At 56.3% G+C, this 57027-nt stretch carries 54 protein-coding genes, 1 tRNA gene and 1 pseudogene; 23 read left to right on the top strand and 33 right to left on the bottom strand.

Annotated features, from left to right (window positions below; genetic code table 11):
• The first annotated feature begins 2 nt into the window (after positions 1 to 2).
• The 6 genes from BQ5353_RS10835 (at position 3) to BQ5353_RS10810 (ending at position 4298) form a co-directional block, all read left to right on the top strand.
• Positions 3 to 533 carry a GrpB family protein gene (locus BQ5353_RS10835; protein WP_054332324.1) on the top strand — a complete coding sequence of 177 codons (531 nt, stop codon included), beginning with the start codon at positions 3 to 5 and terminating at the stop codon, positions 531 to 533.
• Between the two features lie 122 nt (positions 534 to 655).
• Positions 656 to 752: transfer RNA gene (locus BQ5353_RS10830), tRNA-Sec, on the top strand.
• A gap of 167 nt (positions 753 to 919) precedes the next feature.
• Positions 920 to 1963 carry an anti-sigma-I factor RsgI family protein gene (locus tag BQ5353_RS10825; RefSeq protein ID WP_071428228.1) on the top strand — a complete coding sequence of 348 codons (1044 nt, stop codon included), beginning with the start codon at positions 920 to 922 and terminating at the stop codon, positions 1961 to 1963.
• A 110-nt stretch (positions 1964 to 2073) separates the two neighbouring features.
• On the top strand, positions 2074 to 2655 hold the full coding sequence (locus BQ5353_RS10820) for an RNA polymerase sigma factor (RefSeq protein ID WP_082398610.1): 582 nt from the start codon (positions 2074 to 2076) through the stop codon (positions 2653 to 2655).
• Complete coding sequence (locus tag BQ5353_RS10815; protein WP_054331699.1) at positions 2652 to 3629, top strand: anti-sigma-I factor RsgI family protein; 978 nt, start codon at positions 2652 to 2654, stop codon at positions 3627 to 3629. Before BQ5353_RS10820 ends, BQ5353_RS10815 begins: the two co-directional genes overlap by 4 nt.
• A gap of 138 nt (positions 3630 to 3767) precedes the next feature.
• Positions 3768 to 4298 (top strand): DUF4362 domain-containing protein, encoded by a 531-nt coding sequence (locus BQ5353_RS10810; RefSeq protein ID WP_054331698.1) that lies wholly within the window; start codon positions 3768 to 3770, stop codon positions 4296 to 4298.
• Positions 4299 to 4567: 269 nt separating this feature from the next.
• Here the strand turns inward: BQ5353_RS10810 and BQ5353_RS10805 are convergent, their stop codons facing one another.
• Together BQ5353_RS10805 and BQ5353_RS10800 are read right to left on the bottom strand one after the other, a co-directional pair.
• Positions 4568 to 5023, bottom strand: coding sequence for a DIP1984 family protein (locus BQ5353_RS10805; RefSeq protein WP_054331697.1), 456 nt, complete (start codon positions 5021 to 5023; stop codon positions 4568 to 4570).
• Positions 5024 to 5027: 4 nt separating this feature from the next.
• Entirely contained in the window at positions 5028 to 6215 is a 1188-nt protein-coding gene (locus BQ5353_RS10800; RefSeq protein ID WP_143117221.1) for a YibE/F family protein, read from the bottom strand.
• A gap of 394 nt (positions 6216 to 6609) precedes the next feature.
• Between BQ5353_RS10800 and BQ5353_RS10795 the strand changes: the two genes are divergently transcribed.
• Positions 6610 to 8136 (top strand): alpha/beta hydrolase, encoded by a 1527-nt coding sequence (locus BQ5353_RS10795; protein WP_054331693.1) that lies wholly within the window; start codon positions 6610 to 6612, stop codon positions 8134 to 8136.
• Between the two features lie 111 nt (positions 8137 to 8247).
• Positions 8248 to 9393, top strand: coding sequence for a DUF3810 domain-containing protein (locus BQ5353_RS10790; RefSeq protein ID WP_054331692.1), 1146 nt, complete (start codon positions 8248 to 8250; stop codon positions 9391 to 9393).
• Between the two features lie 351 nt (positions 9394 to 9744).
• On the opposite strand, the gene BQ5353_RS10785 is transcribed toward BQ5353_RS10790, so the two are convergent.
• On the bottom strand, positions 9745 to 9900 hold the full coding sequence (locus BQ5353_RS10785) for a ribbon-helix-helix protein, CopG family (RefSeq protein WP_054331691.1): 156 nt from the start codon (positions 9898 to 9900) through the stop codon (positions 9745 to 9747).
• A 523-nt stretch (positions 9901 to 10423) separates the two neighbouring features.
• On the opposite strand from BQ5353_RS10785, the gene BQ5353_RS10780 reads away from it, so the two are divergent.
• From BQ5353_RS10780 to BQ5353_RS10735, 10 genes are all read left to right on the top strand, one after another.
• Complete coding sequence (locus BQ5353_RS10780) at positions 10424 to 10669, top strand: sporulation initiation factor Spo0A C-terminal domain-containing protein (protein WP_054331690.1); 246 nt, start codon at positions 10424 to 10426, stop codon at positions 10667 to 10669.
• A 225-nt stretch (positions 10670 to 10894) separates the two neighbouring features.
• Positions 10895 to 11401, top strand: a complete 507-nt coding sequence (locus BQ5353_RS10775) for a DNA-directed RNA polymerase subunit alpha C-terminal domain-containing protein (protein WP_071428226.1) — start codon at positions 10895 to 10897, stop codon at positions 11399 to 11401.
• A 173-nt stretch (positions 11402 to 11574) separates the two neighbouring features.
• Positions 11575 to 12339: an ABC transporter ATP-binding protein gene (locus BQ5353_RS10770; protein ID WP_054331687.1), complete on the top strand. Its 765-nt coding sequence runs from the start codon at positions 11575 to 11577 to the stop codon at positions 12337 to 12339.
• Positions 12332 to 13144 carry an ABC transporter permease gene (locus tag BQ5353_RS10765; RefSeq protein WP_195254275.1) on the top strand — a complete coding sequence of 271 codons (813 nt, stop codon included), beginning with the start codon at positions 12332 to 12334 and terminating at the stop codon, positions 13142 to 13144. The genes BQ5353_RS10770 and BQ5353_RS10765 overlap by 8 nt, the downstream gene beginning before the upstream one ends.
• 84 nt (positions 13145 to 13228) lie before the next feature.
• Positions 13229 to 14194, top strand: coding sequence for an ABC transporter substrate-binding protein (locus tag BQ5353_RS10760; RefSeq protein WP_233424530.1), 966 nt, complete (start codon positions 13229 to 13231; stop codon positions 14192 to 14194).
• A gap of 541 nt (positions 14195 to 14735) precedes the next feature.
• Positions 14736 to 15458, top strand: a complete 723-nt coding sequence (locus BQ5353_RS10755; RefSeq protein ID WP_071428224.1) for a DUF5058 family protein — start codon at positions 14736 to 14738, stop codon at positions 15456 to 15458.
• 15 nt (positions 15459 to 15473) lie between these two features.
• A complete protein-coding gene (locus tag BQ5353_RS10750) occupies positions 15474 to 16196 on the top strand; it encodes a hypothetical protein (RefSeq protein WP_071428223.1) in 723 nt (240 codons plus the stop codon).
• Positions 16197 to 16414: 218 nt separating this feature from the next.
• Positions 16415 to 17185: an SDR family NAD(P)-dependent oxidoreductase gene (locus tag BQ5353_RS10745; RefSeq protein WP_054331686.1), complete on the top strand. Its 771-nt coding sequence runs from the start codon at positions 16415 to 16417 to the stop codon at positions 17183 to 17185.
• A 163-nt stretch (positions 17186 to 17348) separates the two neighbouring features.
• Positions 17349 to 17972: a thymidine kinase gene (locus tag BQ5353_RS10740; protein ID WP_204211310.1), complete on the top strand. Its 624-nt coding sequence runs from the start codon at positions 17349 to 17351 to the stop codon at positions 17970 to 17972.
• Between the two features lie 15 nt (positions 17973 to 17987).
• On the top strand, positions 17988 to 18458 hold the full coding sequence (locus BQ5353_RS10735; protein ID WP_071428222.1) for a GNAT family N-acetyltransferase: 471 nt from the start codon (positions 17988 to 17990) through the stop codon (positions 18456 to 18458).
• A gap of 79 nt (positions 18459 to 18537) precedes the next feature.
• Here the strand turns inward: BQ5353_RS10735 and BQ5353_RS10730 are convergent, their stop codons facing one another.
• The 8 genes from BQ5353_RS10730 to BQ5353_RS10695 all read right to left on the bottom strand — a co-directional run bounded on the left by BQ5353_RS10730 (position 18538) and on the right by BQ5353_RS10695 (position 25832).
• Positions 18538 to 18945, bottom strand: a complete 408-nt coding sequence (locus BQ5353_RS10730; protein WP_054331684.1) for a helix-turn-helix domain-containing protein — start codon at positions 18943 to 18945, stop codon at positions 18538 to 18540.
• Positions 18946 to 19071: 126 nt separating this feature from the next.
• Positions 19072 to 20790, bottom strand: coding sequence for a sensor histidine kinase (locus tag BQ5353_RS10725; protein WP_054331683.1), 1719 nt, complete (start codon positions 20788 to 20790; stop codon positions 19072 to 19074).
• A 3-nt stretch (positions 20791 to 20793) separates the two neighbouring features.
• Entirely contained in the window at positions 20794 to 21480 is a 687-nt protein-coding gene (locus tag BQ5353_RS10720) for a winged helix-turn-helix domain-containing protein (RefSeq protein WP_071428221.1), read from the bottom strand.
• 18 nt (positions 21481 to 21498) lie between these two features.
• Positions 21499 to 22155 carry a phosphate signaling complex protein PhoU gene (gene phoU, locus BQ5353_RS10715; protein ID WP_071428220.1) on the bottom strand — a complete coding sequence of 219 codons (657 nt, stop codon included), beginning with the start codon at positions 22153 to 22155 and terminating at the stop codon, positions 21499 to 21501.
• 19 nt (positions 22156 to 22174) lie between these two features.
• A complete protein-coding gene (gene pstB, locus BQ5353_RS10710; RefSeq protein ID WP_071428219.1) occupies positions 22175 to 22933 on the bottom strand; it encodes a phosphate ABC transporter ATP-binding protein PstB in 759 nt (252 codons plus the stop codon).
• The gene (pstA, locus tag BQ5353_RS10705; protein WP_054331682.1) at positions 22933 to 23802 is read right to left on the bottom strand and encodes a phosphate ABC transporter permease PstA; all 870 of its coding nucleotides are present in this window, start codon (positions 23800 to 23802) and stop codon (positions 22933 to 22935) included. The genes pstB and pstA overlap by 1 nt, the downstream gene beginning before the upstream one ends.
• 3 nt (positions 23803 to 23805) lie before the next feature.
• Complete coding sequence (gene pstC, locus BQ5353_RS10700) at positions 23806 to 24675, bottom strand: phosphate ABC transporter permease subunit PstC (protein ID WP_054331681.1); 870 nt, start codon at positions 24673 to 24675, stop codon at positions 23806 to 23808.
• Between the two features lie 248 nt (positions 24676 to 24923).
• Positions 24924 to 25832: a substrate-binding domain-containing protein gene (locus BQ5353_RS10695; RefSeq protein WP_054331680.1), complete on the bottom strand. Its 909-nt coding sequence runs from the start codon at positions 25830 to 25832 to the stop codon at positions 24924 to 24926.
• 346 nt (positions 25833 to 26178) lie between these two features.
• On the opposite strand from BQ5353_RS10695, the gene BQ5353_RS10690 reads away from it, so the two are divergent.
• Positions 26179 to 27357: a PDDEXK family nuclease gene (locus tag BQ5353_RS10690; protein WP_071428218.1), complete on the top strand. Its 1179-nt coding sequence runs from the start codon at positions 26179 to 26181 to the stop codon at positions 27355 to 27357.
• Positions 27358 to 28200: 843 nt separating this feature from the next.
• On the top strand, positions 28201 to 29667 hold the full coding sequence (locus BQ5353_RS10685; protein ID WP_071428217.1) for a sodium/glutamate symporter family protein: 1467 nt from the start codon (positions 28201 to 28203) through the stop codon (positions 29665 to 29667).
• Between the two features lie 125 nt (positions 29668 to 29792).
• Here the strand turns inward: BQ5353_RS10685 and BQ5353_RS10680 are convergent, their stop codons facing one another.
• The 5 genes from BQ5353_RS10680 to BQ5353_RS10660 form a co-directional block, all read right to left on the bottom strand.
• Entirely contained in the window at positions 29793 to 31103 is a 1311-nt protein-coding gene (locus BQ5353_RS10680; protein ID WP_071428216.1) for a hypothetical protein, read from the bottom strand.
• 36 nt (positions 31104 to 31139) lie between these two features.
• Positions 31140 to 32060: a D-2-hydroxyacid dehydrogenase gene (locus BQ5353_RS10675; RefSeq protein ID WP_054331674.1), complete on the bottom strand. Its 921-nt coding sequence runs from the start codon at positions 32058 to 32060 to the stop codon at positions 31140 to 31142.
• 106 nt (positions 32061 to 32166) lie between these two features.
• Complete coding sequence (locus BQ5353_RS10670; RefSeq protein ID WP_071428214.1) at positions 32167 to 33036, bottom strand: radical SAM/SPASM domain-containing protein; 870 nt, start codon at positions 33034 to 33036, stop codon at positions 32167 to 32169.
• A gap of 123 nt (positions 33037 to 33159) precedes the next feature.
• Positions 33160 to 34362 (bottom strand): ABC transporter permease, encoded by a 1203-nt coding sequence (locus BQ5353_RS10665; protein WP_083386479.1) that lies wholly within the window; start codon positions 34360 to 34362, stop codon positions 33160 to 33162.
• A gap of 25 nt (positions 34363 to 34387) precedes the next feature.
• A complete protein-coding gene (locus BQ5353_RS10660) occupies positions 34388 to 35608 on the bottom strand; it encodes an efflux RND transporter periplasmic adaptor subunit (protein WP_054331671.1) in 1221 nt (406 codons plus the stop codon).
• A 455-nt stretch (positions 35609 to 36063) separates the two neighbouring features.
• Here BQ5353_RS10660 and BQ5353_RS10655 point away from each other — a divergent pair, with 455 nt between their 5' ends.
• From BQ5353_RS10655 to BQ5353_RS10645, 3 genes are read left to right on the top strand one after another with little or no spacing between them, the layout of a single operon-like run.
• Entirely contained in the window at positions 36064 to 36942 is an 879-nt protein-coding gene (locus tag BQ5353_RS10655) for an ABC transporter ATP-binding protein (RefSeq protein ID WP_071428212.1), read from the top strand.
• A complete protein-coding gene (locus BQ5353_RS10650; RefSeq protein ID WP_071428210.1) occupies positions 36939 to 38732 on the top strand; it encodes a COG1361 family protein in 1794 nt (597 codons plus the stop codon). Before BQ5353_RS10655 ends, BQ5353_RS10650 begins: the two co-directional genes overlap by 4 nt.
• Positions 38719 to 40056 (top strand): ABC transporter permease, encoded by a 1338-nt coding sequence (locus BQ5353_RS10645; RefSeq protein ID WP_071428208.1) that lies wholly within the window; start codon positions 38719 to 38721, stop codon positions 40054 to 40056. The genes BQ5353_RS10650 and BQ5353_RS10645 overlap by 14 nt, the downstream gene beginning before the upstream one ends.
• A 164-nt stretch (positions 40057 to 40220) precedes the next feature.
• Here BQ5353_RS10645 and BQ5353_RS10640 read toward each other — a convergent pair whose 3' ends face one another.
• From BQ5353_RS10640 to ruvC, 17 genes and pseudogenes are all read right to left on the bottom strand, one after another.
• Positions 40221 to 42521: an ATP-dependent Clp protease ATP-binding subunit gene (locus tag BQ5353_RS10640; RefSeq protein WP_071428206.1), complete on the bottom strand. Its 2301-nt coding sequence runs from the start codon at positions 42519 to 42521 to the stop codon at positions 40221 to 40223.
• A 204-nt stretch (positions 42522 to 42725) separates the two neighbouring features.
• Positions 42726 to 43256: a CDP-alcohol phosphatidyltransferase family protein gene (locus BQ5353_RS10635; RefSeq protein WP_074026331.1), complete on the bottom strand. Its 531-nt coding sequence runs from the start codon at positions 43254 to 43256 to the stop codon at positions 42726 to 42728.
• 114 nt (positions 43257 to 43370) lie between these two features.
• Positions 43371 to 44096: a CvpA family protein gene (locus BQ5353_RS10630; protein WP_054331664.1), complete on the bottom strand. Its 726-nt coding sequence runs from the start codon at positions 44094 to 44096 to the stop codon at positions 43371 to 43373.
• A 10-nt stretch (positions 44097 to 44106) separates the two neighbouring features.
• Entirely contained in the window at positions 44107 to 45309 is a 1203-nt protein-coding gene (locus BQ5353_RS13090) for a DUF5711 family protein (protein WP_054331663.1), read from the bottom strand.
• Between the two features lie 18 nt (positions 45310 to 45327).
• Positions 45328 to 46101 carry a tRNA pseudouridine(38-40) synthase TruA gene (gene truA / locus BQ5353_RS10620; protein WP_071428203.1) on the bottom strand — a complete coding sequence of 258 codons (774 nt, stop codon included), beginning with the start codon at positions 46099 to 46101 and terminating at the stop codon, positions 45328 to 45330.
• Between the two features lie 4 nt (positions 46102 to 46105).
• Positions 46106 to 46918 (bottom strand): energy-coupling factor transporter transmembrane component T family protein, encoded by an 813-nt coding sequence (locus BQ5353_RS10615; RefSeq protein WP_071428201.1) that lies wholly within the window; start codon positions 46916 to 46918, stop codon positions 46106 to 46108.
• Positions 46911 to 47780, bottom strand: a complete 870-nt coding sequence (locus BQ5353_RS10610) for an energy-coupling factor transporter ATPase (RefSeq protein ID WP_071428199.1) — start codon at positions 47778 to 47780, stop codon at positions 46911 to 46913. Before BQ5353_RS10610 ends, BQ5353_RS10615 begins: the two co-directional genes overlap by 8 nt.
• Positions 47781 to 47795: 15 nt before the next feature.
• On the bottom strand, positions 47796 to 48674 hold the full coding sequence (locus tag BQ5353_RS10605) for an energy-coupling factor transporter ATPase (protein WP_071428195.1): 879 nt from the start codon (positions 48672 to 48674) through the stop codon (positions 47796 to 47798).
• 11 nt (positions 48675 to 48685) lie between these two features.
• Entirely contained in the window at positions 48686 to 49549 is an 864-nt protein-coding gene (locus BQ5353_RS10600) for a class I SAM-dependent methyltransferase (RefSeq protein ID WP_054331662.1), read from the bottom strand.
• Entirely contained in the window at positions 49550 to 50377 is an 828-nt protein-coding gene (locus BQ5353_RS10595; protein WP_233424516.1) for a phosphohexomutase domain-containing protein, read from the bottom strand.
• A 100-nt stretch (positions 50378 to 50477) separates the two neighbouring features.
• Positions 50478 to 51257 (bottom strand): annotated as a pseudogene (locus BQ5353_RS10590) (energy-coupling factor transporter ATPase); the annotation flags it as partial.
• 15 nt (positions 51258 to 51272) lie between these two features.
• Entirely contained in the window at positions 51273 to 52151 is an 879-nt protein-coding gene (locus tag BQ5353_RS10585; protein ID WP_071428195.1) for an energy-coupling factor transporter ATPase, read from the bottom strand.
• Between the two features lie 11 nt (positions 52152 to 52162).
• Positions 52163 to 53026 (bottom strand): class I SAM-dependent methyltransferase, encoded by an 864-nt coding sequence (locus tag BQ5353_RS10580; protein WP_054331662.1) that lies wholly within the window; start codon positions 53024 to 53026, stop codon positions 52163 to 52165.
• The gene (gene glmM, locus BQ5353_RS10575; RefSeq protein ID WP_071428193.1) at positions 53027 to 54376 is read right to left on the bottom strand and encodes a phosphoglucosamine mutase; all 1350 of its coding nucleotides are present in this window, start codon (positions 54374 to 54376) and stop codon (positions 53027 to 53029) included.
• Positions 54377 to 54387: 11 nt separating this feature from the next.
• On the bottom strand, positions 54388 to 55446 hold the full coding sequence (ruvB, locus tag BQ5353_RS10570) for a Holliday junction branch migration DNA helicase RuvB (RefSeq protein ID WP_071428460.1): 1059 nt from the start codon (positions 55444 to 55446) through the stop codon (positions 54388 to 54390).
• 42 nt (positions 55447 to 55488) lie between these two features.
• On the bottom strand, positions 55489 to 56091 hold the full coding sequence (gene ruvA / locus BQ5353_RS10565; protein ID WP_054331660.1) for a Holliday junction branch migration protein RuvA: 603 nt from the start codon (positions 56089 to 56091) through the stop codon (positions 55489 to 55491).
• A 31-nt stretch (positions 56092 to 56122) separates the two neighbouring features.
• On the bottom strand, positions 56123 to 56638 hold the full coding sequence (gene ruvC / locus BQ5353_RS10560) for a crossover junction endodeoxyribonuclease RuvC (RefSeq protein ID WP_054331659.1): 516 nt from the start codon (positions 56636 to 56638) through the stop codon (positions 56123 to 56125).
• Between the last annotated feature and the right edge of the window lie 389 nt (positions 56639 to 57027).

Here is a 57027-nt window from a genome sequence, read left to right as displayed (position 1 = left end):
TCATGTTGGTCACCGTCGCTCCCTACAACCCTCAGTGGCCCCAGCTCTTCGAGGAGGAGGCCAAATCCCTTCGCGCCCTGCTGGGGGAAAATCTGGTCGCCCTCTTTCATATTGGGAGCACATCCGTCCCTGGCCTTGCCGCAAAACCCATCATCGACATCCTGCCGGTGGTACAGGATATCGATGCTCTGGATGCCCTGACCCCCCAGTTTGCAGAACTGGGCTATGAGGCCATGGGGGAGTTCGGTCTGCCCGGCCGGCGGTATTTCCGCAAAGGCGGGGAAAACCGCACCCATCAAATCCACGCCTTCCAGTATGACAACCTGGGGGAGATTGGCCGCCACCTCGCCTTCCGGGATTATCTGCGGGCCCACCCCGGTGCCCGGGATTCCTATGCCGCCTTAAAAATTCAGCTGGCATCCCAGTTCCCCGCCGACATTGACGGCTACTGCGACGGCAAGGATGCCTTTGTAAAGGAGATGGAACGCTCCGCGCTCCTTTGGCAATGGAAGAGGTTAGCGTCCCATCCATGATGAATTTTTTGGCGCACCTCCCCTATTTTCTGCTTATTTTCCCGTTTCTGTGAAAAAACAGTTGCTTCTTGCGTATATTTGTGGTAGAATATCAAAACGTAAGCAAAGCACCCGCTGTATATGGGAGTAGATGGGTGCTGGTGTGCCCCCTGGTCTTCAAAACCAGTGATAGTGGTGAACAGCTGCTTAGGTGGGTTCGATTCCCACATACTCCCGCCAATGACCCGTAGGAACAAAAAGTTTCTGCGGGTCTTTTTTGATATATCCTCCCCCTTTCCACAAAAATGTGAAAAAAATTTTATTCTTTGCGATAAAACACCCCCCTTCTTTGTTAATGGGTTGAAAGAGGTCGAAGAGACCCAATCTACTGCAAAGGAGTTTTTGCTATGACAACCACAAAACACAACTGGCTTATGGCCGGCCTGACTCTATCCGCAGCCGCCCTTGTAGCAGCTGGAGCTGCCTTCTACTTCCTCTCCCCCGCCCAGCGCATCGCCCTGGACGTCAACCCCAGCATCGAGCTGGAAACCACCCGGCTGGAGAAAGTAAGCAAGATTATCCCCCTCAACGATGACGCCAAAAAACTGCTGGAAGGGTACACCCCCAAGGACAATGACCTGGACGACGTTCTTGAAGATCTGGTCGACCGGATGATGGAACAGGGATACCTTGCCAATGAGAAGAAAAATGATGTCCTCATCACAGTGGACGATCGGGGCGCTTCCCAAAAGACGTTGGACAAGGTAAACAAAAAAGTCGCCCAATACATTGCTGAAAAACAGTTGGATGCAGATGTCCACGCACAAAAAATCGACATGGACCGGTATGACAAAGAGGCCCAAAAATGGAAAGTCTCCTCTGGCAAGATGTCGGTGATCGACCGCCTGCTCCAGAAAGACCCGACCCTCACCCCAGAACACCTGGCCGATACCCGGATCAGCGACCTGGTGGATTACGCCAAAGAGCACAACATCCCTCTGGATCTGCTGGAGGACCGTCTGGACGATTTGGAGGACCAATATCATGACGGCCATTTGGATCAGCTGGAAGACCAGCTGGATGATCGGGATGACATCCACGACCTCGACGATGATGACAAGGATGACCGGGATGACATCCACGACTCCGACGATGATGACGACAAGGATAACCGGGATGACATCCACGACCCTGACGATGATGACGACAAGGATGATCGGGATGACATCCACGACCCTGACGACGATGACGACAAGGATGATCGGGATGACATCCACGACCCCGACGATGACGACAAGGATGATCGGGATGACATCCACGACTCCGACGATGATGACAAGGATGACCGGGATGACATCCACGACCCCGACGATGATGACGACAAGGATAACCGGGATGACATCCACGACCCTGACGATGATGACGACAAGGATGACCGGGACGACGACTAAGAAAAGGCTGAATCGGGGTGGGGGGATCCTCCACTCCGATTCTTCCATTGCCTTTTTTGCTCCCATAGGGTAGAATAAGGGCAGAATGCCACATCGAGGAGGGATTACATATGCTGCTGTTCTGCGCGGTACAAGGAACCTACTCCCCTCGCCGTACAACCCTGCCGGAGATTGACGACTCCCTGCTGATCCGCGTCGGAGAGGATGACCGGGATGCCTTTGAAGAGCTGTACCGCAAATCCGGGCGGGCAGTTTACGCCTTTGCCCTCTCCCTCCTCAAAAATCCCGACGACACCCAGGATATCGTCCAGGAGACCTTTCTCAAAATCCGAGGGGCGGCCCACTTGTACCGCCCCATGGGCAAACCTATGGCGTGGATACTCACCATCGCCCGCAATCTATGCAACAGCAGACTGCGCCAATCCGCCCTCTCTGTGGAAGATTGCAAAATGGAGGATTCCCTCCAATTTTCCTATGTCACCGACCCCACCGACCGGCTGGTGCTGGAATCCGCCCTTCGAATCCTGGGGGAGGAAGAGCGGCAGATCCTCCTCCTCCACTGTGTGGCGGGGATGAAACATCGGGAGATTGCCCAAGACCTTGGAATGCCCCTTTCCACTGTTCTATCCCGCTACAACCGCTCGCTGAAAAAGCTGCGAAACCATCTCACTGCCCAGGGGGTGCTGTCATGAACAAACGTGAAATTCCGGCTGCACTGCGCCGGGCGGCAGAGCAACTACCTATGCCCCATTCCCAAGAACTGTGGGAAATGCCGGTGAGCAAACAGACAGAACTGGATTATATCACCGCTCAAGAGCTTCCCCAAGTTCCAACCCGGAGGCGCGCCTTCCTCCCTGCCTTGACCTGCTGTATTGTCCTCCTGTTTTTCGGCTGGTTTTGGCAGTACCGGATGGTGGAGACCACCGTCTTTTTGGATGTCAATCCCAGCATCCAGATCACCGCCAACCGGCGGGATCGAGTTCTGGAGGTGACGGGCCTCAATGCGGATGGCCGCAGCTTGATCGAGGGCCAGGTGTTCTCTGGCCTACCCCTTCCCACTGTGCTGGGGCAGCTGGCGGATACCCTCGCCCAAAGGAACTACCTCACCCCAGAAAAGAGCACCGTTCTCCTCACGGTGCAGAGCAGACGGCAGAGCCATGTCCAAGAGTTGGAATCCCTCCTTTCCAGCTCCATTCAGTCGGCGCTGGAACCTCGGAAAATCGCCCCTGCCATCATCCTTCAAACCTATGAAGAGGATGCCAGCCTACAGCAGGCAGCATCCCAGCAGCAGGTTTCTCCGGGCAAAATGCAGTACATCCGCCAAATACTGGAGGAAGAGGACGATTATTCCCTGGAGGAGTTGGCTTCTATGAGTTTAGAGGACCTCCGGCGGCTGGCACAGAAGGAGGCGGGCGACGACTGGGAAGAGGATGACGATCTAGAAGAGGAAGATCGGGAAGACTGGGATTCTGAAGACCAGGAAGACGATTGGCATGCCTCCCAATCCGAAAAGGACACAGATGACGGCGGCCAGGAGGACGAGGACAGCGACCGCTCTGATGACCTGGAAGAGGAAGACGACCCCGATGAAGAGATCCCCAGTGGAGAGGATGACGGGGAGGAAGATGAAGATCCCGACGATTCCGAAGAAGGAGACGATAATTGACAGAAACATGGCGGACCTGTACTGGGTCTGCCATGTCGGCTTTTCCCGGGCCTTTTGAGACTTTCTCCCTCTGCGAGGCAGGAATTTGCCCTCTTTTTTCCACTAAGTAAGTAGAACATGTGAAAAGGAGGTCTTGTCATGCAGAAGATCCTTATAGCTGCCCTATGCCTGTCCCTATTCCTGGCCGGCTGTTCTGGAAACGGGCTGGGTTCCAGTTCCAATCCCGATTCTTCCAGTGCGAGTTCCCAGTCCGCCCCAGAGGAGGTGCTAGACTGCGGGGAATACATTGACGGAAATACCGGAGAAGTCCTGGATACCGCGCCCCTCATCCAATTTGCCGCCGCCGCCCAGGAGGGAAAAGCCGCCAAGGTTTACATCCAAAAAACCACGGCGGAAGGCGACCCCATCGGGTACACCCTAACCTACCAGGATGGGGTATACACTCTGTTGGTGGATTCCCGGGCCGACCAGTTTGCCGCGGAGGAAGACCGTAAAATCTCCGAGTACACCTACTCCAACTTGGTGACCTTCCCCTCCCCCGGCGGGGTAGACGGCGATCTCACCTTCACCGAATGGTGGTTGACGGACAACCCAGAACTGACCGCTGAAACCGCTTGGGAAGAGGAATCTGCGGGATTCCTTCTGCTGGCGACCCGTTCCAACGGTTAATTGGCGCAAAAAACCAACCGGAGGGGAGGCTATGGCCTCCCCTCCGGTTTTCTGTTTCTATGCTGTTGTATCCCCAATCCCGCCCTCACGTCAAAGGCCGGCGCCGCGGTTGTAACAGTGCATCCTACCCATTGCCCATGTGCCCTGTGCTGGGTGTGACAATGCTTTTGGGGAATCGAACCCCAGCGGACCCCGCACGCTTATACCAATCCGGCTCATTCTCAGCCGGGGGAGATGGCGCCCACCCCTTTGACGCTACCACAATCCGACTATTCCATCAAATTAGTAGTCCAGTTGAGGGCCTGGATGGCAGAATCCAGTTCCCGCAGCTCTTTGGAGAGCCCATCCACCTGCTTCTGCATCTTCGCCACCGATACGGTGCTCTTTATCTTGATCTCCGAGCGGGTGGCCCGGCTGACGGTGGCGCTTGCACTCTGCAAAAAGCTGCGCAGCACCCCAATTTTCCGGGTCAGGCAGTCCCGCCTGGCCAAAAGCTGGGTCATGGTATGCCCTTCCTGGATGGTTTGGCTGTTGGTCCAGTTGATCTTGCTCATCAGTTCCTCCAGCCGGGAGAAAAGGCCGTCCAGTTCCGCCAGAAGGTCCTCCGGGCGCTCTGCGGGCTCTTCCCCCTCCTGGACTTTGGCGTTGTCTATGAGCCGGCTTTCCAGCTGGGCGATCCGCCGCTGGATGTCCGCCCGCTCGTTCAATGCTTCTGCCAATTTCATGGATTTATTCCCCTTTCTGTTCACTGGCCCCACTGGCCAATCTTTTCTTCACAATCGCCTGATGAACCAGGCCAGTCACAATGGTGGCTACCGGGACAGTGCACAAGATGCCGATGCTCCCCGCGATGGACTGGAGCACCTCCACCGCCACCATCTCCCGGTTGATCACCGAGGCAAGGCTGGAGTTGTGGGCCATCAGCAGCAGAATCTCATGGAGGCAGCTGCCCACATAGGCCAGTACCAGGGTGTTGGCCATGGTTCCCATGATGTCCCGCCCGATGTTGAGGCCTGAGGTGACCACCTGGGAAAAGCTCAGATCCGGGTTGTGGAGGAGAAGCTCCTCCAAGGAGGAGGAGATGCTCATAGCCACATCCATTACCGCACCCAAGGCCCCGATGACAATGGCCGAGAAGATCAGCCCTTTTAAATCGATGGGGGTGACTGGGTTGATGTACATGACAAAGGAAGAGTCCTCATTGATGAGGCCGGAAATTTTCATCAGGTTCTGCATGACCACCGTGATGAGGCCGGCCACCCCTACCCCGCCGATGCATCCCACCGCCGCGGAGAAGCTTTTGGGGCTGAAGCCGATGACCACCCCAAGTGTCATGACGATGATGTAGCAGCTGACCAAAAAGGTGACCCAATAGATGTTATATCCCTTGATGATGGCGGGCAGCATCACAAAAAACACCGCCGCCACTGTAAGGGCCAAGGAGAGGACGGTGTTGACCCCCTGCCTGCGGCCAAACAGGATGAGAAGGAACAAAAACGCCCCCACCAAGGCGAAGAGGTACCCCTCCCGCAGGTGGTCAGCCAGGTACCAGACCACATTGTCATCCTGATCAAAGTCAAAGGTGACCAACACCTTTTCCCCTTCGGTGTAGGGGTAGGGCTTGGCGGTCAAATCCTCGTCCACCCGATGGGAGATGGAAACCGTCTCCCCTTTCATCACCCCTTCCAGCAGGAGGACGTCCATTTCCAGCTGGGTGTAGTGGTTCTGCATGCCGCCGAATTCCTCCACCTGGCTTTCCACCTTGGTGAACCGGAGAATTTTGGCCCGGTAGTAGCTGTCGGAGGAATAGCCCCCGCCAAAATAGGGGTTATCGCTGGTGGCGACGCGGTTCCCAACTAGCAAAAGAAGGATGGAAACAAGGATTAGTGCGGTGTATTGTACAGTTTTTTTCTTCAAAATCTCATCCCTTTCTTTGCTAAAATAACACAAATCGCCCCATTGCGCAAGGGAGGCAGGGGATGCAGGTTTTCTACGGATGGCGGTTTTTGCGCTCCGCGGGCTTTTGTGGATTGCATCTTAACCAAGCCCTGCCTGGCCGGCCTTGACGGGGAAACTGCGGTCTTTTTGTGTTTTTTGACAAATCTTTTGTACAATAAGCTGAAAACACACCCCTCCAATCCGGTGGGGGAATCCCCAAAGGAAGGGGTTTTCCCCCTGGTCAACTATATCGCAATATGATATAATAGAGTCGTCAAATGTCTGAGGATTCTTCCGCCTTATCATAGTTGACCCCAAACCGGTTAATCTAATTTCAATGTAATACGAGACAACTGCTTGACAGGAGATTGTTATGAAACTGCAAGATAAACACCTATCAACCCTTCTTATCGCCCTGGCCGTGCTGGTCGCCGCCGCATTGGTCATCCTCGACCTGCCCCTTGATCAGGGGCGGAGCAGCCTATCCTACCAAGGGGAGAGCATCGGCTCTTATTACCCTGCTTCCCCCTCCCAAGGGTTTGCACTGCTGCTGGCGGAGCCGGAGGGCTCGGAGCGGTACCGTCTCAAACCCATCATCCGTCTGGCCCAGGAGGCGGATCTTCCGGTGCTTACCCTCAACCTGGAGGAGGTAGACCTGGCCTTTGCCATGGAGGCCCTCTCCAACACCGCGGGAGTGGAGGAGGAGGACATCCTTTTGGCCGCCTATGGACGAGCTTCCCAGACCCTGCTGGAGGAGGCCGCTTATCTGGAGGGTGGCGAAGCCGGCGCGGGTTTGGCCCTCTTTGCCCCGCTCACCAGCCCAGAAGCTTTTGAACCGGGGGAAATCACCCTCCCCACCTTGATTTTGGGCACCACTTCTGACGACGTTGCCCCTCCGGAACAGCTGGCTCAGTTGTACAACAGCCTTTCCGGGGATGAGATTTTGGCCACCGGTTTTGGCATCAAAGCGGACCAGCAAGACATCTCCCTTCGAATTGTCTCCGGGGTATTCCACGCCCACAACACCTATTCCCGGGAAATCACCACCGCATTCTCCCAGTGGCTGTGGGATACCTACGCCATTCAAATCCCAGAGGTCTCCCCCGGCTCCACTGTGCGTCCTCTCCTCTGGGCAGGCCTTTACCTTTTCTGGGGGCTTGCCATGGTCTTTTTGTACCGCCAGCTTTCCCACAGCGCCCTGGAGGTCAGCTATTCCCTTCTGTCGGTGAAAGGGGCCCCTTCCGGCCGTTATATCACCCGCAAATCCCTGTACTGGCTGCTGGCTCTCCCCCTTGCAGCGGTGATCTTTGGGGTGCTGTGGCTGCTCCCTCTGGAGCTCCCCCTGCTTTCCATCGCCTTTCTCTCCTGGCTGGCGGCCAACGCAGGGCTCTCCTGCTACCTGTACCGGTCTGGGAAAATGCCTGGAGTCTCTACCCTTGCCCGTCCTCCCCTCGCCCCGTTGGGCGGCAAGAGGGTCGGTTTGAGCCTCCTTCTCACCGCTGTCACCTTTTTGTGGGGTGTTGTCCTCGCCCGCAGCGGCTTCATGGGTTGGGATGCTTCCCTCCCCCACTGGATCGCCTTTGCCATCGCCCTGCCCATCTGCGGGCTGGCCTCCGGCCTTTTCACCTACGAATCCCTGGTGATGGAGGAGTTTAAAATCTCCCTTCCAGTGCGGATTGGGTTGCAGCTGGTCCAGTTCCTGCCCCTTGCGGCGGCTGGCGCATTCTGTGTCCCCATCAACTACTGGTCCGGGGTGCTCATCTGTGTCATCGGCCTCGCCACTTTATGGGCGGTGCTGCTCCTCTGCCGGGTGGTGCAGTACCTGTCCGGATCGCTGGTGACCAGCGGCCTGTGCGGCGGCCTCCTGCTGGCGGCCTTTTTCACCTTGGCTGCTGTATAAACCGCTTTTTTCCCGCCTGGGGCTTTCCCGGGCGGTTTTTTTCTGTCTTTTCCTCTCCTCTAATTTTTGATAGAATAAGAAGTAGATTCCTAAAAAACGGAGGGCTTTTCTGTGATCATTTCCCATCCATCTACCCCCAGCGCTCCTCTCCGGGAAAAACTGCGCCTCCCCCGGAGGCTTCTCTTCCTTCTGCTGGTCCCCCTGGGGATGGGCCTTTCCCAGTTTGCCAGCCAGGATCCGGAGCGGACTGAGCGGCTTTTCAGCGGGGGGTATTACCCCATCCTATCCCAAATGTTCAACCGGATCACCGGCCTTGTCCCCCTCTCCTTGGCGGAGTTCACGGTGGTGCTTGGCATCCCCGCCGCCGTTGCCTGGGTGGTTCTCTCCATCCGCAAGGCGGTGCGCTCCCCTGGGGAACAACGGCAAAGGCTTCTCAACCTCCTCTCCACTTTGCTGGCAGTGGCCGCAGGCTTCTATTTTATTTTTGTCGTCACCTGTGGGGTCAATTACAGCCGGATGCCCTTTGCCTGGCATGCAGGGCTCACCGTCCGGCCCAGCAGTGCAGAGGAACTGGCCCTCGCCTGCGTGGATTTGATCGCTGACGCCAACCGCTTGCGGGAAGGCCTCCCCGAAGACGAAGAAGGGGTGTTCCAGCTGGAAAAATCGGTCTTTGCCACCGGCAAAGCCAGCCGGACTGGATTCCACCGCTTGGCACAGGAAATCCCTGCCCTCGGAGGGGATTACAGCCCGCCCAAACCGGTGCTGCTCTCCCATTTGTGGTCCTATACCCAAATCACTGGGGTGTTCACCTGTTGGAGCATGGAGGCCAATGTCAACATCGACGTGCCGGATTTCACCCTCCCTTTCACCATGTGCCATGAACAAGCGCATCTGCGGGGCTTTATGCGGGAAGATGAAGCCAACTTTATCGCCTATCTGGCCTGCATGGAGTCGGAGGACCAAGCCATCCAATACAGCGGGGCCTCCATGGCGGCCATGTATGCCATGAACACCTTGTATCAGGCGGATTATGAGCGGTTTTGTGAACTCTACGCCACCTATTCCCCTGGGGTGCAGCGGGATTTTGCCGCTCAATCCCGCTATTGGGCCCAGTTTGAAGGCCCAGTGGCGGAGGTCTCCGACAAGGTCAACGACACCTATTTAAAGGCCAACCGCCAGACCGACGGGGTGGCCAGCTACGGCCGGATGGTGGATCTTCTGCTGGCCAACTACCGGGCCAAGCATGGGGTGGAGTGAAAGGGGCCTTTCACCCCTACAACCCATTTTCTAGGGCTTGTCACCCTATGACCCTGATTTCCTAGGGCTTCCAGCCCCCACACCCCCGAGGTTATGCAGGGCGCCTGTCACCCCTGCACCCCGGTGCAGAACAAGATTCCATCTTGCAGTGGATATGCAGGGCGTTGCGCACCCCTGCACCCCGCGCTCCCTTTTTTGTGTGAAAAAAGGGAGGGAAAAAGCACATTTAAGGGGGGCCGAACCGCTCGCGGCACGGTCGAAGTCCGGCCCCCCTTAAAAAACCCCCTCTGCCAAGGGGAACTATAGTTGTATAAGAAAAACCCATTCAACTACATGAATGGGTTTTGTTTTTTATTGTTGTTTTTCCTTCTTTTGTGCAAGATGCTCTTTCAAAACTAAGTTTACATATTGAGAAAATGAGCGATCACATTCCTCCGCTAAAAGCTTGACGCTTTCAATGACATCCTCATCCAAAGTAAGGCTAACCCTCTGCTTTAGCGGTCTCATAGTAATCCCCCCTTTTTTCATCAATAAGATAATACTATAATATGATCCTAAGTATTGACTTTTAATACAAAGTAATATAAAATAATATCGTTGAATGATTCAATTCCCCCTCCTAAACGCGCAGGGGGATTTTTAAGGGGGCACAGTCAGCTGATGCTGACCGTACTGACTTCGACCGTGCCGCGAGGGCATCCGCGTTAGCGGAAAGATTTCCCGCTCGAGGCGTGGAGAGCCTCTAAGGGAAATCTTCCGAGCGTACCAGTTGCCGCGAAGTGGGGGACCGGGGTCTCCCCGGCAGTCTTTCGCCTCCTTTCTTCTGTAAGAAAGGAGGGCCTGGGGTTCAAGGGGCAGGCATAGCCCCTTGTAGCTAGGCTTTGGGGGTGCGTGCCCCCACAAACTATTGCAAGATGGAATCTTGTTAAAACCCACCCGACCTGGGGTTCAAGGGGCAGGCATAGCCCCTTGTAGCTAGGGTTTGGGGCCGTGCAGCGCCCCATAAAATCTTAAAAAAGGAGGCATCGCCATGTATATAGATGATATTCTAAAAGAGATCGCCCGGAAAGACAAGGTGTCCCCGGAATACGTGCGGGAACAGATGCAGCTTGCCATCCTGGACATATACAGCAAACAGGATCAAAGCCCGTTGATCCGCTCCATGTTGGACAACATCCCCCACAAGGGGGAAATCCCCACCGTGGAGGAGTTTATCCCATACTTGGCGAGTTTTGTCGCCCATCTCCGCGAACAGGATACAAAACCCATCCATTAACATGCCCCACCACTTTTACCTACCCTAATATAACGAAAAAGCCGTCCCTGGGCCGCACTAGGGACGGCTTTTTCGTATGGTTCGTCAAACACGTACAGAAATTTTATTTCATTTTGTGGTTGACATTCCCTCTTTGTACTGGTATAATTATCACATAAAGTAATTTTCCATTTCAGTTTATATCATGCAAAACTGCCGCTGCAACAGGGACAAGGAGGAATGACGATGAATGTAGAAGAAATGGGCTTTTCGACTCGAACACAAAACGCATTAAAGCGCAATGGCATCCACCGGATGGAACAGCTGCAGGGATTGGGGTTGAGCGAACTGCTGTCCCTGCGGGGGATTGGCGTCCGGGCAGCAGCGGAGATCCAAAGGAAGGGCAGCGCCGTACCCCGCAAGCCAACGAAACAGGAGCTTTCCCAATTTCTGGCCCTGAAAAAAGAGGCGGAGAGCTACCAAAAGCGGCTGCGGGAACTGGAAAAGGACACCGCTTCCGACCCAGTGGAGATGGAAAAAATCCGGGAGAAGTGCCGGGAAGCCAGGATGCGCTGCCTCAAGGAGATACAGTGGCTGGAGGATTTTTTGCAGACCATCCCGGACAGCCGGTTGCGGCTTATCTTTGCCAAGCGGTATCTGGAGGGCAAAAGCTGGCAGGCAGTGGCCTTTGCCATCGGCCATTACGATGAACAGTATCCCCGCAAGCTGCACAACCGGTATTTGAATACATAATCGGGAGCTTCGGCTCCCTTTTTTGCTGCCCGGCAGCGGGGTGAACTCTTCCCTTCCCCCCGGCATAGGATAGCCGGTAAGCCACATTCCCTATGCACCCATCTTTCCATTTTGGCATACCAATGGTAGCAAACACCTGGTTTCCTCCCAGGTGACACAGCGAGGTGATGCAAATGCAGGAAATACTCAAAGTCGATAAAATAGTAGGAAAGTATCAGGCCGCCAACGGAGAGATAACCGCCATTGACGACCTGAGTTTTACCGTGCAGCAAGGCGAATTTATCAGTGTCGTCGGCCCTAGCGGCTGCGGCAAATCCACCCTGTTGTCCATTCTCTCGGGTCTTCTCACCCCCACCCACGGCACCGTGACCCTGGCGGGCAAACCGGTGGATGGGATCAACCCCAACGTGGGATATATGCTTCAGCGGGATAACCTGCTGGACTGGCGGACCATTTATAAAAACGTCCTGTTGGGCCTGGAAATTCAGCATCAACTGGATAAAGAATCGGTAGCCTATGCCGAGGAGCTTTTGAAAACCTATGGTTTGTGGGAATTCCGGGACAAATACCCAGCCCAGCTCTCCGGCGGGATGCGCCAGCGGGCTGCGCTGATCCGCACCTTGGCCACCCGGCCCCGGCTCCTTCTGCTGGATGAAGCTTTCTCCGCTTTGGATTACCAAACCCGCCTGGCGGTGACCGATGATGTCTACCGCATTTTAAAGGGGGAGAATATCACCGCTATCATGGTGACCCATGACATCCCGGAGAGCATCAGTATGTCCGACCGGGTTCTTGTTCTGACTAGGCGTCCGGCAAAAATTAAAAACATCCACGCCATTGATTTCGGCCCCAACCGTTCCCCCCTGGCCTGCCGGGACGACCCAAAATTCAACCAATACTTCAATTTAATCTGGAAAGAGCTTGATGTCCATGTCTAACGCCACACTCTCCAAAGAGCGCAGGGAGTATCTTAAGAAGAAAAAAATCCGCAAGACGTCGGTCCTCTTCACCCAGATTTTTATCCTGGCAGCGCTCATTGCCAGCTGGGAGATCCTCGCAAACCTGGGCGTCATCGACAGCTTCCTCATGAGCCAGCCCAGCCGGATCGTCAAAACCTTTTTGAACCTCTCCGCCAACGACCTGCCCCTTCACCTGGGGGTCACCTGTTATGAGACCCTCACCGGCTTCCTGTTGGGGGCCTGCGGAGGCACTTTATTGGCCGTTGCCCTGTGGTGGTCGGATTTCCTCTCCCAAGTGATGGAACCCTATCTGGTGGTGCTCAACAGCCTGCCAAAAATCGCCTTGGGCCCAGTGATCATCATCTGGGTGGGGGCGGGTACCCAAGCCATCATCGTCATGGCCCTGGCCATCTCGCTGATCGTAACCGTGCTGGAAATGCTCAATGGCTTTCTCGCCACCGACCCAGAAAAGATCAAAATGGCCCGCACCTTCGGGGCCAGCCGGATGCAAATTTTGCAGAAGATCGTCTTTCCCTCCAATCTGACCACCCTTTTCAATTCCCTAAAGATCAACATCGGCCTGTCGCTGGTAGGGGTCATCGCTGGGGAGTTCCTAGTCTCCAAAGCGGGGCTGGGGTACCTGATCGTCTACGGCGGGCAGGTGTTCAAGCTGGATCTTGTGATGACCAGCGTCATTATTTTGGCAGTGATGGCCGCCGTCCTCTACCAAGCGGTGGTAATCCTTGAAAAATATGTATCCAAACGAATCAGCCACCTGGGCTGATTCCAACCGAAGGGAGTTTTGCAGTTGAAACAGTTCAAAAAACCTCTGGCAATGCTGCTGGCAGCCGCCTTTGTAGGAGCGTCCATGATGGGATGTTCCCAGCAGCCATCTGAAACCGAAACCCCTCTGACCAAGGTCACAGTCAGCGAGGTGACCCACTCGGTGTTCTACGCCCCCCAATACGCGGCCATCAACCTGGGCTTCTTTGAAGAAGAGGGCATTGAAATCGAGCTTTCCAACGGCCAGGGTGCCGATAAAGTCATGTCGGCGGTGCTGTCTGGACATATCGACATCGGCTTTGCCGGGCCGGAAGCCACCATCTATGTGGTCAACGAAGGCCGGGAAAACCACCCCCAGGTGTTCGCCCAGCTGACCCAGCGGGATGGTTCCTTCCTGGTGGGCCGGCAGCCGGAGCCGGATTTTGACTGGAGCCAGCTGGAGGGAAAAACCATCCTACCCGGACGGAAGGGCGGTGTCCCCTACATGGCTCTGGAATATGTGGTGAAGAGCAAGGGCCTCACCCCCGGTGAGGACGTCATCTTTGACGACAGCATCAAGTTCGAAGCTATGACCGGCGCCTTCACCGCGGGCACTGGCGACTATGTCACCATGTTCGAACCCACTGCCTCGATGATTGAGGCGGAAGGCAAAGGTTACATCGTCGCCTCGGTGGGCGAAGAGGCTGGTGAGATCCCCTACACCGCCTACTTTGCCAGCAAAGAGCTGATCGAGAAAGACCCTGCCCTAATCCAACATTTCACCAACGCCATTTACAAAGGGCAGCAGTGGGTTGCCACCCACACCCCGGAGGAGATCGCCAAAGCCATCGCCCCCTCCTTCCCCGACACCGACGAATCCCTTTTGGCCACCGTGGCCCGCCGGTACCAGGAGATTGGCGCCTGGAGCACTGATCCCATCATGAAGGAGAGCTCCTTCGACCTGCTCCAGACGGTGATGACCTCCGCTGGGGAACTGGACCAGAAAGCTTCCTATGACAAAGTTGTCAACAACTGTTTTGCCAAGGCTGCGGTAGAGGCCCTCGGCAAATAAAATACCCTCTTGCAGAAAATCCCCTTGTGCTACGGCGCAGGGGGATTTTTTCATTCCCTTTACCTGTAGGAGCCTACATATGTCCCGCTTAACCGGATCAACAGATGGTTTCAGGTAAAACAAGGATGGGGCCTGTGCTTGTCTGTAACTATTTTCTGATTCTCAATGCAATATTTGCAGCATCCTGTCCAAAAGTTTCTGTAAAAGTGCCAGTCCCCATTCCTAATTTTCGGACAACATTCCCATATTGAGAAATTTTTCTCATTCTTCACCCTCTGTGGGCGGAGAAAAGTATGAAGTATTTGTAAACTAATAACGATTTATTTTGAAATTATTGTCAGAATCTATAAAAAATGGATCAGAAGCTATTTTTTTTCAATAAATACTACCCATTCCAAAAAAAACATGCTACAATAAGGTAAATTGTTATTAGTGTGAAAATATTTCTTTACGCCAATGAGGCCAAGGGAGAAAGGGGGATCCAAGCTTTACAATCCAGCTATCGAAGAGAGGCATTTAATCAGTAAGGAGATGAATTGTAATGGGATTCTTAGAAGTAATGAACAGCAAGCCGCTTTACATAATGGTAATGATTGGCTTGGGCTATGTATTCCTGATGTGCGTGTTTATGATGCAGCGTGCATGGAAACACTGCTTGTCTTTGGGAATGACGAAAAGCCAGTTGATGGATATTGTGAAATCTTCCACAATTTACACCATCATCCCCTCTCTGTCTGTTGTCATCGGCCTGTTCTCCCTGTCCACCGTTTTGGGCGTTCCGTGGTCCTGGTTCCGTCTGTCGGTCATCGGTTCGGTGAGTTACGAATTGGTCGCTGCAGATATGGCCGCCATCGGCGCCGGGTATGACTCCCTGGCTGCCCTGGTCGCCGCCAACGACGTATCGGTTGTCGGTTCGGTTATGCTCTCTATGAGTATCGGCATCATCGGCGGCGTTGTGGGCTGCTTGTTCATTGGTAAGAAAATCCACCTCAGCACCATGGAATACAGCGCATCCAACGGTGAGTGGGGCGCGCTGATGATGGCTTGCTTCACCATGGCTATGCACTCTGTATTCCTGCCTGCCCGAAGCATCTTCATGGGTTCGGTCGCCACTGCTACCCTGTTAACCTCGGCTTTGTGTACCTACCTGCACAACTGGGCTGTCAAAAAGTACGGCATCCGTTGGCTGAGCAACTTCACTATGGCTGACTCGCTGATTGTCGGTATGGCGAGCGCTATTCTGTGGACCAACCTTTTGGGTTAAGGAGGTAAGTGAACAATGAGCAAACATCCTGGTGTTAGTGAATATGTAAATACAGCCCATAATATCGGCCGTATCGGCACCGTTATCGCCATCGCCTTTATGCTTGGCATTCCCCTGGTTTTGTGCGCCATTTATGACATTATGCCCAGCTTCAACCAAGTAGTCGTTGGCGCCATGGGCCTTCTGACGATGTATGTGCCCACCGCCCTTTCGGAGGTTATCAGCTTCACCCCCATGCTGGGTTCTTCCTGCTACATCTGCTTTATTACCGGTAACGTGCAGAACCTGAAGATCCCCTGCGTGCTCAATGCTCTGGATCTGACTGGCGCTTCCCAGGGCACTGACCTTGGCGACGCTGTCTCCTGCATCGGTGTTGCCGTTTCCTCTATGGTCACTATGATCGTTGTCGCCTTGGGCGTTGTCCTGTTGACTCCCCTGCAGCCCATTCTGACTCATCCCATGGTAAAAACCGCTACTGCCTATATGCTTCCCGCTCTGTTCGGCAGCTTGGTTGTCGGTACTATTATGGGTAAAAAATCCGGTGACTATATGATTCAGAATAAGCCTCTGGCTATGGTTCCTCCTCTGATCGCCATCATTCTGTTTAACTACCTGATTCACCCCATCAAAGGTAAAGAAGGTTTTGCCCTGTTGGCTTGTATCCCTCTGACCCTGCTGAGCGCCTATATCTTCTTCAAAAAAGGCTGGATCAAAGTCACCCCCATCAAAAAAGATTAAGTTTCTGCTTTTCCAAAAACCGGCTTTCTGTTGGAAGGCCGGTTTTTTATTTTCGCCTATGCGTTAATAGATTAACCAATAATACTGATTCTTTTTTAGAGGCTCCTATAAAAATCTGAGTTTTTAAATTTTTTTTTGAAATATCTATTTTCAAATTTATACTTTTATGGTACACTACAATCAAATAAAAATATTATCCAATAAAGGGATGTGAATTTATGGATTGCAAAGGCAAAATGCACAATAAAACGGTCATTATCACCGGAGGAGGCAAAGGCATCGGTTTTGGCGTGGCCACAGCATTCGCCAAAGAGGGAGCGAACCTTGTGCTGACTGGGCGCACCCCTTCCACCTTGGAAAAGGCAAAAGACTCCTTGGAGAAAGACTACGGCATCAAAGTGCTGACTGTTGTCGCCGACGGCGGCGATGAGGCTTCTGCACAGCTTGTGGCAGAGAAAGCCATGGAGGCTTTCGGCCGTATCGACACTTTGGTCAACAATGCTCAGAATTCCAAATCAGGCGTCCTGCTGGTGGACCACACCAAGGAAGATTTTGACCAGGCCATCTACTCCGGCCTGTACGCCACTTTCTTCTATATGAAAGCCTGTTACCCCTATCTCAAAGAGAGCAAAGGCTCTGTGGTCAACTTTGCCTCCGGCGCCGGAATCGTCGGAAAAGTAGGCCAGTCTTCCTATGCTGCGGCTAAAGAGGGTATCCGCGGTCTCTCCCGGGTAGCTGCGGCAGAGTGGGGCCCTGATGGCGTCCGGGTCAACATTGTCGCCCCTCTTGCCATGACCAAGAGTCTGGAGCAGTGGAGAGAAGCTTACCCCGCTTTGTATGAAAAGACCATCTCGGATATCCCCCTTGGGCGCTTCGGCGATCCGGAAACCGATATCGGCCGAGTCTGCGTATTCCTCGCCTCTGAAGATGCCGCCTATATTACTGGCGAAACCATCTCCCTCCAAGGCGGAAGCGGCCGCCGGCCATAGCCTTCTTCTTTTTGTTCCAATTAAGAGGTGCTCCCAAATTTCGGGGGTGCCTCTTTTCCATCCAGATCAAAGGCGCCGTCATTGATTCCATCCGCAAAATGTGGTAAACTGGAGGAAGTTTGCAGTGGATTCCTGCCGATTTTCCCAGAAGGAGAGAAACGTTTTGTTGTACAACGATGGAAAAGCTGGATTTTTGACCACAATCATTGGTCCGATGTTCTCAGAGAAAAGCGGTGAGCTCATCAAACGCTGCCTCCAGGCTAGGGAATACCAAAACAAACATGTGGAGGTGTTCAAGCCCCGGCTGGACAACCGGTTTAGCGACGATGAGGTGGTCAGCCGGATCGGGCTGCGGATGAAGGCCCATTCCATCCACCAAGACCTCTCCCAGGTGGATATTCCTGGGGAGATCCTCGCCCCCTGCCAGGATGCCCATATGGTCGCCTTTGACGAGGCCCAGTTCTTCTCCCAGGAGCTGGTGGGGATTGTAGAGCTTCTACTCCAAGAGGGCAAACACGTCATCGTAGCGGGTCTAAACCTGGATTACCTAGGCAGGCCTTTTGGCTGCATCGGCACCCTGCTTCTCTTTTCCGATGAAATTGTCACCAAAAGCGCCTTCTGCAAATGCTGCGGCCGGCCCGCTATGTACACCCAGCGGCTGGTGGACGGCAAGCCCATCTCCCGTACGGAAGAGGATGAGCGGCTGGTGGTCATTGGGGACAGCGAATCCTATGAGCCCCGCTGCCGCCTGTGCGTCGTGAAAGAAAATCTGGTCAAACTGGATTAGAGGAGGGGTTTTCCCATGGAGATCTGTGCCGCCACAAAGGGGGATTTGGAGGGGGTTCGCCTGCTATACCGGGAGCTGTTCTGCCGCATGGCCCTCTTAGAGCCTGCGTATTTTCAGCCTACGGATCAAAACCAGGAATTTTTGGAGAAAATTCTGGAGCATGACCTTTCCGCCCTATTGGTCGCCAAGGAGGGGGAAGAGGTCCTGGGCTTGGTGCTGCTGACCGAGATGCACACCGCCCCATACGACTGCCTGGTGCCCCACACCTACGGCTATCTCATGGATTTGGTGGTGGAATCCAGCCAGCGGGGCCAAGGGATCGGCACCCAGTTGATCCGGGCCGCCCGCCGCTGGAGTGAAAAACGCGGCCACGCCTATCTGGAATTGGGGGTCCTCAACAGCAACCTTCGGGCAGCGGAACTCTACGAACGGGAGGGCTTTTCCCCGGTGATGACCACTATGCGCCTCCCCCTGGGACAAAACTAGAATCCCATATACATGGCAAAGGACCATCTTTCCCTAGGGGGAAAGATGGTCCTTTTTTGTATGGATTTGTAAGACTCAGTTATTGCCCTGGTCTGTTTTTCTCCTGCAAAAGGCAGATGCCAACGCAGGTCAGGCCAATGCCCAATAGGATGAACCCGGTGGATATGCTGAGATTTCCCAGGATGGACAGCACTGTGACACTGACCCCCATGGCCAAGGCGACCGCTTTGACCACCAGGAGAACCAGGGGCTGGAGGGGCTTCCTCCCCTCCCCGCTTGGCGCAGCGCTCCCCATCAGCTCCTCCACCGAGATCCCTAAAACCTGGGCCAACTTAGGGATGGAGTGGACATCCGGCAGGGAGAGGTCCCTCTCCCATTTGGAGACCGCCTTGTCGGTGACCCCCATCCGGGCCGCCAGATCTGCCTGGGTCATTCCCTTTTCTTTGCGCAACGCCGCAACCATAGCTCCCATCGTTTGGTTGTTCATCCCATTGCCCTCCGTCCGCTTGATGACTACAGCATACCATTCCCAGGACAATTGCGCAACCGACCAATGGTTTCCAGCGGCCGACTGCTGGTTTCCCCCCAGTTTCCTAGGACAGGGGAATTACCGCTACTCCTCCCGGATGGGGATGCGGACGGTGATTTCGGTGCCTTCCCCCACCTGGCTTTGCAGGTCGATGGCGCCGCCGAACAGCTCCACAATGTGCTTGACAATGGCAAGCCCCAGGCCCGATCCGCCCCGGTCCTTGCTGCGGCTGGGGTCCACCCGGTAGAATCGTTCAAACACCCGGGCCTGATCCCCTTCCGGGATGCCCACGCCGGTATCCTTCACCGTGAGGACGGCCGACCGCCCTTCTGTCCCCAGCTGGATCTCCACCCGGCCGCCGGCTTTGTTGTACTTGACTGCATTTTCCAGCAGGTTGAAGACCAGTTCATCCAGATAGCCGCCATCCGCCCGGAGGACGGCGTCCCCTTCCACCGTGACAGTCACTCCGCGCTCCTCGATCTGGCGGGCCAGCTGTTGCTGCGCCCGCTGGGCGCAGTCCCTCAAGTTGACTTTAGAAAGGCTGACCCCCGCCCCTTCCTCAATGCGGGAGAGGCGCAGCAGGTCGTTGATCATCCCCAATAGGCGCACCGATTCCTGATTGATCAGGCCGCCGTATTTCTTCACATCTGCCGGTTTGGTAATAAGGCCCTCGTCTAGCATCTCCCCAAAGCCTTTGATGGTGGTCAGCGGGGTTTTCAGCTCATGGGAGACATTGGAGGTGAACTCCCGCCGGGCGATGTCCGCCTGCTTTTCCCGGGTGATGTCCACAATGAGCACCAGCGCACCGGAGAGGGCTCCGTCCTCGGTTTGGACTGGGCTGATGAAATACCGGTCGTACCGGCCATCCCTCTGCTGGTCAAAGGAGAGGGGGTCCCCTGTCTCCATGGCCGTGCGGATGTGGTCGATCAACTCCAAATCCCGGGTGTACTCCAGGATGTGCCGTCCTTTGTCTACAGCCGTTTCTTCCCCGAGGAACTGGCGGGCGCCGCTGTTGATGGAGAGAACTTTCATCTCCCGGTCCAGGAGGATCAGCCCCTCGTGCATGTTCTCGGTGATCACCCCAATGGCGTCCCGCTCCCGTTTCAGTTCATCGATGTGCTGGTCCAGCTCCTGGCTGATCTGCCGAATGGTCAGCACAAATGGGGAGAGCTCCTCATAAATCCCCGGGGTAGCGCGGTATTCCACTCCATCCAGCAGGCTGTCCTTCAAGTGCTGTGCCTCCCCTTCCACCGGGGCGAGAATCCGCCCTGTCAGCATCCGGGCCACTGCCCAGGCCAGCAGGAACACCGCCGCCAAAACAAAGCACAAGGCGGGCAGAGTGGAGAAAAAGATGGCATAGATGCTGTTGATGGGGCGGGAAAACCGGGCCACCCGCCCATCGGGCAGCCGCAAGGTGTAATAATACGTGTCCTGGGAGAGGGTGTCCGAATGGCGCAGTTCTTCCCCTGTGCCGGACTCCAAAGCCTCCCGGATCTCCGGCCGGCTGCCGTGTTCCTCCAATGTGGAGGGGTCGGCGTGGGAATCTGCCAGCACTTTGCCGCTGGAATCCACCACTGTGACCCGCAGGTCGTACTCCACAGCGGAGAGCGCCTCCCGGATGAGGTCAGAATAATCCCCCCCTACCAGATGTTGATCCCGGGTGACCAGGGAGGCGATGGTGCGCAGCTCCAATTTTGCCTGCCTAGCATACAGGCGGTAATACAAAACCGAACTGAACGCCCCCGCCAACAGCGCTGCAACGGTGGAAAGGAGGACCAGGCTTCCAAAAATACGTCGTTTCACTGGTTATCCCTCCAATTTATAGCCTACGCCCCGGACCGTCTTGATGATGGAGGGGCATCCGGCCTCATCCAGTTTCTGGCGGACCGCCTTGATGTGCATATCGACGGTGCGGCTTTCCCCTTCAAAGTCAAATCCCCAGATTCGTTCGGTGATCTGGTCCCGGGAGAGGACAAACCCCTGGTTGGACAGAAGGTACCGCAGCAGTTCAAACTCCTTGTAGGTCAGGCTGATCTCCTGGCTGCCGTACCAAACCTCCCGCTTGTCGACATCCAAGGTCAGCTCCCCGCAGGAGAGGACATTGCCGTCCCCTTCCCCTTTTTTGCCAGTCCGGCGGAGCACCGCCTTCACCCGGGCCAGGAACTCCAGCACCCCAAATGGTTTGGCGATGTAATCGTCCGCCCCCAGCTCCAGCCCCGCCACCTTATCCGGTTCGGAGGTTTTGGCAGTGAGCATCACCACCGCGATGTCAGCGGTGGCCCGGTCCCCTTTAAGCTTTTTTAAGATGGTGATGCCATCGGTATCCGGCAGCATGATGTCCAAAATTGCCATCTGGGGCCGGCGTTCCCCCACTGCGGCAAAAAACTGGTCGGCATTCTCAAATCCCTTGGCCTCATGGCCAGCGGTGCCGAGGGCGCAGAGAACCAGTTCCCGGATGCCCAAATCGTCTTCCACACAATAAATCAGCGCCATGTTGCGCCTCCTTTGGTTTTATAAGATCCGGTGGTTCTTGTGTTCCCCGGTCAGGGAGAACACCACCCATTCGGCAATGTTGACCGCGTGGTCGCCAATCCGCTCCAAATACTTGGAAATCATCAAAAAGTCCACCGCCTGGGCGCCGCAGTCCGCATCCTGGTGGATCATGCCGATCAGCTCCGCCTTAATCTCTTCAAACAGGTCATCCACCTCGTCATCGGTGTCGATGACCTGTTGGGCTTTTTCCAAATCCCGGTGGACAAAAGCGTCCACGCTCCCCTTCACCATCCGGATGGTGGCCTCTGCCATCATGGGGATGTGCCGCAGCTCCTTGATGTAATCCTCCCGGGCGATGCGGCAGGTGATCTCCCCGATGTCGGCGGCGTTGTCGCCGATCCGCTCCATATCGGTGATCATTTTGAGGGCGGTGGAGATCAGCCGAAGGTCTGCCGCCACCGGCTGCTGCTGCAAAAGAAGGCGCAGGCAGCGGGTTTCAATCTCCCGCTCCATATCGTCGATGTCCTTGTCATAGCCGATGACCTCCTGGGCCAGTTCTACGTCCTTCTCAATCAGGGCCTGCACTGTGGATTCAATGGAGCGTTCAATAAGGCTCCCCATCTGGATCATTTCCAGGTTGAGGGTCTCCAGCTCCCGGTCAAACCGTGTTCTCATCGTCCCATTTCCCCTTTCGTTAACCGAACCGGCCGGTGATGTAGTCCTCGGTGCGCTTGTCTTTGGGCATCGAGAAGAGGTTGGCGGTGTCGTCGTATTCCACAACCTCCCCGTGGAGGAAAAACGCCGTCCGGTCGGATATGCGGGTGGCTTGCTGCATATTGTGGGTCACTATAATTATAGTGTATTTTTTCTTAATCTCCAACACCAAATCCTCAATTTTCATAGTGGAGATGGGGTCAAGGGCGCTGGTGGGCTCATCCATCAGCAGCACCTCCGGCTTCACCGAAAGAGCTCTTGCGATGCACAGCCGCTGCTGCTGCCCGCCGGAAAGGCCCAAAGCGCTTTTTTTCAGCCGGTCTTTCACCTCGTCCCACATGGCGGCGGCCCGCAGGCTCTCCTCCACGATCTCATCCAGCTGGCTGCGGCTTTTTACCCCGTGGGTGCGGGGCCCGTAGGCGATGTTGTCGTAGATGCTCATGGGGAAAGGATTGGGTTTCTGGAACACCATCCCCACCCGCCGGCGCAGCTCCACTGCGTCCATCTGGCGGTAGACGTCCACCCCGTCCAGCAGGATGTCCCCTTCGATGCGGCAGCCCTCCACTAGGTCGTTCATCCGGTTGAGGGACTTAAGCATGGTGGACTTTCCGCAGCCGCTGGGGCCGATGAAGGCAGTGATGCTGTTCTGCGGCACATCCAAAGAGATGTGGTGGAGGGCCTGGAAGTCTCCGTAATACAGATTGACATCTTGAATGGAAAATTTGATCGGTTCACTCATTATTTTTGCTCCATTTTCAATTTTGCCGCCAATTTGGAGGCGGCCAGGTTCACAGCCAACACCACCAGGATCAAGATCGAACCGGTGGCAAAGGCCATCTGCCGGGAGTGGGGGAGCCCTTCGTTGGCCAGCATGTACATGTGGATGGCCAAGGTCCGCTGGGATTTCATCACATCCACAGTCACATTGCCCACGTTGGTTCCGCTGGTGAAGATGAGGGCGGCGGTCTCCCCCACAATCCGCCCGATGGCCAGTATCACCCCGGAGAGGATGCCCGGCACCGCAGTGGGCAGCACAATGCCGAAGACGGTGCGCAGCCGACTTGCCCCCAGGCCATAGCTCCCCTCCCGGTAGCTGTCCGGTACCGCCCGCAAAGCCTCCTCACTGGAGGAGATGATCACCGGCAGCACCATGATAGACAAGGTGCAGATGCCCGCCAGCATGGAGGTCTGCCAGCCCAGCATGGTGACAAACAGAATCATGCCGAACAAGCCGTAAATAATGGAAGGGATGCCCGCCAGGGTCTCCACCGCCAATTTGACCATCTTGACCAGACGGCTCCCCCGCCGGGCGTATTCCACCAGGTAGACGGCGCTGAACACCCCCACAGGCACCGAGAACAGCAGGGAAAAGAAGATCATCTCCAAAGTTGCCACAATGGAGGACAGGGCGGAGAGGTTCTCGCTGTTGTACTCCTGGGTGAGGAAGTCCAAGTTGATGTAAGGCAGGCCGTTTACCAGGATAAAGCCTAGCAAAAACAGAAGGATGCCCACAGTGAAGATCCCACATGCCCATACGATTCCCCGCAACACCAGGGATAAGGGTTTGCGGCGGTAGATCATCGCCTGTTGCTTGAAGGTATTCTCCATGGTTTAGCCCTCCTTTTTGGCCCGCAGCACGCCCAGCAGCAGGTTCAATAGAATGATAAAGGCAAAAAGCACCACCCCGGTGGCAATCAAGGCGTCGGTGTGCAGGCCAGAGGAATAGCTCATCTCAGTGACAATGTTGGCGGTCAGGGTGCGGATGGGTTTTAAAAGCTCGATTTTATCCAGGGGCATCACCGCGCCGCCCGCTACCATGACAACCGCCATCGTCTCGCCAGCCGCACGGCCGATCCCCAGTATGATAGAGGTCAACACCCCGGATTTGGCCGCGGGAAGCACCACCCGGAAGACCGCCTCCTCATAGGTGGCGCCCAATCCCAAGGCCGCCTCCAGGTAGGAGGGGTCCACCGCCCGCAGGGAGGATTCGCTGATGGAAATAATGGTGGGAAGGATCATGATTCCCAGGATAATAGCTGCCGATAGGATGGAAAACCCGTTCCCGCCAAAGTGTGTCCGCACAAAGGGCACCACCAACTGCATGCCAAAGAACCCGTAGATGATGGAGGGGATGCCTGCCAGCAGCCCCACCGCAGGCCCGATGACCTTGTGCAGCTTTTTGGGGCAGAAGCAAGCGCAAAAGATGGCGCAGAGGATGCCTACCGGCACCCCCAGGACAATGGCCCCGCCGGTGACATACAAGGTTCCCACAATCATCGACAGGATGCCGAAGGAAGGTGGGACGTCCACCGGTTTCCACCTTTGTCCAAAGAGAAATTCAAAGGGTCCGATCTCGGCGATAGCGGGCAGGCCGCTGGCAAACAAAAAGACACAGATCATGACCACCGATGCGATGGACACGGCAGCCGAAAGGAGGAATAGCGGCTCCATCAGCCGTTCCGAGAATGTTTTGTGGTTCATAGTCGCCTCCTGATAAACTTACGCAGCGGGCCTCCCCTCCCCCATAGGGAAATGGCCTGGAGGAAAAAGGCCCGAAAAACGCCAAATGGCGATGTGCGGCATGTGGATGCGGCACACCGCCAGCCAGCGGGAAAAAAGGAGCTTGCAAAACACGGTATGGACATTTTGCAAACCGGTTTCAAAAGGGTCCCCATCCCCCGGCTCTGGACAAGGGATGGGAAGGGCCCTGAGGAGTGAGCGGAAGAAGGTTATTTTATCTCGTCCCAGGTGGTGATCTCACCGGTGTAGATGGCAGTCAGGTCTTCAGAGGTGAAACCCTCCACAGGGTTTTCGTTGTTGACGATGACCGCGATGCCGTCCATGGCGATGACGTGGCTGTTGAGAGCCGAAGCTTCTTCGTCGGTCAATTCCCGGGAGCTCATGCCGATGTCAAAGGTGCCGTCCATGGCCGCCTTGATGCCCTGGCTGGAGCCTTGGGCCTGGATTTCAAAGGTGACGCCGGGGTTCACCTTGCGGTACCCTTCGGTGAGCACCTGCATCAGAGGCTCCACCGAGGTGGAACCGGCCAGTTTGATGGTGCCGGACTTTCCGGAACCGGTGTAAGGGGCAGGGGATTCCTCCACCGAGATATAGTTTTTGGAGGTGACGATCTCCTGGCCCTCCGCCGAAGCGATGTAGGCAAGGAAATCTTGGACCAGTTCATTTTCTTCCCCATTGGTCACCAGCAGGAAAGGTCTTGCCACTGGGTAGCTGCCGTCCTTCACTGTTTCAGAAGAGGGGGCAACTCCGTCAACCTTAGCGGCTTTGATGCGGTCGCTGACCGACCCCAAGGAGATGTAGCCGATGGCATAAGGATCGCCCTCCACAGCGGTGATGACCTTGTCGGTGCCATCAAATTCCAGGGCGCCCACCACCAGGTTATCCACAGTGGTGCCGTCCTGTTTCTGGATGACCCCCATCAGCTCATGGAATGCGGCCCGGGTCCCGGAAGCGGAGTCCCGTGCGATGACGGTGATGGCGCTGGAGGTTTTGAAGGAATCCTCACTGGGAGTGCTGGAGGAGCTGCCCCCTTGGGAAGAGGTTCCCTGTCCGCCGCAGCCCACCAGGGCGCTTGCTGCTAAAAGAGAAGCCACTGCAATGGAAAGAAACTTTTTCATCTTAAAATCTCCTTTGATATAACCTTTTTTGTTTACAACCGGATTATAAATCCCTTGTGTAAAGATGCAAGGCCCCCTATCGTAAAGATTGGGTAAACATCCCATTTTCTTATGTAAATTTTTTGGAAGATGGAGAAGCGACTTTGTAAAAATTGATTTGTAAAGCCTGCTCTTCCGCTAAATTCCCCTATTTCCCCTCACAAAGGCCGGTTTTTGTAAAGGTTTGCCCCCGGCGTTTTCTTTCTCACTCAATTTTACAGGCATCAATAGGATGCACCGTTATGTTCCTGTTGCGAACAGAAGAATTGTGCCGTATAATAGAACGAGCAGAAAGGCGGCGCGGTACATGAACACGTTAATTGAATTGTATGATGAACGAGCCATCGAAAATATCCTGGCAGCTGATATGTTTCGGCCCCAGCGCATCGTCTATCTCTGTCCGGGTAAGATCGCCCAAAGCCGACATTGGCAGGAAACGCTTCGGAAATTTTTCCTGCACAGAGGCTGGGAACCAAAACTGACATTTTTAGACAGCAGCATGTTTAAGGCAGACCATATACTGCGTCAGCTTCTCTCAATCAGTGAGCAGTATCCCGACTGCGCGCTAGATGTCACAGGGGGCAGCGATGCTGCGCTATTTGCCGCTGGCATGTTTACGGCTCAAACAGGCGTGCCTGCCTTCACCTACTCCCGCAAAAAGAATCGCTTCTACGATATCTTCGACGCATCCTTTGCAGACAATGTACCCTGTCATCTCTCCTATTCCGTAGAGGATTTTTTCCTGATGGCAGGAGGCGCGCTGCTTCCCGGGCGGGTGGACAACGCCATTCTTGAGAGGTACCTTGGCGACATCGATCCATTTTTCTCCTGCTTTATGCGTTTTCGGCGCGAGTGGGCCAATATCATTACCTATATACAGCGGGTTTCGCCGACTGAATATGGACAGTCCCCCTCGTTATCCATTCATGGCAGCTACACCGTAAAAGGGGAGCATGGCGGGAAAATCTCTGCCAATGAGGATGCTCTTCAGGAATTTGAGCGCATAGGCTTTATCCATGCCCTCTCCATCATTCCCGGAAAATCGGTGTCCTTCCGCTTCCGGGACAGGAATACACGTGTCTGGCTGCGTGATGTAGGCAGTGTATTGGAATTATATGTCTACAAAGCATGTTTGGAGACAAACATCTTTGGAGATGTCATCAGCAGCGCCGTCGTTCGATGGGATGATGTTTTAGGGCATGGGAGCGTAACCAATGAGATCGATGTGATAGCAACGCGAGGTGTCATACCCCTGTTTATAAGCTGCAAAGTCAGCGATATCAAGACGGAAGCCCTCAATGAACTGGCCATCCTCCGGGACCGCTTCGGCGGGAAAGGTGCAAAGGCGGTCATTGTTTCCACCAGTCGCTGCAATGCTGCTACACGGCACCGCGCCGCCCAGCTGGGAATCGCCGTGATCGACCTGGAAGAACTGAAACATGGGCAGCTGGGACACCGGCTGAAGGTTATCATGAAGGCTGAATAATCTCCATGCACCGCAGAGTGAGAAACAAGCCGCTCAAAAAACCTTTCCCCGCTTAAAATCAAATGCTGATCGCATACTGCCGCCCACGGGAACGAAGAAACCGGCCGGTATAAACGCCCATTGGCTGACCAGGCCGCAGATCCAGAAACCAAGCGCACAAACAGCTCAGCTGAGGAAGGATGCTCCTTCCTCAGCTGAGCTGTTTGTGCATTTACTGACAGGTGAAAAGCAGCCTGCGAGGCAAAGGAAAAAGAGGAAATCAGCGTCAAAGAGGGCTGGCCGAAGGTTCCGGTACATGCTTTGGGGATTATGCTAGCAGCGGGCTTCTCCCAAAAGCGATCAAAGTAAATGTCTTTTATTAATAAAATGTCTGAAACTATCAAAACCCAAATTCCGTTTGCTTAAGGCATTTTCGCCTCATCTAGAGTTACATTCGGAAATCCAAGCTTAATTTGCAAGTTAAATCCATTTAATATCTCATAAATAAATATATTTATGTCTGAAATAGGATACTAAATCGCCTATTTTATCTCTATTTTCGGACATTTATACGCCATTTTTTGATTTTTTGCCACTAGAAATTGATCGTATTTTGTCCCAATTTCCTCCTCTTTATCAGTATTTATTCTTTATATTTTATATAAATTACACATAATAAACCTCTGTATATTTGTAAATACAAGCATTTTAACAATTTGTGGCGAGATTTTGAAAAAACCTTTGACAATTAAGACTTTGGGATGTAAGATAAGGCCATCTTAAATGCAGCCAATAAAAAATAATTATGCAAAACATTGCAGCAACCCATCATTCACTGGCTGCTTCCACAAGGAGGAACACACTATGACATCCGCTCTGCTAACCGATCTTCTCTGCTGCCTAGCCGTTCTCAGCGGCCTTCTGCTGCTGGGCACCTTCTTGAGAGCTAAGGTAAAACTGTTCCAGCAACTTTTCCTGCCAGCATCGGTCATCGGCGGATTCATCGGCCTGCTGTTTGGCCCCATTGTCATGGGGGATCACGCCATCATCCGCGTCTCCCAGGATTGGATCAACACCTGGTCCCTGCTCCCCGGCATCCTGATTGTTCCGGTTTTCGCCTCGGTACCTCTGGGCATGTTCATGAACAGCAGCGGCAAGACCACTGGCATGGGCGGCAAGACCGCTCCCAATGTGCTCAAAGCCTTCGGTTTGTTCGCCGCCATTGGCGCCCTGCAAAACATGATCGGCTACGGCACCAACCTTTTCTTCACCTACTTTGGCGGCGGCAAATATCAGCTGTACCGCACCTTTGGGTATGAGCTCTCCGCAGGCTACACCGGCGGCCATGGAACTGCCGGTGCCGTAGGCAAAATTTTGGAGGGCCTGGGCATCGAGTACTGGGCTACCGCACAGGGCATCGCCGTCACCACTGCCACCGTCGGCATCATCGGCGGCATGATCATCGGCATTATCGCCATTAACATGGCGGCCAAACAAGGCAAAACTTCCATCCTGAAAAAGCCAGGCGACATCCCCGCCTCCATGGCGAAAGGGTATACTACCGACATCTCCAAGCAGGGTTCCATGGGCCGGGAGACCTTTATGAACTCCTCCATTGAGACGACCACCTTCCACCTGGCCCTGATGCTGGGCGGCTGCGGCCTCGCTTATGCGGCCCTCAATCTGCTTAAACGCACCGGCATCGCCGCATTTGCCAGCCTTCCCGTGTGGATCTACGCCATGGTCATCATGTTCGGCATCAACGCCCTGCTCATCAAATTGAAGCTCAACTGGATGATCGACACCAAAGTCAAGGCCAAAATCACCGGCGCCATGAGCGACTTCGCCATCGTCGCAGCCATCGCCAGCCTGCCGGTAAAAGCGGTTCTCGCCTACGCCGTCCCCCTGATCGTCATGATGGCCGTCGGCATGGTAGCCACCTATGTCTTTGTATTCAAAATGCACGACGTCTTTTTCAAGGGCGACTACTCCTTTGAGCGGGCCATCATCTGCTGGGGCACCGCCACCGGCGTTATGATCACCGGCATGATGCTCCTGAAAATCTGCGACCCCGATTACGACACCCCTGCATTGGCCGATTTCTCCATGGGCTTCTCGCTGATCTCCCTCTCCGGGCTGATCACCCAGCCCATCACCTTAGGCGTCTTGGCCACCGGTTCCACCATGAGCAACTTCACCCTGGCTGCAATCCTCTTTTTGATCTATATGGTCATTACTTCTGCGGCAGGCGGTCTTTCCAAAATGTTCTCCCGCAAGGCGGAGCCCGCTTTGGCAGGCGATACCCCCTCTTCTGGCTCCTCTGGGAACTAGCACTGATATTTCATCTCCCCTTACCCAAAACGACAAAAGAAGGCATCCGTTTGGATGCCTTCTTTTGCGTCTCTATAAGGTGCCCGCACCACGCCGGAAACAGGCTTCTCCCCACTGGAGGAAGATCATTCCCGGTGCCCAGCGCCCTCCTCCGCCCCTGCCAACAGGGCGTCAAAGGTGATCTGGTACCGTTTCTGAGGCCGTCCCCGCCTGGAAGGGCCGTCAGAGAGCACCTCCTGGGCGCCTCCTCTCTGGGTGATCTGCCCCAATAAGCGGCTGGCGCTGCGCTGGGTGATGCCCAGATATTCCGCCAGCTCCTGGCTGGTGAGCTGATCCCTCCCCAGCTTTTCCAGCACAGAAAGGATTTTCTGCACCGCCAGCGGCGACATAGAGAGCAGGCGGCTGAGCACCTCCGCCTTGTGGTTGGGGGAGCCGGTATAGGCGATGGCATTCTCCTCCCCCAAGGGGCCGATGACCTGGTTCTCCTGGGTAACCAGGAAGGAACCCCGTCCCCCGCTGTGCTGGGATTCCCCCAGGGCCCGGGCGGCGTTCCGGCGGGCGCTGAGCACATCTGCGCCAATCCCCCACCCGATGTTCACCGGGAAATCCAGCTGTTCCCGCAGGTATTCTTCCAGCGGGCAGAAGGTGTATCCCCGGGTGAGGCGGCGGGCCACCCCACTGGAGGTGACTACGTCAAACCGCTCCTGGCTCTGGCGGATGACAAAGGAAGCCCCTTGTTCCCGGCCAAAGTCCATCAGGGCCTTATACAGGAGCACCCCTTTCATACCGCCGGGTTCCGATGGGGAAACCAGGATGAAGGCGGATAGGGAGTCGGCCATCTGCTGGGCTTCCACCTCCCTCACCAGCCGGCGGAAAGTGTCGATCATCGAGGTTTTGGAGGGGAAAAGGATCTCATGGCGGATGTGTTCCCGCTCCAAGGCACTGCTGAGGCTGGTCAGACGGGTGACCACCAGGTCGATTCTTCCGCTCTGCCAGGCGTTGCGGTAGGCCGAGAGGTAGTCCTGGTAGATGTCACTGCCCCGGACATCGCTCTCCGGGCCGTAGAGAGGCCCCTTCCCCGGAGGGAAGATCCCCCCCAGGTCAAAAGACTTGTTGGTGGCGTCGATGAGAACCCGGGAAAAATCCATCCCCCGGTTGTTGAGTGCAATGCGGGTCAGCGCCTTGTAAAAATCCCGCTGGCTCACATCCAGGTAAGCGGTGGGCTGGGGAAAAGGGCCCAAGGCGTCCTGGGCGGTGTTGTAAGGCAAAAGACCGGAAAAGAGGATGCCATCCGCCTGGGCCACCCGGCAAAGGGAAAGCATCTCCTCTAAATCGGCATAGGGCAGGTATTGGGGCTCACAGAGGTGGGAGATGACCGGGTCGATCTCCCGGATGCGGGAGAGGGAATTCTGGGCGGCGATGATGGCGATTCGCATAAGGCTCCTCCTTTCCGCAACGATTGGGTCCGATAGTTAGAAGCGCACCAGGTTCCAGAGTTCCTCTCCCTCCAGGTACGCCTTTATGTTGTGGAGGAACAGCTCGTCCGCCCGCTGGTCGATGATATCGCCGGCGCTGGCCTGGTGGGGGGTGAGGATCAGGTTGGGGATGTCCCACAAAAAGCTGTCAGAAGGCAGGGGCTCCGGGTCGGTGACATCGATGGCCGCTCCGGCGATGACCCCTTCTTTCAAGCAGCTGGCCAGGGCTTCCTGGTCGCAGACCGGCCCCCGGGAGACATTGATCACATAGGCGGAGGGCTTCATCCAGCCCAGGGTGGTTTTGTTGATGAGGTGATGGGTCTCTGGGGAATACGGGGTCAGGAACACGGCGAAATTCGCCTGGGAAAGGGCTTCCTTCATGCCTTCCTCCCCGGTGTAGACCTTCTCCACCCCCTGGGCCGGGCGGCCGCTGCGGGAGTATCCGATGACCTTCATCCCAAAGCCCTCGACCCGCTTGGCGATCTCGGAGCCAATGGCCCCCACTCCGATAAGAGCCACTGTCTTTCCATAGAGGCTTCGGGAGGAGTTGTAGTAACTGCGGCTGGCCCAGACCCGCTCCTCCTGGAATTTAAAATAAGTCCGGCTCTGGCGGGCCAGCATCAGCATTTTGGTGACCACGTCCTCGGCCACGGTGACACAGAAGATGGATTTGCCGTTGGTCAGGGTGAGACCCCGGCGGCGGAAGTAGTTAAGGTCCAGCATGTCGTAGCCGGAGCTGTTGATCTGCACCCACTTCAGATCGGGGAGCCGGTCCAGATTCTCAGCCCGCAGGAAGCCGCCGGGGGCGATGACCGCCTCCACACCGGCAGGGTTTTGGAACGCCTCTTCAATGGTGAGGAAGTCCACCTGGGGCAGCTGGTCTTTGCAGCCAAAGGGGTAGTTGAGCAAAAGTTTCATACTGGGGTCCTCCTTTTTTTATTTCAAGTTGGAGGCCGCTAGGGCGGCCCTTCTATAGCTCTTCCCTCAGTATAATCCGTTGAGGGGCCAATTGCAATTGAGGCGGCTACCGGTCAAAGCGGGTGCGGTAGGTGCAGTGGCGGCAGAGCTCCTCCACAGCTCTTCGCCTGGTAAAGCCCTGATGGATGGCCTGGGCCCGGGGTCCCTCTAGGATTTCCCCAAAGGGCTGTTGGAACAAGTTCCCCAGGGCGATTTCCCCATCCCCGTCCAGACAGCAGGGCACGACGGTGCCATCCACCAAGACGGCGGCCATAGTGCCGAGGCCATAGCAGAAACCGGTTTCGCTGACAAAGGGATTTTGCAGGCTGGGCCAGTCGAATTCCTCCTCCTGGCTCAAAAAGACCCGGGGCGCCAGGGTGATGCTGCGCACCTTCTCCCTGTGGGTGATCTCCTCAAACAGGTCGATGGCAAACTCCCGGGACAGCCTTTCCAGGATCACCCGGTTATTTTTTGGCATGGCGTCGCCGGCCAAAAGGTTCCACAGCCGCAGCACCAGGTAGGCGCCGGTCTCCTGGCGCAGGGCATTCACCCCTTCCAGCACACTGTCCAAATACTCCTGAAGGCGCTGGGGCTGGTCCCCTTCAAAGCTGTGGAGCGAGAGGTTCACCTGCCGCAAGGCGGGCCTATCCAGCAACTGGGGGAGTTTCTGGCGCAGCAGGGTGCCGTTGGTGGTCAGGTTGACCTGGAAACCAGCCTGGCCGCTCAGATCCAAAAACTCCCCCAGTTGGGGATGGAGCAGCGGCTCCCCTTTGACATGGAAGTAGAGGTAACCGGTATAGGGGGCCACCTGTTCCAGGATGGACGCAAACTCCCCCCGGCTGAGGAACCGGGGCTCCCGCCTCATGGGGGAACAGAAGCTGCAATGGAGGTTACAGACATTGGTGATCTCCACATAAACCCGTTTCAACCGTTTCATGGGAATCCCCCTCCTTTCTTGAGGGGAAACATCCCCTGTTTTGTCAGCATACCACACCTTCCATAGCTTCGGCAAGCTAGGGTAAAAGAAAAACTCCCCATAATGGGGAGTTTTTCTGCTTGGTTATTCGTGGCGCAGCGCCTCAATGGGGTTGAGCCGGGCCGCTTTGCGCGCCGGGTAGATGCCGAAGAAGAGGCCTACCACCCCGGAAAACACCACCGTTCCCAGCACGGCGGAGAGGGTGAACACCGGGGTGATGCCTGCCAGCGAGCAGATGGCGTAGGAACCCACACACCCCAGCCCCAACCCGATAAGGCCGCCGATCACCGTCAAAATGGCCGATTCGGTGAGGAACTGGAAAAGGATTGCCCCCGTTTTCGCCCCCAAGGACTTTCGGATGCCGATTTCCCGGGTGCGCTCGGTGACTGCCACCAGCATGATGTTCATAACGCCGATGCCCCCCACCAAGAGGGAGATGGCCGCCACTGCGGCGATAAAGCTCTGGATCATATCCATGCTGCTGTTGATGGACTCCAGCTGGGCCTTGGCGTTGTTGGCATAGTAGATGTTCCGGCCCCGGTTGCCGTGCCGGTTCTCCAGAAGGCGGACGGCAGCGTTGCCCATGGTCTCCACATCCTTCTTATCAAAGGAGTACAGGTATACCCCCCGCAGCTTGCCGCTGCTCTCTTCGTCCAGTTCTTGTACTACCCCCATGGGCACGTAGACATTGCCTTGCAAGTCCTGGGTGGCGAAATCTCCATACATGTTTTTGCAGACGCCCACAACCCGGACGGTAGTCCGCTTGTCCTTGACCCGCAGCTCGATATCCATGCCCACACAGTCGGTGGTTCCAAAGAAATCCTGGGCTAAGATGTCGTCGATGACTGCCACATTTTTGCCGCCCAGGTAGTCGCTTTCACTGAAGAACCGCCCGGAGTAAAGCTCGCTCACCCCGTCCACCAAGGCGATATGTTGGGTGCCGCCGTTAATCCACACCCCGTGGCGCTTGTCGCGGAAGATGGCGTCGCCGGTGGTCCCCACATAGGGGGTGACCCCCCGCACATAGTCCCCCATGCTGCTCAAGGCAGAAATATCCTCCATGGTGATGTACTCGCTGTCCAGAGCCTCGCTGCTGTCCACATTGATGTACACGGTGGTGGTTTGAGACTCGAACTGCTGCATCATGTACTGTTTGGCGCCGCTGCCCGCCGAGACGATGGTGATCACCGACGCAATACCGATGATGATGCCCAGCATGGTGAGGAAGGAGCGCATCTTGTTGGACTTGATGCTTTCCAGCGCCATTTTCAGGTTTTCTTTGATCATTATTTTTCCCGCCTCCCGCCGGTGGTTAAGCCGGCTGGCTGATGATGCAAGCCAGGATGCTGTCGATGTTGGTGGGCGGATTGTCGATGACAAGCTGGCCCTCGGTCAGCCCGCCGGTGACTTCTATGTATTGGTCGGAGGAATTGCCCAGGGTGATATAGGTCTTCACCGGCTGGTAAATCTGTTTCTCCGGGTCGGTCAGCTCCGCCGTGTAGCAGTAATCCCCGCCCCGGTCGGTCTTGACCGCTTCCACCGGCAGTGCCAATGCAGAGGGGGTGGAGTAGGTCAGTACATCCACGTCCACTTCCATGCCGGGGATAAAGCTTTCATCCGGGTTATCCACCTGAATTTTCACCTTGACGTTGGATTTTTCATCCGCGGCGGTGCCGATCTCCGTGACGGTGCCCTGGTAGGTTTTGTTGCCCAAGGTAATTTCAGCGGATTGGCCCAGGGCCACCTTGACGATGTCGTATTTGCCCACGCTCATCTCCACCGTCTGGGTTTCGGAGGTCTTGATCGCAACCGCCACCGTGCCTTTGGAGATGGTGTTGAGCTTTTTGGCGTTCAGCTCTTCGATGGTGCCGTCTTGGCCGGCGATAATATTGCCGGGAAGGGAGTTCACCTTCTCCTGGGCCTCTTCGAACTTCATCTTCGCTTCTTCAAAGGAGAGCTGGTCGATTTTCAGCTGCTCCTCGCTGGGGATGGTGTCCTCCAAGCCCTCTTTGCGGGATTTGGCATTTTCGTATTTGGCCTGATACCGTTCAAACAGGGCGCGTTCGTCGGGGTCGGTGCTGTCCTCATATTCTTCCATCTTCTTTTTGTGGAATTCCATGTTGTCTTCGATTTCTGCGATGTCCTCCATGGTCTCAAAGTACTTCCGCTCGGTTTCATCCAGTCCCAAACGGGTCTTTTCGTAGGCGATAGCTGCGGATTTGTACTCCCGCATAGCCTCGGCGTTGTCAAAGCTGACGATCAAGTCGCCTTTTTTCACCTCGTCACCCACCTCAAAATAGACGTTGCCCACCTCGGTGGTGGCCGCCATAATATGCTCTTCCAGGTTGCCCTGTTTGATGGTTCCGCTGGTGGAGAGGAAGCTTTGAATCTCCTGCATAGAAACCCCTGAGGCCATGAGCATGGGTGTCTGGTTCATGGAGTTGAGCATGCAGCTGCCAACTCCGGCTGCCGCCAAGATGGCCACCGCTGCAAAGACAATCAGTTTCTTTTTACCCTTGGTTAATTTGGACACTCTATACACCGCTTTCTTTTATCGTTCTCGATAGTCCTCGTCACAATGTCAATAGTATATGCTCCCCACTAGTCGAAGTCAAACAATATTCTGTGAATTTGCCCAATGTCATCACATCGTAAGAAAATCGTCAGAAACTTTATAAACTGTCTTTTTTCTTTTGACAGAATTTCTGTTTCCCCTGGCCTTGGAATTGAATTGGAGGGCCAAGTATGCTATAGTGGAACCGATAACAATTTTTTCCTGGGGTCCTTTTTCCCGCTGAGGGAGGACGTGTGGAAACAACAGATTTCCCACCTGTGGGGTAAGGTATCCCCACAGCGGCCGCATCCCTTAACGGCAGGCTGATTCGCCCAGGAAAACTAGAAAATATTGCAAATAGATGCAGTAATTGTGAAGGCCCGGTGAACTATAGTAAGAGAAGATCGTTTTGTATTGTGAGGTGAGGGATCGTCTTGGAAACCATAATCCGTGTCAAGGACCTGCGAAAGGTTTATAAATTGGGGTCTGAAAAGGTGGTCGCTTTGGACTGCATCAATCTGGAGATCCACAAAGGGGAGGTCCTCTGCATCCTGGGCACCTCGGGTTCCGGCAAATCCACCCTGCTCAACCAGTTGGCCGGGCTGGAAAAGCCCACCCGGGGCGGGGTGTACATCGGCAAAAAGAACATCTCCCGGATGAGTGAGGACCAGCTTGCCCGGTTCCGCCAAAAAAATGTGGGATTTGTTTTTCAGTCCTACAACCTGCTCAATTCCCAGACCGCGCTGGAAAATGTCAGCATGCCGCTGATGTTCCGCGGCGTGGACAAACGCACCCGGGAAAAATTGGCCCTTCAAATGCTCCACCGAGTGGGGTTGGGGGAACGGTGCAAACACCGGCCCAACCAGATGTCCGGCGGCCAGCAGCAGCGGGTCGGAATCGCCCGGGCGTTTGTCTCCAAGCCGGCCATCGTCTTTGCCGACGAGCCCACCGGCAACCTGGACTCCAAAACCACCATCGAAGTGATGGAGATGATGGTCCGCCTGGCCCGGGAGAACAACCAGACATTCATCTTGGTCACCCACGACCAGGAGCTTTCCCAATATGCCGACCGAATCATCACCTTGATCGACGGCCGGGTGGTGAGCGATCAGCCCAACGTTTCACTGATTGACCGCACGGTTGTGGATCCCCCGGAAGAAAGCCCTGCTGAGGGATCCGCCTCTCAAGAGGAGCCGGGGACAGCGCAGGCTCCCCAGCCTCCAGAACAGGAGGAGGCCCCTGAACCTATTGCAGAAACCGAGCCCGACAGCGGGTCGGCTGAGAATACACAAGAGAAGGAGATCAAACCATGAAGAAAATCCTGAGACGAGCCATCCCGCTGCTTTTGGCGCTGCTGATGATCCTTGGCACGGTGGCCGGGGCCCTGAGCACCCTGGTATACGCGGCGCCTGTGCTGGTATTTGACGACAGCTTTAAAGGGGACGCTGAGCTTTCCCCTCTGACAATGGATAATTTTTTTGACCAAACGGGCACTTACTCCTTAAAAATTACCGATTGGAGTCAAAAAAAATTAAAGGTCATCTTCCCTGACAACAGCGAGGGGAACGACATCGGCTTTTCCCTTTCTGATCCCGATAACAAGATCCTAACGGTAACGCTGGGCGGGACCGAATACAGTATCACCAAAAAGGGTGATGCTAGTTGGGGCGAAGGCGACAAAGACCAAAAGATTTCCTTTGCCAAAGTGAAGCAAAAGACGGTGGCCTCCGGCAGCAGCGACCCCATTATTACATATCAGAAGGCCAGCCGCTACCAAAGCTATTCTTCCAGCAGCAAGGACGAAAACGGCCGAGATCAGTCTTCTATCAGCGAAATCACCCGCAACCGGGATGTCAACATCTTTTTGGATATCGTCGACCCCAACTACTCATATAGTGACAACCCCAGCTCCTTTACCGATCCCTACATTATCATTCAATCCGGCTCCTTCAAGCAGGTCTCGGAGGATGATGTCAGCAGCAACTCGGTCAATAAAGGCACCGAAATCCGGGGGAAAACGATTGGCAGTGATGATAATGGCAATGTAAAACTCTCCTTTGACATTATTCGGCTGCGTTATACTGGCTCAGGCGACACCCTTAAATTTACCTTCGGTTATTATGTAGACGGTGAAAAGGTGGAGTACAACGCCAGCGTCACCTTCCCCGAGTGCGAAGAGTACGTCAAAAAGCCGGACAAGGATGACGAAGATGAGGAAACCGAGCTGGACCCCCTGGTGCCCAACATTATTGTGGAGAACTACAGCTATGGCGACACCCAGGTGACCGCCGGCCAGACCTTCCCCCTGACCATCACCTTCACCAACACCAGCCCCGGCTATGACCTGGAAAACATCATTATGAAGGTCAGCACTGGCGAAGGACTGACCATTGCCAGCTCCTCCAACACCTATTACATCGCCGGCCTCAACCGGAAGGATTCCATCACCCGCACCATCGATTTCCGCGCCCTGGCCGATGCCAAACCCGGCTCCCACAACGTGGATATCGAATACACCTTCCAATACATCGCCAACGACGCCCGGAAAAGCAGCACTTCTAAGGAGAGCATCGCCATCCCGGTTTCCCAGGTGGACCGGTTCTCAGTTAACCCCATCGAGGTCTCCCCTTACATATATGTGGGGGAGGAAATGTCCCTGAGCGTCAACTTTGTCAACAAAGGGCGCACCGTGGTGTATAACGTTTCCGCGGAGCTCCAGTGCGATGGCGTCTCCAACAACGGTCAGAAGTCCTTTGTGGGCAACATGGAATCCGGCAGTGAAAACTCCGCCGACTTTTTCATCACCCCCCAAGAGCCAGGCACTTTGCAGGGCAAGGTGGTCATCACCTACGAGGACGCCAACATGAATATCAAAGAGGTCTCCATGCCATTTGAGGCCATGGTACAGGGCTTTGATTACCCCACCGAGGACCCCGGCCTGACGCCGGAAATCCCTGCGGTCAACCCGGAAGAACCCAAAAAGATAGATGGCACCAAGATCGGTTTGGGCTTCGCCGGCGCGGTGATCACCGGTATGACCGCCTTCGTCACGGTGAAGAAGATCAAGGCGAAGAGGAGCGGCGACGAGGATGAAATTTTATGATTTGATGACCATGGCGCTCCAGAATCTCTCCCGCCGCAAAATGCGCACCATCCTGACGATGATCGGGGTGGTGGCGGGAACTGGGATGCTGGTTTTCATGGTCTCCCTCGGTCTGGGCGCCCAGCAAAGCATCCAAGAGATGCTGGAAGGCATGGGCGACCTGACCATCATTGAAATTTACAACTACGGCGGCGGCGCCAACCAGGCGGTGCTGGACGACAAAGCTATGGCCCAAATCCAGGCCATGGACGGCGTATTGGTGGCTACCCCCTTCTACAACGCCAATGCCGACCTGCTCATGGTCTCGGGCAAGCAGGACCGCTACCAGATGAATATGTATAATGTGGTGGGCGTCTACCCCCAAGCGCTGCAATACTTGGGGTATGAATACCTGGAGGGCAGCGGCTTCACCGAAAATTCCCCGCCTTATACCGTGGTGTTCGGACAATATGCCGCATATGAGTTCCGGGACAACAAAAAAAAGCCCGGCTTCAACCGGGTGGACCCCTACCCCGACGCCAACGGAAAGATCAAAGACCCCTTTGTGGACGTGATGCACGACAAATTGATCATCCGCACCAACACCAACAAAGAAGGGGCCAAGCAGTATGAATACAAAGTCACTCCTGCCGGTATCCTAAAAGAGGACTGGGGCAAAGGGTATGAGACCAGCCGCGGCATCTTTATGGATATCAACGACTTAAAGAGGATGGAAGCGGATTACAACAAGGCCAACGGCTTGAAAAAGGAAGAGAAAAAGGGCTACGAACAAGCCAAGGTCAAATGCACTGACATCAAGATGGTGGGCCAAGTGGAGGAGGCCATCCAGGCCATGGGATTTAACACCTACTCCCAGGAGAGCCAGCGCAAGCCCTTGGAGGACTGGGTGCAGCAGCAACAGCTGTTCTATGGCATTATCGGCGGTATGACCCTGTTTGTTGCCGCTGTGGGCATCGCCAACACCATGTACATGTCCATCTACGAGCGCACCCGGGAGATTGGCGTCATGAAGGTTGTGGGCTGCTTTGTCACCGATATCCGCTCCGAATTCCTGCTGGAGGCCGGGACCATCGGCTTCTGCGGGGGCATCATCGGGGTGCTCATCAGCTACCTGTTCTCCTTCCTGTCCAACTACTTTGGGTTCAGCTTGGGCGGCATGGGGGGCATGATGGGCGGAGGCGGCGGAAGCTCCATGTCCATCATTCCGCCGTGGCTCGCTTTGGGCGGCATTGTCTTTGCCACTTTGGTTGGGCTGCTGTCCGGGTTCTTCCCCTCCAACCGGGCGGTGCGCATCTCTGCCCTGGAAGCCATCAAACACGACTAAGCGATAAAAAGATACCTCCCGAGGAAGTTCCTCGGGAGGTTTTTCTGTGTCCGGAATTTTGCAGGCAAGTTGGGGGCTTCTTTCCCCCACCCCCATATTTTTAGAGGGACCCATTCACCAGTCGAAAAAAGGGGAGGCATGACGCCTCCCCTTTCCAAACAAGTCTATGCGGTCAAAAGGCCGATTTTTCCCTCTTGGTCCACCGCCTTGATGAGGGCGGGCTGATGGTCCAAATCCTCCAGCAGGCGCAGACAGATGGGGTCCTCCACCTGTTTGCGGATGATCCGGCGGATATCCCGGGCACCGCTGCGGCGGCCATAAGCCTCCTTGGCGATGAGGGTCAATGCCTCCGGGGCGTAGTCAAACTTGATCCCCTTTTCGTCCAAGGGAGCCTTCAGCTCATCCAGCATCAGGGCGGCGATCTTCTCAAAGTCCTTCTCGTCCAAGGGGCGGAAGACTACAATCTCATCGATTCGTGCCATAAACTCCGGCCGTAAGAAGCCTGAAAGGGCCTTCATGGCTTTGTCCTTGGCCACCTGGCCTGGTACTGTGTTGAAGCCTACAACCCCTTCCTTGACCTCGCTGCCGGCGTTGGAGGTCATCACCACCACGGTGTTCTCAAAGGAGACCACCCGGCCGTGGGCGTCTGTGACCCGGCCCTCGTCCAAGATTTGCAAGAGGATGTTGAGCACGTCAGGGTGGGCTTTTTCAATCTCGTCGAACAGCACCACCGAGTAGGGTTTGCGGCGCACCTTTTCGGTGAGCTGCCCCGCTTCATCGTACCCCACATAGCCGGGAGGGGACCCCACCAGCCGGGAGACGGCGTGCTTCTCCATAAATTCGGACATATCCAGGCGGATCAGCGGGTCGGCGTCATCAAACAGCTCCTGGGAAAGGACCTTGACCAGCTCGGTTTTGCCGACGCCGGTGGGTCCCACAAACAGGAAGGAGGCCGGGCGGCGGCGAGGGCTGATCTGCATCCGGCTGCGGCGGATGGCGGCGGCCACAAGTTCCACCGCCTCGTCCTGGCCGACAATGTGCTTTTTCAGCGCCTCATCCAGGTGGGCTACCTTACCCAGCTCACTTTCCCGCACCCGGCTGGCTGGGATGCCGGTCCACAATTCAATCACTTTGGCAAGATCCTCCAAAGTCACCTCATGATTCAGGGCCTGGGGCTCCATCTCTTTGATCTTGCCCTCCAAACGGAGCTGCTCTGCCCGCATCTGGGCCAATTTTTCGTAATCCGGCTCGGTGGACTGCTCCATATCGCTGATTTTGGCGATCAGCTCTTTGAGGCGGCGGTTGCTTTCATCGTACTGGGCCAGGGACTGGTTTGCCAGCACAGAACAGGAACAGGCTTCGTCCAGCAGGTCGATGGCCTTGTCCGGCAGGAATCGGTCGGTGATATACCGCTCTGAGAGGACGGCAGCCCGGCGGCAAATTTCCTCTGCGACTTTGACCCGGTGGAACTGCTCATAGTGCTCCTTAATGCCCATAAGCACCTGTACGGTATCCTCAATGGAGGGCTCGTTGACGGTCACCGGCTGGAACCGGCGCTCCAGGGCCGCATCTTTTTCAATATGTTTGCGGTACTCGTTGAAGGTGGTGGCGCCGATCACCTGGATCTCCCCGCGGGAGAGGGCGGGTTTTAGGATGTTGGCGGCATTCATCGAGCCTTCCGCATCCCCAGCGCCCACCAGGTTGTGGACCTCGTCGATGAAAAGGATGACATTGCCCGCGTTTTTCAGATCCTCCACCAAGCCTTTTACCCGGCTTTCAAACTGGCCCCGGAACTGGGTACCAGCCACCAGGGCGGTCAGATCCAGCATGTACAGCTCTTTGTCCGCCAGTCGGGGGGGAACTTCGCCGCTGGCCAGCCGCTTGGCGATCCCTTCGGCCACAGCGGTTTTGCCCACACCGGGCTCGCCGATGAGGCAGGGATTGTTTTTGGTGCGGCGGTTGAGGATCTGCATCACCCGGTAGATCTCCTGCTCCCGGCCGACGATGTTGTCGATGCCGCCCTCCCGGGCCCGGCGGGTCAAATTCTCACAGTAATTGTCTAAATACTTGTATTTCTTCTCTTTTTTCGGACGCCCCGTGGGCTCTTTTGCGCTTTTCTCCTTTTGGGGGACTTTTTCCGGCAGGTCACTGCCTCCAAAAAAGCCCTGCATAAAGGGGAACGGCTGGGCGCCGCCCATCTCAAAACCGTCCTCCTCTTCCCCGCCTTCCGGGTTCATGCCGCCGAAGTCGCCATTCTGCATCATCTCCAGCATCTGGTCGTTCATCGACTCGATGTCGTCGTCGGTGATACCCATTTTGTCAATCAAGTCCTTCACCTGGGGGATGCCCAGTTCCTTGGCGCACTGGAGGCAGAGTCCCTCATTGATGGTCTCTCCGTTTTCAATGCGGCTCATAAAGATCACTGCCATCCGCTTTTTGCAGCGGCTGCAAAGTAAATTGTTCATACCATACACCTCATTCGCAGGGTAAACCAGGGTGTTTTAGCACTCTGGCGTTCTATCTGATTATAGCGGGGGTTTGTGAACCAGGTATGAAGAATTCTTCCCTTTCTGTACAAAATTAGGAGAGAATTCTTTCCCCCTGTTGCTTCTCCCCTCAGCCAAGGAAAAAACAGGAGGGACGGGGCTTTCCCCATCCCTCCAGGCAACCTATTTGCGGTTGAGTTCCAAAAAAACCGGAACATACATGACAAAGGAAAACACGGTGAAAATCCCCATAAACGCCAGCATGACAAACACCAGCCGGTGGTTTAAGTTAGGGAAAGCCACAATGCTGACTGTGACCAGGTAAAAAATGACGGTGTACAGTTTGCCAAACCATTTCGCCCCGGCGATGTCGGTCTTTTTGTGCATTAATTTTAGCGTGCCAGCCACCATCAGCAGTTCTTTGGTGATAAAGATGGCAAACAGCGGCCACAGGTCGGGGATTTTATGCCAAAGGGAAAGGGTCACTGCCGCCAAGGTCATTTTATCAGCAGCAGGATCCAAAATTTGTCCCAATTTGGTGATCATATGATATCGGCGGGCAATAAAGCCGTCCAGCACATCGGTCAAAGCAGAAAGCACCAGGATTCCGGCGGCCAGCAGGTATTCCCTGCCCGTAGCGGCATTCAGATATAGATGGAGGAACACCGGCACCAATGCCATACGGAAGATGGATAGGATATTTGGTATACTCAACGGCTAACACCTCTTTCCCGAACATTATATCAATTCTTGCTGAAAAAGGAAAGAGGCATTGACAAAATCCAATAAAATCTTGCCAATGCCTTTCGATATTTGTCATTTTTCCCGTTATTGAACCCCTAATATCCCGATAATTCCGTTGAGGTCAAAGAACAGCCGGAACAGATAGGTCCTGGCCACTGCCTCTTGTGTGAGGAGCGGCAAGGTATCCCCTGTCAGGGTTTGCAGCAAACTGACCAGCACCGCAGCGACATAGAGGACCAGCACCGCCTCCAGGCCGCCCACCAAGCCGCCCAACAGGGCATTGGCCGGGCCCAGCAACGGAACCCGGTACAGCCCCCGGAACAGCCGGGCAAAGCTTTTGACAAACAGCATGCAGGTGGAGAAGGCCAGGATAAAGAAGATGGTCCGCAAAAGGCCGATGGCCGCAGGCCCCACCACCGTGTCCGCCACGGCGGCGGCGATCTTCCCCACCGAATCCCCGGTGAGGCCGTAAAGGGCGCTGGTCAAATCCACCCCGGCTTGGGAGAGGGCACTTTGCAGGATGGCAGGCAGGCTTTCCAGAGCGGCGATCAGTTCCTCCATCACCATCTCCTGGTCGGTGACATTTTGGATGTTGCGGGAGAGGAAATCCACAATCCCATCCCGCACAAAGGAGTCGTAGACAAAAATGGCAGCCATCCGGCTCACCACTGAGGAAATCCCCAGGGAGACAAGATAGCCGGCAAATTGGATGACGGTGCGCACAAACCCCCGCCGGGCGGAGGCTTTGACCATGCTGATGATGACAACCACCACCAGAACATCCAATAAAATGGGTACGTATTGTTCCATACTGCCTCCTTTATCCAGCGCTGGATGGACTGCTCTCCTTGGGGAGCTTTTCGGGGCGGCTGACCGATACCCGGTCCATCTTCTTGCTGGTGGTGTAATAAAGCCGGTTCCCCTGGATGTAAGCGCAGCGGGCGTCTGGGGTGTCCACTGTGTCCACCAGATCCATCGTGTTGGTGTAGCAGTAGACCTTGTTGTCCGCCAGGAAATAGACGCCTTTGCTGTCGTGGCGCAGCAGTTCTGGCCGGACATTCAGTACAGCGCTGCCCTTCACCTTCAGCTTTTCATCCAGGACATAGGCGGTCAGGCTTCGGTTCTCCTTAAAATCCCCCAGCATCACGGCGATTCCCTTGCCGCCGGAGCAGTCAAAAGCCGCCAAAGGGTCCCCGCCAAAGGAATAGCTGGCCTCCACCTTGCCGCCGGAGGTAATGGCGGTAATTCCCTGGTCGGTCACGGCATAGAAGAGCCCGCCGTCCCCGGTGCGCAGGGCAACCACCAGTTCCCCAGTGAGGGGGATCTCCGCCACCGGCTGCTCGGAATTGAACTTGAACAGCCGCACTGTGGAGGCGATCTGCCCGTTCACAGTGGTGACGCTGGCCACAGCCATAGTGTTGCCCTTGTCGGAGAGGGCTACATCCAGCACGGTGTCAGAGGACAGCCATCGGAAGATCTCTTCAAACCGCTTGTTGTAGACAATGACCTGGCCCTGGTACTGGCTGGAGCCCACTGCCACCGCCAGGTTCCCCCCAGAGGAGAGATCGGCGCTGGTGATGGGGTTGTCATAGGTGATCGAAAAGAGGTTTTTGCTCTTGGATTCCACCCGCAGGCCGTTGCCGCCCCGATCAAAAACCAGGATGCGCCCTCCCTCTGCCCGCAGGGCCGGGTTGTTGTACCCGTGGAGGATGTTTTTCACCTGCTTGCCGCTTTTGTTGTAGACATACAGGTTGGTGTCATTGAGCACCCCAACCTGGCCGTCGGCGTCAAACATGGTTTTGACGATACCGCCTGGGGTCTCCACCGGGTAGCCGGAACCGGAGCCAAAGGAAGCGATCAGATCCTCCACCTGGGTGGCCAAATCCAAATCCGCAATCTGCTGCCAAAAAAAGGCAACCCCAACCAGCAGAGCCAATCCCACCGCCAAACCGGTGATCCGCTTTACCAGCCGTTTGCGCTTCCGCTCCCGGCGGACTTCTTCCAATTGGGTCAGCTTGCCCACGGCGACTTCCTCCTTTGCCTATTTGCTTTCCGGGGACGGCAGAGCCATCTCCCCTTCTTCATAAAACACCTCATCTAAGTAAAGCCCGCAGGCCGGCGCTGTAAACCCGGCCCGCTCCCGGTCCCGGGCGGCAATCACCGCTGGGATGCCGTCTGGGGGAATCAGCCCCTTGGAGATGTCGATGAGGGTGCCAGCCATAATCCGCACCATGTTGTACAGAAAGCCGTCCCCCTCTACCGTGAACAGGACCAGATCCCCTTCCCGGCGCACCGAAGCGGCGTAGATGGTCCGGGTCATATCTTCGATCTTGCTGCCCGCGCTGCAAAAGGAGCTGAAGTCGTGGGTGCCCACAAAATCCTGGGCAGCCCGGTTCAGCTCCTGTACATCCAAGGGGTAGCGGTGCTGGTGGACAAGCCCCTCCAAAAAGGGGTCTTTGATCTCCGAGTTGAGGATTTTGTACACATACCGCTTGCCCTTGCAGTTGTAGCGGGCGTGGAAATCAAGGGGGACCTCCCGGCAGGCGAGGACCGCCACATCCCAGGGGAGGTTGATGTTCAGCGCCTTGACCAGCCGGTCACAGGGGATGGTACTCTCGGTTTTTAGGGAGACGCAGAACCGGTTGGCATGGACGCCGGTGTCAGTGCGGGAACAGCCTTTGATGTCCAGCCGCTGGTGGAACACCGCCTCCACCGCGTCCTGAAATACAGTGGCCACGGCAAGGGCATTTTTTTGCACCTGGAACCCATGGTATTTTGTTCCCTTGTACCGGATGGTCAGCAGTAAATTTCGCATAGTCTTAAAACATACTGGGCAATAGGGTGTTTGTGATCAAGGTCAGGGCAAAGCAGAACACCACAAAGGCAAGGCCCACAAAGTCGATGCCGCACAGGTGGAGCTGCTTCATCCGGGTGCGCCCTTCCCCTCCCCGGTAACAGCGGCACTCCATGGCGAGGGCCAGCTCCTCCGCCCGGCGGAAAGCCGAGACGAACAAGGGGATTAAAATGGGGATCATGGCCTTGGCCCGGTCGATGATGCTGCCTGATTCCATGTCCGCGCCCCGGGCCTTCTGGGCAGAGATAATCTTGTCGGTCTCCTCGATGAGGGTGGGGATAAACCGCAGGGCGATGGTCATCATCATAGCCAGTTCATGGACCGGCAAGTTCAGCTTTTTGAGGGGGGACAAAAGGCGCTCGATGGCGTCGGTGAGGGCGATGGGGCTGGTGGTGTAGGTCAAGAGGGAGGTGCCCGCGATAAGGCAGACAATCCGCACCGCCATCATCACCGCCAGCTGGATGCCCTCCTGGGTGAGCTTGAACACCCACCAGCTCCACAGCACCTTGCCGTCCACAAACAGCATGTTGAGCACAGCGGTGAAGAGGATGATTGGGATGACCGGCTTCACCCCTTTGGCCACCATCTTCATGGGGATTTTAGAAACCGGGTAGGCGATCAGCAGGAAGAAGATGCCCACGATGAGGCTCCCCACATTGTCGCCGGTGAACAGCATGACGATGTAGAGGATCACTAAGATGATCTTCATCCGGGGGTCCATCCGGTGTACCAGGGACTTGCCTGGGAAATACTGCCCGATGGTGATGTCTTTAAGCATGGGCGCTCCCCCCTTTCCCCAAAACCCGGAGGATCTCCTGTTTGGCGCCCTCTACTGTAAAGACATTGGGGGTCACCGGGTACCCCCGGCCCGCCAGATCCAAAAAGATGCGGGAAACTTGGGGGATGGAGAGGCCCATCGCCTCCATTTCGGCAGCGTGGGAAAAGACCTTTTCCACATCGTCGTGGAGAAACACCTTGGCATTGTTCATCACCAGGGCCTTTTGGGCGTACTGAGCCACATCCTCCATGCTGTGGGAAACCAGAAGGACGGTGGTCCCATTCTCCTGGTGGTATTCCTTGATCTGGGAGAGGATGCTGTCCCGCCCTTTGGGGTCCAGGCCGGCGGTGGGCTCATCCAGCACCAAAACCTTGGGCTGCATGGCCAGTACCCCGGCGATGGCCACCCGGCGCTTCTGCCCGCCGGAGAGCTCAAAGGGGGATTTTTCCAGCTGTATGGGGCTTAGGCCCACAAAGCGGGCCGCTTCCTTGACCCGGCGGTCAATCTCGTCGGGGGTCAGGCCCATGTTGGTGGGGCCGAAGGCGATGTCCTTGTAGACCGTCTCCTCAAACAATTGATATTCGGGATATTGAAACACAAGACCCACCATAAAGCGGAATTTGCGGATCTCCTTGGGGTTTGCCCAAATATCCTGTCCGTCCACAAAAATCTTGCCGCTGGTGGGCCGCAAAAGGCCGTTAAAGTGTTGTATCAGGGTGGATTTGCCGGACCCGGTGTGGCCGATAACCCCGACAAATTCCCCCTCCTCGATGTCGATGTTTACGTCCTCTATGGCGATTTTCTCAAAGGGGGTGCCTTGGGAATAGACATAGGAGAGGTGTTCGGTTCGCAGAATGGACAAACTAGGCAGCCTCCTTTACGCTTGGTGTTGTGGGTGGATTCCCGCCCCGTCCAGGAGGGCGGCCAAGGCGTCGGCACATTCCTCCTCCGAGATCACATCCGGCGGGAGGGAATACCCCAGCTCGATGAGTTCATCCGCCAGTTGGGCAGCCTGGGGCACGTCCAGCCCTACGGCGTGGAGGGCCTTTACGTGGGAAAAGACCTCCTTGGGGGCGGCGTTGAAGAGGATTTTGCCATCGTCCATCACCACTACCCGGTCGCACTGGGCGGCCTCGTCCATATAATGGGTGATCAGTACCACTGTGATGCCGAATTCCCGGTTCAGCTGCCGGATGGTGCGCATCACTTCCCACCGGCCCCGGGGGTCCAGCATGGCGGTGGGCTCGTCCAGCACAATGCAGTCCGGCCGCATGGCGATGACCCCCGCAATGGCTACCCTCTGCTTCTGCCCGCCGGAAAGCTGGTGGGGGGCGTGCTCCCGGAACTCATACATCCCCACCGACTTTAAAGCGTCGTCCACCCGTTTGCGGATCTCGGCTGGGGACACGCCCATGTTTTCCAGGGCAAAGGCCACATCCTCCTCCACGATGGTGGCGACGATCTGATTGTCCGGATTTTGAAAGACCATCCCCACCCGCTGGCGGATGTCGTAAAGTCGGTTTTCCTCCCGGGTGTTGATGCCATCCACGATACAGTTCCCCGTCTCGGGCAGCAAAATGGCGTTGAAGTGTTTGGCCAGGGTGGATTTCCCCGACCCGTTGTGGCCCAAAACCGCCACAAACTCCCCCCGGTTCACCGTCAAGCTCAAATCCTTGAGCACTGGGATGGGCCTCTCGTTGTCGTCGAAGTAGTGGAAGGAGATGTGGTCGGCCAAAAGAATGACATCCTGTTCCATGGCTTTTCCCCCTAACCTTTCTGCCAGATGGCGGTGCTGCCGCAGGGCAGGTTGTAGCCGGACAGCTTGACCGGAAGCCCGATCTCCGAGGAGGAGACTTTGCCCCCGTGTCCCGGGGTGAGGCAGACGCCCAGAATGTATTCCATCACCGAGGCGGAAAGGCCGGTGGTGTAGGAGTTTAAGAGGAAAAAGAGGGGGTTGTCCGACAGCAGCTGGCCACAGAGCTCCACCAGGTGGTAGACCTGATCCTCCAGCTTCCAGACCTCGCCCCCCGGCCCTCTCCCATAGGAGGGCGGGTCCATGACGATGCCGTCGTACCGGTTTCCCCGGCGGATCTCCCGCTGGATAAACTTCTCGCAGTCGTCCACGATCCAGCGGATGGGCCGCCCCTCCAGCCCAGAGAGCTTGGCGTTGTCCCGCGCCCAGGAGACCATCCCCTTGGAGGCATCCACATGGACCACCTCCGCCCCCGCCTTAGAACAGGCCAAGGTTGCCCCTCCGGTATAGGCGAACAGGTTGAGCACTTTGGTGGGACGGCCGGCGGAGGCGATCTTCTCCGCCATAAAATCCCAGTTGACCGCCTGCTCCGGGAACAGGCCGGTGTGTTTAAACCCGGTGGGCCGGATGTGGAACCGCAGCCCCTTATAGCCGATTTCCCACTCGGGGACCGGCATGTTTTTCACCTGCCATCTTCCCCCGCCGCTGGAGGAGCGGATGTAGTGGGCGTTGGCCTTTTCCCACTCCCGGCCCTTGGGGGTATGCCAGATGACCTGGGGGTCTGGGCGGATCAGCCGCACCTCCCCCCACCGCTCCAGCTTGTCGCCGCCGGAACAGTCGATCACCTCAAAGTCCTTCCAATCCGATGCAATTCTCATCTACTTTACGTTCTCCTTAATGGCGTTCGCAATGGCTTGGGCCGCCTCCCGGATGACCGAGAGCTCCTCTCCCTCCACCATAACCCGAATCAGTGGCTCGGTGCCCGAAGGCCGGACCAAAATCCGCCCGCGGCCGCCCAATGTATGTTCATACCCGGCGATGGCTGCCAAAACGGCTTCGCAGTTATCCCACTCCGCCTTCATAGACGGGGTGGCCAGCACGTTGACCATCGTCTGGGGAAATTTCTTCATCTGGTTTTTCAATTCCGAAAGGGGCTTGCCAGTCTTTTTCATCACCGAAAGGAGCTGAATGGCCGAAAGCTGGCCATCCCCGGTGGTCATATATTCCAAAAAGATGATGTGGCCTGACTGCTCCCCTCCAAGGGAATAGCCGTTTTTCACCATGCTCTCCAGCACATACCGGTCGCCTACCCGGGTGGTATCAGTGGCAAAACCGTTTTCCCGGGCAAAGGTGAAGAAGCCCAGGTTGCTCATCACCGTGGCGACGATGCAGTCCCCTTTGAGCCTCCCTTCCTCCCGCAAGGCGGTGCCGAAGATGGCAAGGAGCTGGTCCCCGTCCACCGGGTCGCCGTTTTCATCCACCGCAAGGCACCGGTCCGCGTCGCCGTCAAAGGCCACGCCGCCCGCAAGGCTATGCTCCTTGACAAACTGGCTCAGCCGCTCCAAATGGGTGGAGCCGCAGTCCTCGTTGATGTTTAGGCCATCGGGCCGGTCGCAGAGGATTACCGCTTCGGCCCCCAATTGGGCAAACAGCTCTGCCGCTGTGGCGCTGGCGCTGCCGTTGGCGCAGTCCACCGCGATCCGCATGCCCGAGAGGCCGCCTGGCACGGTGGAAGCCAGGTGGGCCACATAGTCGGCGTGGGCGTTTTCCAGCCGCTCCACCCGGCCCAGGTCCCCGCCGGATAGNCCCCCGGCCCGCCAGATCCAAAAAGATGCGGGAAACTTGGGGGATGGAGAGGCCCATCGCCTCCATTTCGGCAGCGTGGGAAAAGACCTTTTCCACATCGTCGTGGAGAAACACCTTGGCATTGTTCATCACCAGGGCCTTTTGGGCGTACTGAGCCACATCCTCCATGCTGTGGGAAACCAGAAGGACGGTGGTCCCATTCTCCTGGTGGTATTCCTTGATCTGGGAGAGGATGCTGTCCCGCCCTTTGGGGTCCAGGCCGGCGGTGGGCTCATCCAGCACCAAAACCTTGGGCTGCATGGCCAGTACCCCGGCGATGGCCACCCGGCGCTTCTGCCCGCCGGAGAGCTCAAAGGGGGATTTTTCCAGCTGTATGGGGCTTAGGCCCACAAAGCGGGCCGCTTCCTTGACCCGGCGGTCAATCTCGTCGGGGGTCAGGCCCATGTTGGTGGGGCCGAAGGCGATGTCCTTGTAGACCGTCTCCTCAAACAATTGATATTCGGGATATTGAAACACAAGACCCACCATAAAGCGGAATTTGCGGATCTCCTTGGGGTTTGCCCAAATATCCTGTCCGTCCACAAAAATCTTGCCGCTGGTGGGCCGCAAAAGGCCGTTAAAGTGTTGTATCAGGGTGGATTTGCCGGACCCGGTGTGGCCGATAACCCCGACAAATTCCCCCTCCTCGATGTCGATGTTTACGTCCTCTATGGCGATTTTCTCAAAGGGGGTGCCTTGGGAATAGACATAGGAGAGGTGTTCGGTTCGCAGAATGGACAAACTAGGCAGCCTCCTTTACGCTTGGTGTTGTGGGTGGATTCCCGCCCCGTCCAGGAGGGCGGCCAAGGCGTCGGCACATTCCTCCTCCGAGATCACATCCGGCGGGAGGGAATACCCCAGCTCGATGAGTTCATCCGCCAGTTGGGCAGCCTGGGGCACGTCCAGCCCTACGGCGTGGAGGGCCTTTACGTGGGAAAAGACCTCCTTGGGGGCGGCGTTGAAGAGGATTTTGCCATCGTCCATCACCACTACCCGGTCGCACTGGGCGGCCTCGTCCATATAATGGGTGATCAGTACCACTGTGATGCCGAATTCCCGGTTCAGCTGCCGGATGGTGCGCATCACTTCCCACCGGCCCCGGGGGTCCAGCATGGCGGTGGGCTCGTCCAGCACAATGCAGTCCGGCCGCATGGCGATGACCCCCGCAATGGCTACCCTCTGCTTCTGCCCGCCGGAAAGCTGGTGGGGGGCGTGCTCCCGGAACTCATACATCCCCACCGACTTTAAAGCGTCGTCCACCCGTTTGCGGATCTCGGCTGGGGACACGCCCATGTTTTCCAGGGCAAAGGCCACATCCTCCTCCACGATGGTGGCGACGATCTGATTGTCCGGATTTTGAAAGACCATCCCCACCCGCTGGCGGATGTCGTAAAGTCGGTTTTCCTCCCGGGTGTTGATGCCATCCACGATACAGTTCCCCGTCTCGGGCAGCAAAATGGCGTTGAAGTGTTTGGCCAGGGTGGATTTCCCCGACCCGTTGTGGCCCAAAACCGCCACAAACTCCCCCCGGTTCACCGTCAAGCTCAAATCCTTGAGCACTGGGATGGGCCTCTCGTTGTCGTCGAAGTAGTGGAAGGAGATGTGGTCGGCCAAAAGAATGACATCCTGTTCCATGGCTTTTCCCCCTAACCTTTCTGCCAGATGGCGGTGCTGCCGCAGGGCAGGTTGTAGCCGGACAGCTTGACCGGAAGCCCGATCTCCGAGGAGGAGACTTTGCCCCCGTGTCCCGGGGTGAGGCAGACGCCCAGAATGTATTCCATCACCGAGGCGGAAAGGCCGGTGGTGTAGGAGTTTAAGAGGAAAAAGAGGGGGTTGTCCGACAGCAGCTGGCCACAGAGCTCCACCAGGTGGTAGACCTGATCCTCCAGCTTCCAGACCTCGCCCCCCGGCCCTCTCCCATAGGAGGGCGGGTCCATGACGATGCCGTCGTACCGGTTTCCCCGGCGGATCTCCCGCTGGATAAACTTCTCGCAGTCGTCCACGATCCAGCGGATGGGCCGCCCCTCCAGCCCAGAGAGCTTGGCGTTGTCCCGCGCCCAGGAGACCATCCCCTTGGAGGCATCCACATGGACCACCTCCGCCCCCGCCTTAGAACAGGCCAAGGTTGCCCCTCCGGTATAGGCGAACAGGTTGAGCACTTTGGTGGGACGGCCGGCGGAGGCGATCTTCTCCGCCATAAAATCCCAGTTGACCGCCTGCTCCGGGAACAGGCCGGTGTGTTTAAACCCGGTGGGCCGGATGTGGAACCGCAGCCCCTTATAGCCGATTTCCCACTCGGGGACCGGCATGTTTTTCACCTGCCATCTTCCCCCGCCGCTGGAGGAGCGGATGTAGTGGGCGTTGGCCTTTTCCCACTCCCGGCCCTTGGGGGTATGCCAGATGACCTGGGGGTCTGGGCGGATCAGCCGCACCTCCCCCCACCGCTCCAGCTTGTCGCCGCCGGAACAGTCGATCACCTCAAAGTCCTTCCAATCCGATGCAATTCTCATCTACTTTACGTTCTCCTTAATGGCGTTCGCAATGGCTTGGGCCGCCTCCCGGATGACCGAGAGCTCCTCTCCCTCCACCATAACCCGAATCAGTGGCTCGGTGCCCGAAGGCCGGACCAAAATCCGCCCGCGGCCGCCCAATGTATGTTCATACCCGGCGATGGCTGCCAAAACGGCTTCGCAGTTATCCCACTCCGCCTTCATAGACGGGGTGGCCAGCACGTTGACCATCGTCTGGGGAAATTTCTTCATCTGGTTTTTCAATTCCGAAAGGGGCTTGCCAGTCTTTTTCATCACCGAAAGGAGCTGAATGGCCGAAAGCTGGCCATCCCCGGTGGTCATATATTCCAAAAAGATGATGTGGCCTGACTGCTCCCCTCCAAGGGAATAGCCGTTTTTCACCATGCTCTCCAGCACATACCGGTCGCCTACCCGGGTGGTATCAGTGGCAAAACCGTTTTCCCGGGCAAAGGTGAAGAAGCCCAGGTTGCTCATCACCGTGGCGACGATGCAGTCCCCTTTGAGCCTCCCTTCCTCCCGCAAGGCGGTGCCGAAGATGGCAAGGAGCTGGTCCCCGTCCACCGGGTCGCCGTTTTCATCCACCGCAAGGCACCGGTCCGCGTCGCCGTCAAAGGCCACGCCGCCCGCAAGGCTATGCTCCTTGACAAACTGGCTCAGCCGCTCCAAATGGGTGGAGCCGCAGTCCTCGTTGATGTTTAGGCCATCGGGCCGGTCGCAGAGGATTACCGCTTCGGCCCCCAATTGGGCAAACAGCTCTGCCGCTGTGGCGCTGGCGCTGCCGTTGGCGCAGTCCACCGCGATCCGCATGCCCGAGAGGCCGCCTGGCACGGTGGAAGCCAGGTGGGCCACATAGTCGGCGTGGGCGTTTTCCAGCCGCTCCACCCGGCCCAGGTCCCCGCCGGATAGGCTGGGGATTTCGGTGACCCCGTCCAGGATGATCTCCTCGATGGCGGCCTCCTCCTCGTCCCGCAGCTTAAAGCCCTGGGGGCCGAAGATCTTTATGCCATTGTATTCATAGGGGTTGTGGCTGGCCGAGAGCATAATGCCCGCGTCCATGCCATAGCGGCGAACCAGGTAGGCCACCGCCGGTGTGGGGACGACCCCCACCAAAACAGCATCCGCCCCCACCGAGCAAAGTCCGGCGGCGACGGCGCTTTCCAGCATATCCGAGGAGATGCGGGTGTCCTTGCCGATGAGGATGCGGGGTTTTCGTTTCACATTCCTGCCAACCACCAGGGCGGCGGCCCGGCCGATATCAGCAGCCAGGCGGATGGTCAGGTCTCTTCCGGCAACCCCGCGGGCGCCGTCGGTTCCAAAAATTCTGCCCATGTCGTATCCCCTTACTTGTTGGTGTTGAGATCCATCAAATTGAGCTGTTCCAAGTCCTTCATCTGCCCGATGGGCTGGGGAATCCCCAAATGCTCATACGCGAGATGGGTGACGCACCGGCCCCGGGGGGTCCTGGTCAAAAACCCGATCTGCATCAGATAGGGTTCATACACGTCCTCCAAGGTCACCGATTCCTCATTGATCGCCGCCGCCAGGGTATCCAGCCCCACCGGCCCGCCGCCGTAGTTGCGGATGATGGTGGTCAGCATCCGGCGGTCGATGGCATCTAAGCCCAAGGGGTCGATGTCCAGCCGATCCAGGGCGTGGGCGGCGATCTCATCGGTGATGATCCCGTCCCCGATGACCTGGGCGAAATCCCGCACCCGTTTCAGGAGGCGGTTGGCAATCCGCGGGGTCCCCCGGGAACGGCGGGCCAGCTCAATGGAACCCTGCCGGGTACAGGAGATGTCTAAAATCTCGGCGCTGCGCCGGATGATGGTGGCAAGCTCCTCCACCGTATAAAGCTCCAGCCGGAGCATGACCCCAAACCGGTCCCGCAGGGGGGCGGACAGCTGCCCAGATCGGGTGGTGGCCCCGATGAGGGTGAATTTTGGCAGATCGATGCGGATAGACCGGGCAGAGGGCCCTTTGCCGATGATGATGTCCAGGGCAAAATCCTCCATTGCCGGGTACAGCACCTCCTCCACGCTGCGGTTGAGGCGGTGGATTTCATCGATAAACAGGATGTCGCCAGGGGCCAAGTTGGTCAGCAGGGCGGCCAAATCCCCCTGCTTCTCAATGGCGGGGCCGGAGGTCACCCGGATGCTGACATTCATCTCGTTGGCGATGATATTGGAGAGGGTGGTCTTGCCCAAACCGGGCGGGCCGTGGAGCAGCACATGGTCCAGTGCCTCCCCCCGGCGGCGAGCCGCCTCGATGAACACCGACAGGTTTTCCTTCGCTTTTTCCTGCCCGATATACTCATTTAATGTTTTGGGGCGCAAAGAATATTCCACATCGCCGTCCTCGCCGGAAAATTCCGGGGCGACAATGCGGTTTTCAAAGTCCATTTCATTGGTGAAACTCACGGGAGAAGGCCTCCTTTCCCCACTTTACAAATTGGTGGCCAGTTTTTTGAGGCCGAATTTGATCATCTCTTCCACCGGGAGGGCGGGGTCGCACTGGCCTACCGCCACAGCGGCTTCCGACTGGCTGTAGCCCAGCACCACCAGGGCACTGATGGCTTCCGCCGCCGGCCCGGATGCGGACAGGGCCGCCGCGGGGAGCTCCGCCTGGAAGCCCTGGGCCACCGCCTCGCTGGAGACCTTATCCTTCAGTTCCAGCACGATGCGCTGAGCGATCTTGGGCCCGACGCCAGGGCATTTAAGGCTCTTGACATCGCCGGTGGCTACACAGAGGGCAAACTTCTCCGGGCTCATAGAGGACAAAATGGAAAGGGCCGCCTTCGGCCCCACCCCGGACACCGAGATGAGCATCTTAAAGCAGCTCAATTCCCCTTGGTCATAAAAGCCGAAGAGGTCCACCGCATCCTCCCGCACGTTGAGGTGGGTATAGAGGGTGGCCTCCTCCCCCAGCCGGGGCAGCCGGGACAGGGTGGAGAGGGTGGTCAGGCATTTATAGCCCACTCCCGCACACTCCACCACGGCAAACCCGGATTCGGTGTGGATCAGTTTTCCATGGACAGAATATATCATACAAAATCTTCCTTTGCTCGCCTAAGATGGATTACAGCAGTTCCAGCCGCTCTTTCAGCCGTGAGCTGGAGAGGATGGAACCCGCCGCATGGGCGTGGCAGACCGCCAAGGCCAGGGCATCGGCGGCATCATCCGGTTTTGGGATCTTTTCCAGCCCGAGTATGGAACGGGTCATCTCCATCACCTGGGCTTTGACCGCTTTGCCGTATCCCACTACCGACTGTTTCACCTGCATGGGGGTGTATTCATACACCGGCACGTGCTTCATCCGGGCCGCCAGGAGGATCACCCCCCGGGCCTCCGCCACGGCGATGCCGGTGGTCTTGTTGTTGGTGAAAAACAGCTGTTCAATGCTCAGCGCTGCCGGCTGGTACCGGTCCAAAAGGGCGCACATATCTTCAAAGATCACCAGCAGGCGGTCTTCAAAGGGGGTGTGGGCCTCGGTGGTAATGGCGCCGTAGGCGATGGTGGAAAACCTGCCCCGGTCGTAATTTACCACCCCATACCCTACGATGGCATAGCCGGGGTCAATTCCTAAAACGATCATAGTTCCTCACTCTGCTGGGGGCGCGGCCGCCCGAGAAAAAAGCACGGGGCTCTTCCCTTTTTGCGGCGGAAACCCCCGAAATCTTCTGGTTTCCCCACGGCAGTTTTCCATGGGCATACCCTGTGGACATTATAGCACAAATGTGCGGAGCCCACAAGTTCCACCGCCGACAAATCAGCTTCTTCCGGTGGAAACCATTCGATTTTCTCCGACAAAATTTCTATATATCGGGGAATTATTTTGTATAAATCGTGAAAGTTGTGAATAATGCTTGCATTTTAGGAAAAGATAAGCTATAATACATTTCGTTGGCCGATGAGGTTATAAAATATTTGGACGGTTAGCTCAGCTGGTAGAGCACCTGCTTGACGTGCAGGGGGTCAGGGATT

Source organism: Merdimmobilis hominis, assembly GCF_900104615.1.
Lineage (GTDB): Bacteria > Bacillota > Clostridia > Oscillospirales > Ruminococcaceae > Merdimmobilis > Merdimmobilis hominis.
This window is presented reverse-complemented; position numbering and strand designations above follow the sequence as displayed.

What these genes read in the sequence shown, in the direction of transcription:
- BQ5353_RS10730 (WP_054331684.1), bottom strand. Translation starts at nt 18,945, where the DNA reads ATGAACAACCAAACGATGGGAGCTATGGTTGCGGCGTTGCGCAAAGAA.
- BQ5353_RS10765 (WP_195254275.1), top strand. Translation starts at nt 12,332, where the DNA reads ATGTCTAACGCCACACTCTCCAAAGAGCGCAGGGAGTATCTTAAGAAG.
- BQ5353_RS10600 (WP_054331662.1), bottom strand. Translation starts at nt 49,549, where the DNA reads ATGAGAATTGCATCGGATTGGAAGGACTTTGAGGTGATCGACTGTTCC.
- pstA (WP_054331682.1), bottom strand. Translation starts at nt 23,802, where the DNA reads ATGGAGAATACCTTCAAGCAACAGGCGATGATCTACCGCCGCAAACCC.
- BQ5353_RS10815 (WP_054331699.1), top strand. Translation starts at nt 2,652, where the DNA reads ATGAACAAACGTGAAATTCCGGCTGCACTGCGCCGGGCGGCAGAGCAA.
- BQ5353_RS10770 (WP_054331687.1), top strand. Translation starts at nt 11,575, where the DNA reads ATGCAGGAAATACTCAAAGTCGATAAAATAGTAGGAAAGTATCAGGCC.
- ruvC (WP_054331659.1), bottom strand. Translation starts at nt 56,638, where the DNA reads ATGATCGTTTTAGGAATTGACCCCGGCTATGCCATCGTAGGGTATGGG.
- BQ5353_RS10820 (WP_082398610.1), top strand. Translation starts at nt 2,074, where the DNA reads ATGCTGCTGTTCTGCGCGGTACAAGGAACCTACTCCCCTCGCCGTACA.
- BQ5353_RS10685 (WP_071428217.1), top strand. Translation starts at nt 28,201, where the DNA reads ATGACATCCGCTCTGCTAACCGATCTTCTCTGCTGCCTAGCCGTTCTC.
- truA (WP_071428203.1), bottom strand. Translation starts at nt 46,101, where the DNA reads ATGCGAAATTTACTGCTGACCATCCGGTACAAGGGAACAAAATACCAT.
- BQ5353_RS10835 (WP_054332324.1), top strand. Translation starts at nt 3, where the DNA reads ATGTTGGTCACCGTCGCTCCCTACAACCCTCAGTGGCCCCAGCTCTTC.
- BQ5353_RS10645 (WP_071428208.1), top strand. Translation starts at nt 38,719, where the DNA reads ATGAAATTTTATGATTTGATGACCATGGCGCTCCAGAATCTCTCCCGC.
- BQ5353_RS10785 (WP_054331691.1), bottom strand. Translation starts at nt 9,900, where the DNA reads ATGAGACCGCTAAAGCAGAGGGTTAGCCTTACTTTGGATGAGGATGTC.
- BQ5353_RS10810 (WP_054331698.1), top strand. Translation starts at nt 3,768, where the DNA reads ATGCAGAAGATCCTTATAGCTGCCCTATGCCTGTCCCTATTCCTGGCC.
- BQ5353_RS10695 (WP_054331680.1), bottom strand. Translation starts at nt 25,832, where the DNA reads ATGAAAAAGTTTCTTTCCATTGCAGTGGCTTCTCTTTTAGCAGCAAGC.
- BQ5353_RS10750 (WP_071428223.1), top strand. Translation starts at nt 15,474, where the DNA reads ATGAGCAAACATCCTGGTGTTAGTGAATATGTAAATACAGCCCATAAT.
- BQ5353_RS10775 (WP_071428226.1), top strand. Translation starts at nt 10,895, where the DNA reads ATGAATGTAGAAGAAATGGGCTTTTCGACTCGAACACAAAACGCATTA.
- BQ5353_RS10595 (WP_233424516.1), bottom strand. Translation starts at nt 50,377, where the DNA reads ATGCGGATCGCGGTGGACTGCGCCAACGGCAGCGCCAGCGCCACAGCG.
- BQ5353_RS10795 (WP_054331693.1), top strand. Translation starts at nt 6,610, where the DNA reads ATGAAACTGCAAGATAAACACCTATCAACCCTTCTTATCGCCCTGGCC.
- BQ5353_RS10580 (WP_054331662.1), bottom strand. Translation starts at nt 53,026, where the DNA reads ATGAGAATTGCATCGGATTGGAAGGACTTTGAGGTGATCGACTGTTCC.
- phoU (WP_071428220.1), bottom strand. Translation starts at nt 22,155, where the DNA reads ATGAGAACACGGTTTGACCGGGAGCTGGAGACCCTCAACCTGGAAATG.
- BQ5353_RS10630 (WP_054331664.1), bottom strand. Translation starts at nt 44,096, where the DNA reads ATGGAACAATACGTACCCATTTTATTGGATGTTCTGGTGGTGGTTGTC.
- BQ5353_RS10680 (WP_071428216.1), bottom strand. Translation starts at nt 31,103, where the DNA reads ATGCGAATCGCCATCATCGCCGCCCAGAATTCCCTCTCCCGCATCCGG.
- BQ5353_RS10640 (WP_071428206.1), bottom strand. Translation starts at nt 42,521, where the DNA reads ATGAACAATTTACTTTGCAGCCGCTGCAAAAAGCGGATGGCAGTGATC.
- BQ5353_RS10735 (WP_071428222.1), top strand. Translation starts at nt 17,988, where the DNA reads ATGGAGATCTGTGCCGCCACAAAGGGGGATTTGGAGGGGGTTCGCCTG.
- BQ5353_RS10585 (WP_071428195.1), bottom strand. Translation starts at nt 52,151, where the DNA reads ATGGAACAGGATGTCATTCTTTTGGCCGACCACATCTCCTTCCACTAC.
- BQ5353_RS10670 (WP_071428214.1), bottom strand. Translation starts at nt 33,036, where the DNA reads ATGAAACGGTTGAAACGGGTTTATGTGGAGATCACCAATGTCTGTAAC.
- BQ5353_RS10615 (WP_071428201.1), bottom strand. Translation starts at nt 46,918, where the DNA reads ATGCTTAAAGACATCACCATCGGGCAGTATTTCCCAGGCAAGTCCCTG.
- BQ5353_RS10665 (WP_083386479.1), bottom strand. Translation starts at nt 34,362, where the DNA reads ATGATCAAAGAAAACCTGAAAATGGCGCTGGAAAGCATCAAGTCCAAC.
- ruvA (WP_054331660.1), bottom strand. Translation starts at nt 56,091, where the DNA reads ATGATATATTCTGTCCATGGAAAACTGATCCACACCGAATCCGGGTTT.
- BQ5353_RS10780 (WP_054331690.1), top strand. Translation starts at nt 10,424, where the DNA reads ATGTATATAGATGATATTCTAAAAGAGATCGCCCGGAAAGACAAGGTG.
- BQ5353_RS10605 (WP_071428195.1), bottom strand. Translation starts at nt 48,674, where the DNA reads ATGGAACAGGATGTCATTCTTTTGGCCGACCACATCTCCTTCCACTAC.
- pstC (WP_054331681.1), bottom strand. Translation starts at nt 24,675, where the DNA reads ATGAACCACAAAACATTCTCGGAACGGCTGATGGAGCCGCTATTCCTC.
- BQ5353_RS10720 (WP_071428221.1), bottom strand. Translation starts at nt 21,480, where the DNA reads ATGGCGCTGATTTATTGTGTGGAAGACGATTTGGGCATCCGGGAACTG.
- ruvB (WP_071428460.1), bottom strand. Translation starts at nt 55,446, where the DNA reads ATGGACTTTGAAAACCGCATTGTCGCCCCGGAATTTTCCGGCGAGGAC.
- glmM (WP_071428193.1), bottom strand. Translation starts at nt 54,376, where the DNA reads ATGGGCAGAATTTTTGGAACCGACGGCGCCCGCGGGGTTGCCGGAAGA.
- BQ5353_RS10745 (WP_054331686.1), top strand. Translation starts at nt 16,415, where the DNA reads ATGGATTGCAAAGGCAAAATGCACAATAAAACGGTCATTATCACCGGA.
- BQ5353_RS10760 (WP_233424530.1), top strand. Translation starts at nt 13,229, where the DNA reads ATGATGGGATGTTCCCAGCAGCCATCTGAAACCGAAACCCCTCTGACC.
- BQ5353_RS10690 (WP_071428218.1), top strand. Translation starts at nt 26,179, where the DNA reads ATGAACACGTTAATTGAATTGTATGATGAACGAGCCATCGAAAATATC.
- BQ5353_RS10825 (WP_071428228.1), top strand. Translation starts at nt 920, where the DNA reads ATGACAACCACAAAACACAACTGGCTTATGGCCGGCCTGACTCTATCC.
- pstB (WP_071428219.1), bottom strand. Translation starts at nt 22,933, where the DNA reads ATGAGTGAACCGATCAAATTTTCCATTCAAGATGTCAATCTGTATTAC.
- BQ5353_RS10805 (WP_054331697.1), bottom strand. Translation starts at nt 5,023, where the DNA reads ATGAAATTGGCAGAAGCATTGAACGAGCGGGCGGACATCCAGCGGCGG.
- BQ5353_RS10675 (WP_054331674.1), bottom strand. Translation starts at nt 32,060, where the DNA reads ATGAAACTTTTGCTCAACTACCCCTTTGGCTGCAAAGACCAGCTGCCC.
- BQ5353_RS10650 (WP_071428210.1), top strand. Translation starts at nt 36,939, where the DNA reads ATGAAGAAAATCCTGAGACGAGCCATCCCGCTGCTTTTGGCGCTGCTG.
- BQ5353_RS10755 (WP_071428224.1), top strand. Translation starts at nt 14,736, where the DNA reads ATGGGATTCTTAGAAGTAATGAACAGCAAGCCGCTTTACATAATGGTA.